The following is a 56,055-nucleotide window of genomic DNA, read 5'->3' as shown; positions in this document are numbered from 1 at the left end:
TTGCCAACGCACAAGCGAAAGTGTGCGGGAGGCTTCTCCGCCGGCTGGCGGAAATGAGGGGTAGCGCGGGCGTTTAGAAAATAAAATTCATTATTAAAAATTACATTTCATTATTTTGTTTTCCCATCCTCAGCATTTCGATCTGTTTCGTCCTCCCAGTCCTTACTCATATTCGTAAGGTGGCACAGCATGTCGATGTCGTTAAAATCATCAAGCTGATACAGCCAGAAGTGCAGATCGCTTACAAGTTTTTCTTTTTCTTTTGGGTCGATAGTTAAGTCTTCCATTTTTAAAAGTTTTAATGCGTTATTACTAATTATATTTAAAATCCAAGTTTTGTTTTCGTCGTCAGGCCAAGTTCTTCGCGGCAAAAGGCGCCAACTTGTTGAAGGTTCGGCAGGCTGCCGCCGAGCAGTTCGTGGATGTTGCACTTCTTGGCAATATTGGCCATCTGGCCCCCTGTGAGCTTGAATTGCTCACAGAGTTGACCGATGGCGCAGGGGGAAAGGAAGGGGATTTTTTCCTGCATAATTTGAATGCGGGTATTCAGATCGGGGATTTCAAATTTTACTTTATACAAAAACCTGCGGTCGAAAGCTTTGTCGAGGTTGTCGGTGAGGTTGGTGGTGGCGATCATCAGACCCTCAAAATCTTCCATCTCCTGAAGGATGATGTTTTGCATGGCATTGAGCGTTTGCGAAACTCCCGACTCCATGTTGGTGGTTCTTTTGCCAAAGATCCCGTCGGCTTCGTTAAAAAGCAAGATTGGATAATCCCTGCTGCCCTCCTGCAACCGGCGATAACTTTCAAACACGCCCTTTATAAGTTTTTCTGATTCACCAAACCACATGCTCTTGGTCTGACTGATTTCTACCGGCAAAATACTACGACCGGTTTCACGTGCTAATTGATATACACTTTCTGTTTTTCCGGTTCCCGGATCACCATACAAAAGCACCGTGAACCCGGCTTTCATGTTCTTGTCCTTCATCCGCTCTACGATTCCATTGAAATTTTCTTTTTCAAAAAGTCCTTGTATAGCTTGCATTTGCTGCTTTTCGTTGTGGTTTAAAAACAGCTTTACAGGTCTTATTTTCTCAGGTAGGATTTCGGTTTTTACCTTTTGCGATTTCAGTGATAATTGCTCAGCGTCGGCTCCCAGCAGATATTCCAAGCCCTTGTCGGTGATATTCAAATCATTCTCGTTGCGAAACATACCAGGTGTAGTTTCAATCAGACCACGCTTGAGCAATGAACTATTGCCATTCAATAAGCTCCTTCTCACACTCAACTGAAAATGTTTGTCATTATCCAAAAAGTAACAGGCTTCAGATATCGGAATGTCATCTTCACCATTGAGGAGCTTGTAAGCAACAAAAATCAAAATCAGGACTTCGTATTCATTCATATCCGAACCCAGAATTTTTTTGGCAATCGTTAGCTTCTTATTCTCTTTGCAAATGGTCATCAAGTCATCTTTTAGAATCTCGTATCCGCCTCCATTATCAGTAGCATCTTCCATGACGGCAAAAGCTCTTACCAGAAAGTCGAAATTGTCTTTGATCATGCCCGGGTTTCCCACCAGCTTCTTTTTCAGGATTCCATCAAGGATGCTATGATGTACATAATAGGAAAAACTGCCTGCACGTGAAGTAAACGGACCTCTGCTGTCCTCTTGTCGGATAAGCTTTTTCTTTGTGAGCTGATCCAAATCGTGTTTGTATTTTAGCAAACGCATAACGGGAACTTCAAAATGGTTGGCTAAGTCAGAAAGGTCGGCACTACCACGTTCGAGCGTTAGATAAAAGATGATTGAGAAAAGCACTGCCTGGTTGTGGGTGCAATTCAAAAAATCGGTCAGAGGTTTTACATTGGGCGCAAGCGCTTTAAGCTTCTTGCCCGAAAGCGCTGATTCTTTCGACTTTTGGACAATTTGTTCGATGTGGTCTGTAAAATTCATTGGCGACGTGTTTTATGGTTAATTTTGGAAACACAAAATTAGAGCATGACAACACCGTGTATTTGTGTACTAAAAAATAATTTTTTATGCCTAAAAATAAGAATGCAATTATCCGATACAAGATTATCGATCAGCTGCTGATGAATGGGAAATCAGTCACCAAAAAAGAGATTGCCGATGCTTGCTCTGAAAAGCTCGGATTGTCGGTGAGCCTCCGCACCGTCGAAAATGACATTTATGCCATGCGTTACAGCGAAGGGCTTAATTATCGTGCTCCGATCGAATACTGTCATCAAAGAGCCGGATACATTTATTCCGACTTCGATTATTCTATCGACCGTATTCCGGTAAATGACGATGATCTTAATAAGTTGAGATTTGCAGCAAGCCTGCTGGACCAGTATGGAAAGGTAAAAGCTTTTAAAAGTTACAGCGGAGCTATCGACAAGGTTATCCGCCTGATCAACTACCATAAAATGCAGGCAAATAATAACACCATCGATTTTATCGAGTTTGAGAAAAATCCTCCCACACAAGGGATGGAATACATCGACCAACTGATCCCAATCATTCGCGACAAGCGCGTGATATCATTAAAACACCACTCCTTTTGGCAGGATGAAGTTCAGATGTTTACGGTGCATCCTTATTGCCTTAAAGAATACAAATTCCGGTGGTACCTGGTGGGATATTGCGAGGAGCGGGACGCTATCAGAATCTTTGGGCTTGAAAGAGTTCGGGCAATCGAAAGCCTGCACTTGCACACTTTTACGCATAAGATTTTCAACCCTGAACTTTATTTTGAAAAATTTATCGGCGTCAATGTCCCGCAAGGAGAACCTGAGCAGATTGTACTGCGATTCAAAAACAACATCGGAAAATACATCCTCACCCAACCCATCCACAGCAGTCAGAAATTGATACAGAATGGCGGTGATACGCATGATTTCGAATATCTGCTTTCGATAAATCATGAGTTTATCGGTATCATTTTAGGCTGGGGCGCAAATGTAGAAGTGATGGAGCCAGCGTCTTTCAGGGAACGTGTAAAGGGAGTTCTGCAAAAAAACCTGAACGCTTACGAAGAATAGTTGTCGGGGTGTTCCTGGGTTAGATAGAATTTCACAGTGTTACTCGGTGTAGAACACAGTGTTACTCTGTGAAAGGTATTCACTTTTACCGCACGTTTCCCTTTGCGAGGTTTTCGATGTTTTGGATCAATGCCTGCCGCCTGCCGACTTTCTTCAATCCTCCCACTCAATCTCCCAAATTGGCTCAACGCCTCTTAGGTTTTTTATAAAATAATTCCAGCGCGCTTTGGTGAAATATTTCAGCGCGGCGCCGGTATATCCGTGGCGCTGGCTCGGAAGAATGAGCATGTCAAATTGTTTGTCGGCTTTTATAAATGCTTCGGCTAACTTGAAAGTGGCGGAAGGATTTACGTTTTCATCTATGCCGCCATGGACGAGTAATAGTTTGCCTTTCAGATTGCCCGCCATGGTGATATTGGATTGTAGATGATACGCCGAATCCACCGGCCAGCCCATATACATTTCGGGCCACCAGGCTTTTTCCATGCGGTGGTCGTGGTCGCCAGAACTGGCCACGGCAACTTTATAAAAATCGGGATAGGCCAGCAGCGCGTGCGCAGCGTCGTAGCCACCGGCCGAATGCCCAAAAATTCCTACGCGGGTAGTGTCGATCCAACTGTATTGCCTTCCTATTTGCTTAATGGCAAGTACGTGGTCTTCCAGGTTTCCGCCCAGATTTTATACGAATAATCGTGAAACGCTTTGGAACGTCCCGAAGAGCCAAGCCCATCCACAACCAGCACCACAAAGCCCAGCTCAGCATAGGATTGGTAGCTGAAGGCTTGCGAAAAATTGATTGGGAACTGATGCGTATGTGGGCCGGTGTAGCTACATTCGATAACGGGATAGCGCTTTGCCGGATCAAAATTTTCGGGTTTCCAGATGGCTCCGTATATCGTGGTTTTCCCATCACGCGCCGTGGTAGTAAATATCTCGGGGGACGTCCATCGCGGGAAACCACTGATGTCAGCATTGCCCAGGGTCATTAAAATTTTCCCCGTGTCCGTGCTTCTCAAAACAGTAGTTGTCGGGATATTTACCGTCGAAAAATTATCGACGAAATAATTGCCATCCGGCGACATACTTACAAGGTGATTCCGGTCTTCCGGAGTCAGCAGTTTTAAATTTTCCCCATCGAACGAAATGCTGTATAAAAGCTGATAATAGGGATTCCGGCCTTCTTCTTTGCCTGAAGCCATAAAACATATTTTCCTAGCTTTTTCATCGATACGCTCGATGCTGTTGATAACGAATGCGCCATTGGTGATCGGTTTCTCCGCTTTGGTTTTTAGGTCGAGGCTATACAACTGCCGCCAGCCGCTCTTTTCGGAGAGGAAAAACAGGAGGCTACTCTCTTCGGCAAACTCATAATGAAAGTTATCAATATTGGTTTCGCTGCTTTCCTGATAAAGTTCATCAAGTTTTTCTGTTTTCAGATCAAAACTATAAAGATGCATTGTTTTGTAGCCTCTGCTTTGCTGCGCCAGATAAACCTTGCCCGGCGTTTCTGACCACGTTACTTCAATGCTATTGATGTGCGTGCTGCGTGGCAGGCCGGTTTTAATTTCCTTTCCGCTGCCCACATCAAAAAACACCGGCTCTATATAAATCATGCCGGTGTCGCCGGGCGAGCCACGGAAATACGACAGCAGCCTGGGCCGGTACAGAGTGTCGATGCTCCAATCGAGCAGATACATCTTTTGCGCCGAACGCATGTCGCAAATATTGGCCATCAGCCACTTGCTGTCTGCCGACCAGGTAGCATCGAAATGAGGAGGCCGTTCGCCATTTTCGCCTTCGATGATATCGTCCCACTCAAACCACGTCGCATATTCGTAACCCTCGCGGCCGGAGGTACTCAACTGTTTCACCGCTCCGGTTTCGGTTGATTTAACGAACAGGTTATAATCTTTTGCAAAAGCAAGCCACTTTTTGTCGGGCGAAGCCTTTTCGTTGTCGTTGGTTTTTGCTTTGGCGGGAGGCAGCTCCAGCGAATGGTTTTCAGTGTTGAGCAGCCAGGTTTTCCCTCGCGCTGTTATCAGTAATTTGCCGGCACTTTTGTAATCTATTTTATCAATAGGAAGGTCGTTGGCTTCGATCTTAGCGCCCAGCGAATCCGACAGTAACTGAGCCAGCTTCTGATGATCGAAAAGCGGTGACTGCGCGAGATCAGGGAAAGTTATTTTTAGAAACTGTTTCTCATCCGCCGATTGACGGATCCACCATACGCCCGTGCTGTCCGGAAACCAGTTGGCACGGATATTCAGATTGAACACCTTTTTGTTGTAATAATTTTTGTGGAGGTAGCCGGTGGCGCAGTTGTAATCTTCAATAGTAATTTCGACCTGAGCGGACAATGTGCCCGAAACGAGCATGATGAGTAGGAGCAGTGTGGTGAAGCGTTTCATAGCGTTTTCTATTCATTTTTAAACCAAGCGCAAAACTACAAACTTAAACGCTTTCGACTCCTTCAATGATCAAGGTCTTAAATTCATAAAATTTAGAATCATTCCAAATTAAATTGTTTTAATTTAGCCGCGCATTTTAATTAACCAGGCAAATGAAGGCTCCTGTCATCACATTGGCTAACGACTTTCACCACGACTCATCAGTGGTGCGCCTGCGTTTTGAGAAGGATTTTGCCTTCTTTTCCCAGAGCCTAAGACACGAAACTTCAAACACCACCGAAATTTACACCCACGTTACAGAAGATTCTTTTAAAAAATTTAAAAATCCACTGGATGATATCATTTAACCCGACATACAAGAAGTTCCGCTTCTGTGCCGAATATAGGTGTGTAAGCGGAAGTTTGTCGCATACTAAAGCAGAAATAAGCGGAATACGCACTATACACATACGTTAGGCTTCATTTTATTAAGAAACAATTAAAAATAAATGCACATGAGAACAATTATTTCATCTATTCCATTAATTAGAATACCAAATGAAAGAGGATATTCAATTGATGATTGCGAGACAATGTTAAAAAAAGATTTTCAAACTTACCGATCAGACTCTGATACTTTGAAAGTAAGTATTTCTGGGAAAAAGGTTTTCAATTTGAAAATAGCTGAAGATATTACATTCTATAAGAATAGTCCAATATTTTTTGAAATATACTTCATATTAACATTAATACCCTTTGTATTAAGGTTAATAGCTTTAGTTTTACATAGTCTATTTGAATTGAGTTTTCCAGGGTTAAGTTTTTTGGCAATAATATTAGGCATATTTGTTTCCTTAATTTCATGGTTGCTCATTCAGATACCTGAGGTTATCTATTTTGCTTTAATGGCAAATAGACATATAAAATATATTGACTGTATGCTTGCTGAAATTAATATGAATAGATAATTGAATAAATAAAAACGAAAGGCTAACAGCGCCTCATAGTGCATGCCACAGATAGTGTGAATTAAGAAAATTAATAGTAAAAATAAAGATGATGCAAATCAAGAAAAATAGTAGTAGAAATGCGGCACGCACCATAGCCGCATACCGTTACCGTGCATATTAAAAAGATAAAGAACATATGAAAAAATTAATTTATTCGCTTATTTCAATTTTGATTTTTAGTTCCTGTTCACAAGAACTTGAGAAGATTTCAGACAATGACTTTATTGGAACTTGGGAATTGACAGGTAGAGAAATGTTTAATGGAATTCAAGTTTCAATTCAAAAAGAAAATGGAAAGTTTGAAGGACGAATTATTAAATTAAATGAGAACAAATATGTTAAGTTTTTTTCTGACTCAAATGATATTTGGGTTTCAGAAATTTTCAGGTCATCAAATTATCAATTCAAATTGAAAGAGAAAAAAATAGGAAAAGAATTCTTTGCAATCTATGAACTTGGAACAACTGAAGAGTTTAAAGCGGAGTTTATAGACAAGAATACCATTGGACTTGCAAAATCAAATTCAAACCCAAAAAAATCAGAGATTAGATATAAAAGAATAAAATAAACCGCACGATAGCAGCACCTAAAAGCACATGGCCGCATTAAGGTCATTAAGACATATGATTAATAAATTGAACATAAAAGAAATCAACATAAATTTGAGTAGTGAACGGCCACGTGCCATAGCTGCAAAACGTTATCTCTCATTCGTCCCAAAAATTTAAGAAACATCTGAATCAAAAAAAAGCCATCCCAACCAAAATCGGGATGGCTTTTTTGATATGACAATGTTCTATTCTTAGTTTTTGATGAGCTTGCTTGTTCTTAATTCGCCGTTCACATCAGCTTTCAAAATGTACGTTCCTTTGCTTAGCGCCGAAATATCCAATTGCGCTTCGGTGCCATCAACGCGACTTTCGATTACACGCTGACCCAAAAGATCGTAAATGCTGACGATGCTTATCCAGCAGGAGCTTCGAGGGGAAGCGTTACTATTCATTTTTAAACCAAGCGCAAAACTACAAACTTAAGCGCTTCCGACCCCTTCAATGATCAAGGTCTTAAAATCATAAAATTTAGAATCAATCCAAATGAAATAGTTGTACATTTACCGCGCAATTAAATTAACCAGGCGAATGAAGGATCTTATCATCACATTGGCCATTGACTCTCACCGCGACACACCGTTGGTGAGGATGAATTTTGAGAAGGATTTTGCGCTCATTGGCAAAGTAAAAACTATTAGGGGAGCTGCATCGAGCCAAAGCCACAGGTTTTGGTACATCGCCCAAAGCGATTTTAAACTGAACAGCGTTTTTGAGACTCTGAAAGATTTGGCCTGGGTGGATGATTTGGAAATTTAATTAATTTTGACGAATGAAACAAAAACAAACAATAAATGGCACCTTCAAGAAAAAGACGAAATGTCTTCATAATGTACCAAATTCGGGTCATTTAATAGACAGAAAGGGGTCATAAAAACAAATTGCCTATGATTAAACCGCTCAATACTATTAAAAAATGGGAATTGAAAAATTTTTAAAATCAGGAAAGATAATTCTTAATAATCTTGAAAATAAAATTGAGATTATAAATAAACCAGAAACTATAAATTTTTGTGAAATTTCTCCAAGTGAATGGGGACAAGTTTATGAGAAATTTGTTGGACAACATTTAGAAGAAGAAGGTTATAAAGTGCAATATGATGGACTTAATCTAGGTTTTTTAGATGGAGGAATAGATTTAATTGCTGAAAATGAAAATCACATAAACTTTATTCAATGTAAATTTTTTAAAAATAAAATAGGAAAATCTCAAATAGATTGGATTCTATACAAGGCATCTAATAAACTATTAAAACAATACAAATCTTCTGACAAAAAACTAATTTTCACTCTTGTAGTAAATGATGTTGAATCAAATTTCGCTAAAAAAGCCAAAACTAAATTGAAACTTACATTTACTGAATCTTTAAAAATTAAATATTTCTGGTTACAATATTTTCTTGACCATAAACACATACAAGACAAGGTAAAATTGGAATTTAAAGAAATAAATATGAATAATAACTACAGCCAACACAGTATTTAAGCTAGGGCTTGGTCAGTCTTAACTTGGAAAATCTTGCGGATTTTCCAAAGCCAGTTTTTATTTGGAGAGGTTCGTGCAGAGAAACGCCAAAGCTCATATACCAGCCGTTACCCCTCACCCGCCACAAACATTTTAGCGTCATCTGAATAAAAAATGCCATCCCAACCAAAATCGGGATGGCTTTTTTGGTATTACAATGTTCTATTCTTAGTTTTTGATAAGCTTGCTGGTTCTTAATTCGCCGTTCACATCAGTTTTCAAAATGTACGTTCCTTTGCTTAGCGCCGAAATATCCAATTGCGCATCGGTGCCATCAACGCGGCTTTCGATTACCCGCTGACCCAAAAGATCGTAAATGCTGACGGTGCCGATGTTTTCTACTGACTTCAGATTAACGATGCCAGTAGCCGGGTTAGGATAAAAGGAAAAACCTTGCACGAAGTTTTCGACTATTCCTACCGGTTCGCCCTGAATTGAAACCAGACCAAATTGGCCGCAGTCGTTGTTCACAGCGCCCAGGCTCGTGTATAAACCAGTGGCAGTATTGACGGAATAGAGGCGGTTTGACCCGCCGCCATGATAACCGATGGTGTATAATATTCCACTCTCCGGATCAAAATCTGCATCCTGCCCAAAGGAAATATTTGTTCCTATCGGCCCAATCGGTGTACCAGCTCCGGTTTCTAAATTGACGGAGTAGAGATAATCAGTTCCCACATCCACTATAAACGCATTGCCGGAATTGTCGATTGCCAGCCAAATACCTTTCGGATTGCCTGTTTCGCCAATCAGGGTAAGTGCACCCGTTTCTAAATCCACTGTATAGAGTCTGGTTTGGTCGCTGTTGGAGCTTATCGCATACATCGTGTTATTGGCATAGTTCCACGCCATGCCCGTTGGCATGTGGCTCTCCTGTGCATAAATGTCCAATGTATCAATGGTAGTTTCTTCACCGGTTTCCGTATTTATTTTTACCAGCGTTACCACTTCATCAATAAAACCTTCGACAGCAAATCCGAATAAATTGCCCGCCCCATCCTGATCGCCTGCATAAAAAACGGTATGGGTAGAACTAATCATACTCATGTTAAAAGGGCCGGCTAATGGAAAATATCCAAAGCCCCGTGGATCGCAACCACCATAAATCTGCACGGCGTAAACATCACCAGTAGCGCGATTGTCAAATGTAGTTGCGGGATAGGTAGCTTCGAAATATTCCTGCAACATCGACTGCTCATCGACGGTAAAAAGATTTGCCGGTTCTTGTCCCAAGTTGTTGTTGGCAGCTACAGCCAAACGATCCAATAACTCCGCTAGGGTTTGAGCGTTAGCGGTGCCAACCAAGAGGATAAAGCTGAATAATAAGAGTGTAATTTTCTTCATTTTAAGTGCGATTTTAAATTTTAAAACATTTATTTTTAATGAAGCGGCAAAAATATCTAAAATTATTCACCACTTGAAGCGCTCTGATTCAAATGTAAAATAGACTAAGGATTGGGCATAATTTGTAAGTCATAAGCCACACGGGTGCTTAAAAGCCCTAAGATCATACAAGCTCCAATTGGGACGCATCGACTTTGCCGGATGAGATACTATTGAAATAAAAGTAGAGTTAATTGTTAGTAATTGCTAACTGACTTTAATACAAAACACTAAAACTATTTTTATGAAAATATCTACCATTAACACACTCATTGCAATCCTATTCTTAATGTCCTCATTTGTTGCTTTTTCGCAAAGTAAAAAACAAGCGCCACCCAGCGAAACCATTAGCAATGAAAATCCGAAACAGGCATCGGATTCGAGAAGCTTGATTTTCTCAGAAGACTTTTCCACAGGAACGTTTCCTCCTTCGGGATGGTCAACCGTTGGTGTCGGCCAGCAAAACTGGGCTGCAGGTGCAAGCAATCTTGCCGGAGGTGTAGCTCCCGAAGCTGTTTTTACGGGGCTGCCCGGCTTCACCGGAAATTCTAAACTCGTCACGCCCATAATTGCTACAACACCCGATGAAATGGTAATATTACAATTCAACCATTTTGCGCACGACTATGGCAGCGGCTACACGCTTTTGGTCGAAACCACCGGCGATGGTACCAACTGGAATGAGGTGTGGTCGGTGGACGTCGATGGTTCCATTAGCCCCGAAACAGTTTTTGTTGCCATCGAAAATGACGATCTCGGCTCCTATAGTTTCCAGATAGCATTTACGTTCAGCGGCAATTCATCAAAGATATTCTCCTGGCATCTCGATAATATTATGCTCAACGAAAACCTTGCCTACGATGCAGAGGCTACCAACATTCTGGTTCCTTCATTGGCCGGCTACACTGACAAAATCGCGCCGCTGGCCGTGCTTACCAATATGGGTTCAGAAACAATTTCGTTTGATGCTACGGTAGAAATCCTTGACGCGACATCCACTGTAGTTTATACCGAAACTATGACCGTTGCCGACCTTCCTTCTTTTGAGCGCAAAGTGCTTACCTTTCCGCGTTGGACTGCAATAGTCGGAACCTATACCGTAAACCTGACAACTTCCCTGGCGGGTGATGAAAATCCGGATAACGACCTGGCAACGTCCACAATGGAGATACTCGAAAATGTAATTTTTAAACAGCCGCTTTACGAAGAGTTTACAAGCTCAACCTGCGCCCCATGCGCCATGCAGAATCCGGCTCTGGATGCCGTTTTGGCGGCAAATCCGATAACACATAGCCTTATAAAATACCAGGTGAACTGGCCGGGTGTCGGCGACCCTTATTATACGCCCGAATGTAGCGTCAGGACAAACTATTACGGCAACAGCCAGGCACCAAAATTATACATCAACTCAAATTCACAATGGGTGGCAGGCATGACCCAGGCCGTTTACGATTCCTACATTGGACTGCCAACCACGATGGCCATTGATATTGTAACGGCTTATATCGATCCCGACGGGAATGTTACCATCGATGCCAACATCAATGTAACCGAAAATTTAGCTGCCGGCCTGAAACTACACATTGCTGTAGTCGAAAAAACTACGCATGGCAATGTCGCCACCAATGGCGAAACGGAATTTAACAATGTGATGCTAAAGATGCTGCCCAATGCAAGCGGTACCACGCTGGAAGCCCTGACCATTGGGAATACCGTTGCAATAACTGAAAGCTACAACATGAGCCAAACCTTTATGGAAGAGCCTGCCGACCTGGCCGTAATTGTGTTTGTGCAGGACGACAGCAACAAAAACATTCTTCAAAGTGAGATGATGGATATTTCTATTCTAACAGGAATTGAAAACCCGGCACTACCGGCAAGTGCTATTCTAATCTTCCCCAATCCGGCAAGCAACCACATCAACATCCATTCGGAATCAGCCATTCAGCACCTGTTTGTCTTCAACCAAATGGGGCAGACTGTTTTTGAAACCCAAGCTGATGCACTCAGGCTTAATGTGGATATTTCCAATTTGGAGCGTGGCATTTATTTATTCAAAGTGATCACCGAAAAAGGTAGCAGTGTAAGGAAGGTGTTGGTGGAGTAGAGGCGGGGGATTCTATCAAGTCCACACAATTACCAAATCCGTGTCGAATTTAGGAATTCGGACAATGGAGTATTCCTGCAACCATTGACTTTTGCTCAAAAACAGGATTTGTGAAGGCCGGCAAAGCATGATGCACAATTTGAACAGATGGCTTTTCCGGGACGACAAAAACTAAAAGCCTTCCAAACGAAATTTCCCTATTATTGTCAAATAATTAAATTTTTTTGACAAATGAGGCATCCTCTGATCGCATCGGCTATTGGCTCCCACCGCCACACCCCTATGGAGATCCTACGTTTTGAAAAGAATTATAGTTTTAATAGAAGGCTAATCATGAGGTTCACCCATTCGAATCTAAAGGAATTTCATGATCATGATACAAATGAAAAATTAAGAATAATCATCAATCCTTTGGACGATTTCGGCTAACTGGCAAAAGGCATACATACACACCCAAAGCCTAGTGGGTAATTGTACCTTTTGCCGCGAGAAATGAAAAAATAAGCAAAATAATAAATTAGCACAAACGCTGGAAAACATTTAAAAAAACCACAAAAACATGAATTATGAAATCAACAAAAACGTTTTTTATAGCTACCTTGACTCTTCTAATTCTATTGATTGTAGTCAGTTGTGAGAAAGAGAATAATAATCAGAGACCAGATTTTCGAACTGAATATCTTGGGAACTTTAATTTCAAAGTTGTGAGCGAATTTTGGACAGTTAATCCCGTGCCACCAATTTATGATACTTCTTTCTACAACGGAGTGATTCGTAAATATGAATTAATTGATAGCGAAGATGATTACTATAATGATGACGATAGTCATGAGAACCCAAATGAAAAAATAACATTAATATTTTCTCCAAATAAAAAAATTACCTCATTGATAAATAAAAACGGAATCTTAACAACAAGATCAGGAATTCATTATCTTCATCATGGTAAGTTTATGCACCTTGATACGATTGAGTTTTATGTTGGTATAGGTGGGTTAGGTGGTGGCCGTAATTATGAAGTTAAAGGGATTAGGAACAATTGACGCCTGCCAGTACCAAATTAAGTTATACCTGGTAGGTCGGTAAACCACTGCTCAGACTATTGTTTCAGGCTCAGGCAGCTTTCATCGGGATACTGGCTCCACGAAGAACTTCTAAGAATGGAGTTTTTCTTAAGAAGTATTTTTTGACGTTTTCTTAGTCTTGTTCCAAAACTTTGGGAATAGAAAGACGCGGTCAAGCGACAACTATTCTTTATTCTTTTTCACTGCTGTCCGGTTAAATATTTTATAAATGTAAAAACCCCACTATCGGTAGAACCTCTGCAAGGTATAGAAGATTTGAGGATTACTTTTGTGCTAAAATACTAAATCGCCTACGGCGAATTCCGCGTAGCGGATAAAGTATTGTAGAATAAGGGTTTAATGTTTTCTCAAATTCCGCGTAGCGGATTAACAAGTTTTTGCCGGACAACAGTGATTCTTTTAAAAATTTTCTGCCTTTTCACAGTACATTTCATACTGCCAAAAGTAGTAAAATAACCGTTTGGGAAAGCACAAAGCCCATACTTGTGTAGAATTTTGGAATTTGTCCTTTGGGTTTTGAAAGGTTGCCTATTCTTGATTCAAACCAATAAAAAAGGAGCTAAGATTTTCTTAACTTCTTTCAATGTGGGGCGTACTGGAATCGAACCAGTGACCTCTTGCCTGTCAAGCAATAATTTGACCTTTCCGCTATTAACCATTTGTTTTCATATTAGGCTTATTACCAGATTACAACGACACTTTCGTTAGTATTTTGTTTTCATTATTTGCCGTTGATATGCTGATTTATTCTACTTTTGTTTAAACTATGTTTAAACTTTAGTGATATGGCGACAATAAAAATTGTTCATTTTAGTAGTAGAAAATACAATGATGGAACCAGCCCGATTTATTTAAGGCTAACCATTGACAGGAAAACAAAGTATTACAATTTCCCTGATAATTTTAAATGCGCACCTGGACAATGGGATAAAAGGAATAATCAATTCAACACTAAATTTCCTGGTTACAACAAATCAAATAAACGATTGGTGAAATTCCAGAAACAAGCACAGGATATTGTTTCTGAACTGAACGAAAAAAACGATGATGCTGGATTTACATTTGATGAGTTTGCAGAGGAATTTGTAAAACAAAAGAAAGAATTATATCTGTTTGAATATTTTGATCAGGTCATTGAACGATTGGAGAAATCCGGCAAAATTGGCAATATGCAAGCCTATCAGTTCACTAAAAGCAAGTTTTACAAGTTTTTCAAAGGTGAAGTTGAAATGAAAAAAGTGAGCTTGAAAGATTTGAATAAATTTAAGGAGCAATGTTCAAATGAGGCATTAAAAGACACTTCAATAAGCATGTACTTGCGAACCCTAAGAGCATTATTTAACCGTGCAAGAAAAGAAGAATCTTTAGACAATGATCCTTTTGAAAATTTCATTTGGAAGGAGCTGAACCTGGAAACTGAAAAACGGGCAATATCCAAAGCAGACCTATTAAAAATATTTAACTATAAAATGGAGCCAGGGCAACCCGGTTTTGATAGCCGCAATTATTGGCTATTCTCATATTTTTGTTATGGAATGAATTTCAGTGATATTGCCCATCTAGAGCTTGTGAACATTGAAAATAATGACGATGAAACCCTATTAACTTATCGCAGGTTAAAAACGAAAAAAGTTATCAAGCTGACACTTTCCAATTATGCTTTAGACATTCTCAATATTTACCAAAATAACAACTTTGGCAATAAGTATGCTTTCCCAATCCTTAATCCTGAAATACACAAAACCCCAAAACAAATTAAAACAAGGATACAGACCGCGCTAAAGGTCGTTAATTGTGAAATGGGCGATATAGCAAGAATGCTGGGCATTGAAAAACATATTACTAGCTACGTAGCCCGACATAGTTTTGCTACTATCTTGAAAAAAGAAAACATAGGAACTGCAATAATTAGCGAAATGATGGGACACAGCAGCGAATCAGATACACAAATCTATCTCGACAGCTTCGATAATTCAACTAAGACCGAGGCAGCTAAAAAATTAATCTAAAAGCTATGAAAACAGAGCAACTAAAACCTATTGTAGCCAGGTTTAATAATTTACTGATCGAAACGCTTGTAAAAATCAGTCCCGGGATTGATAAGCACTATTGGGCAAACAATCCAAGTTTTAATGGCCTTCGTTTTTTGATTGAAAAGGTGTTACCAGAAATTGGCAAAGCCGGCGATAGTGAAATAAAACAAATATTGGATTTAACCAGAGTCACAAAAGATTATTTTAAAATTCATTTGAATAGTAATGTTTTTGCTACTTGTTATGTATTTGTTAATAGTGCCATCGTAGATGGAGTGCAGTATGATTTTGATGATGAACTGGTAAGCCAATACATAGATAAGAATTACAGCCAGGTGAGTGTTAAAAGCAGCTACACACAATCAGCTCCTTTTGATTATTGTATGATTGACCAAAGGGTTGATGGGTTAGCAAAACATACTTTTGCCAGGCTTACAGCCGAAAAAACAACCAATGGCGAAATTGAAATTTATACTCAAATATGTCCAAACCCAAGCGAAATTAGCCTTTTGCCTGAATTGGATGATGAGCTTAAAATAGAACGTAGCCAGATAATAGAATCAGTAAAAGCTGAATGGACAAAAAAAATAATTTCCGAAAAGAGCCAAAAAATAAAACAGGAGTTTCAGCAATTTGCTCATGATGTATTACAAGGTTATGAAAAACTGAACGAAACTTTTGATGCTCTTGTTTCGGTTTTAACCGGTGAAATTGAGTTGAGGAAAATAAAGCAAGAAAGCTATTATTTGCATTTGAAATTTGATTTCAGGAAAAATCAACAAACTATTAATTTTCTTTTTGAGGAATTGAAAAACAATAACTTTATCCATACAACTCAAAGCAATTTTTCATCAGTCTTTACACCTGAAAAAACCATACCGATAAAATGGGAAAAAGGATTAAACGCGTTTCTTAAATTGTTTTTCGGTTTTGAGAATCTTAAGTTGCATGGGATTGCGAAAAATTTTGATGGACTAATTGAAAAGCGAAAAGATGTTTTTTATGCTATTGCAAACTGTTTTACCTTTAAGGATAAGCCCACAAACAAACCGATGCACGAATATATTTCAAGCAAAGCAAGCAGTGGAGAATTAAAGAATAGCCCACCCCGGGAAATGACTGCTTTACTGCCTATTATCCAAAATCTCCAATCCCTCCAAAACAAAGTGGTATAAACAAACTAACCATATTATACCTCTTCTCCCGCCTTACCTGTATTTTCTTTGCAGCGTATCAATAACAACGCTACCATGGAAAATACTGAAATTTTAAACGGATTAAAAGAAGTAAAGGAAAGCCAGCAAAAAATCGAAACTTTGTTGTTGTCTCAAAAGCCCGCTCTTAACCTGAATGAGCTAAGTGACTACACCGGCTTTAGCAAGTCGTTTCTTTACAAGCAATTAATGCACAACAAAGTTCCAGGAGCTTACAAGCCCACTGGTAAATCCTGGTTTTTCGATCGAAAAGAGATTGATCAATGGCTTTTATCAAACAAATCGGAAGGATGAAAAAAGAAACAGTATCCATCAATTTCGACAAGCGGAATCTAGTGCATGGCCTTACCTACATAGCTAAGACGATGGATATTTATCAACACGATTTAGAGTACCTATGACAGTAAATCGCTTGGTAGGACTTCAAAACCAACTGGCAGACGCGCCACTAAGTTTGACCATTGGGATTAAAAACAGACTCCGAAATTGTGTCTTCGAGAGTTTCCAATTTAAGTCAGTATCAAAAATTGAAAAATCAGAACTATGTACAAAGAAGAAAAGCAAACCGATACTTTCGGCAATGCTCATAATATTATGCCAGCAAAAATAAAAAAAGAAATTGAACATCCACCTGCATCCGAAGCGGAAATACTTGACGGGCTGGAAATTTCAGACAGTGAGAATCCCGATACAGACTTTAGCGAATTAGGTTATTGCATCAAAGATAGTATCTATGTTACCAGGCAGATTGACCGAAAGAACAACGTTACCGAAACTGAACAATCAAATTTTGTTATGCGTTGCCTTTACAATATTACGAACGGTAGCAACAATTCGCGTCGCCTAATTTTCGTACAGCGAAAGCCTCGTCAAAAAGGAGACAAACCAGAGAAAAAATTGCTCGAAGTTAAAAGTAGTGAACTCAAACCGGAAGCTTTTGAAGTTATTCTAAAATCTCATGGATGCACCTTTTTGGGCACTGCTTATTTACTTAAAAAGATATTCGCCAATTTAATGGACGAAGAAGAAACAGCTACCATCATCACCATGCTTGGTTGGAATGAGGATTATAATTTCTATGCTTTTGCTGATTCTGTTTTTACCTTCAAATGCAAATTCTTAAAATCCGATCACATGGGTATTGTACAGGATGAGGGCAAGACATTCTATTTGCCAGCCACTGGCTTGGCCAACCAAACCAACGAGGATTATGCCAATGATAAGGCATACAATTTTAGACCGGGTACTATTGATTTTAAAACTTGGTCAAAGCTGTTTTACCAGGCCAGTGGTAACAAGGCAATAGTTGGCATTTTATATACCGTCTTGGCAATCTTTCGGGATTTGATATTTACACAGCTAAACTTTTTTCCTTTTCTCTATTTATTTGGCGAAAAGGGTACCGGTAAAACTTCTTTTATCCATCCGCTTTTGCAGCTATTCGGAAGCGACAGCAAAGGGACACCATTAAATAATGCCACCATCGTAGCGCTTAGCCGGATAGTTTCATCACGTTGCAATAGTTTGTTTTACTTTAAAGAATACACCACAGAAACAGATCACATGGCAGAGGATTTTATCCTCTCAGGATATGATGGTGCCGGACGCGAAACAGGGGTAAAATCCAACGACACAAAAACAAAGAAATTTCCTATCCGATCAGGAATAATATTTGATGGAAACTCATTACCACGTAAATCAAACATATTAAGCAGGATGATTCTGCTTACTTTCGAAAGCACCACCTTTACCGAACACCAAAAGGAGGCATTTAATGAGTTGCGCGAAAAATCGCAAAACGGTTTTGGTAGTGTTTTTCTTGAAATATTGCACTTGCGCCTCCACGTCGAAAATGAACTGAAAGACAATTTCACGCTGGCGAAAAAATCAATTACTCAAGTTATCCAAAACTCTGACAGATACCCTGCTATGCGAAATGCCGATGAAAGGATTCTGCAGCATACCTATTTACTATACAGCATATTTCTCATTAGCAAAGAGCACCTAGCTTTCCCGTTCAAAGATGGCGAAGTACTGGATGCCGTGTTGCAAATTGGAGAAAGTACAATGCAAATGCTACAAAGAACCGATTCAGTGACAGTGTTTTGGGAGGCGTTGGCCTACAGTATTATCAAAGCCCAGGTTCAGGAATTAACGGTAGATGGATATAGCCCGTCAAATAAAAAAACAGCATCATTCTGGATTAAAGATAAAGAAACAGAGGTACCATCTATGCTAATAAAATTCCCGCAGATTTACCCACACTATGTGAAGTACTGCAAAGATAATGGCATCAGATACCTTGACTACAATAGCATGCTATCTATTCTTACTTCAGGCAACAATCAGAGTTTTGTTCCTGGCAGACAGAAAGGCCGCGGAAAAGCGCAAACGGTTTTTCATTTCGGGAGTTGCTATGAATTCACTATGCAAAAATCAGATACAGAAAATGATACATCCTTATTTTTAAATGGTGTGGAATTCCAACACTAAAAGATGTAAATGATGTAAATGTTGTAAATACCTCTTATAAAAAACCTAAAATGAATTAGTTATGAATTTACATTGAATTTACATATTTACACTGTTATTACATCAAAACTTGGCTGTGTAAATACAATTTACATCAAAGCCGAAGCATGTAAATATGCAACAGTATCATTATCATATAATTAAAGGTTGGAATTTACAGTATTTACAGTATTTACAGGTTTTGAGGATAATACCCTTTAGTAGAATAATAATTGCAATCGAAAAAAAGAAAGAAAATGAATTGTCAGGAAGCGAAAAAAATAGAAATAACGGTATTTTTGAATGCCATAGGGCAACAGCCGAAACGCAAATTCCCCGGCCATTGGTGGTATCTTTCACCATTGCCCCGGAACGGTAAGCAGGAACAAAACCCATCTTTCGTGGTGGACATACTCAACAACTTGTGGTATGATAAAGCACTCGACACTGGCGGCGACCTGGTGAAGCTGGTGCAACTCATGCACAACACCAATACCGCTGGAGCTTTACAGATAATTGGCGGGAACAACCTTAAGTTTTTTTCTTTCGACCAGCAAAAAGACTTTTCCGACGGTGTAGATGTTTTGCACGTGCAACCCGTTCAAAACCGGGCGTTAATACAATATCTCGACCATCGTTGTATCCCTGTTAGCATAGCCCGGCTTTACCTTGTAGAAATGTATTACAGAGTGAGAGATGCAAAATATTTCAGCCTGGCCTTTAAAAACGATCGGGGCGGGTATGCCTTAAGGAACCTTTACAACAAGATAGCAGTTTCGCCGGCATACTATACAACTATCCCGGGCCGGTGGCATGATCAGCTAAACTTGTTCGAGGGGTTTTTTGATTTTCTATCAGCACTCACATATTTTAAAACGGATGTTCCAAAACTCGATTCTATCATCTTAAACTCGACGGTACATGCAGGTGAAGTGCTGCCACTTCTGAAAAATTACAAAAGGATTAACCTCTTTTTTGACAACGACGATACCGGAAGTAGAACTGCCAAAACTGTTAAGCAGAATCATTCTTATGTAGTGAACTACGCTGGCAAAGTTTACCCAGAGCACAATGATTTTAATGAATTTTTAATGCAGTCGCAAAAACGAAAATCATAATAAACCGCTAGACAGACATATAGCCTCCTTCAATATTGCCATATTTACTACTGGTCCTAAACATATGCTTGCGACGAATTTTCCTGGAACCTGCGCTGTGGACAGGAAGCGCCATTGTCCCTCATCGGCGATGCGTGCGCCCATCATCTATCCATCAAAAGTACGTACTACTGTGCCCGTGGGATCGCGGAAGTGTTAGCGGGGCAGAGAAAAATAAAAAATCAGCACCAGCAGTACAAACCCTGCCGCCAGCAAGCACAAGAGCAGAGGAATTTTTACAAAAAGAGTTTGGATTTGGTTCTTAGATTTCATCAGCTTGCGTTGAGAGGCAAAAATATTATTATGGGGGAAGATGTGTGACAACACTACTCCATAATTTCATTATCAAAAAAGGCAGCCTGAGAGGCTGCCTTTTTTTGTTTGGATGATCATCAAAGCATACAATGGTTATTCGCAGTCAGTAAAAGTGATTGTTCCGGGGCTTTGCATCAACACCAGGTATGCTTTGCCGCTTTGGAGCTGCTGAAGGGTATTGATGTTGTATTGAGGCCAGTAAAGATTCGAGCCTGCAATTTCTTTGATGATTAAAACATCCAAACCATCAAACAAAGTGGTCACTTCTTCTCCGCAGGGATTGAAAACCGGGATAAGATTCCATCCAGCTTCCAATGCCACTGTTTTGTTTACAACCACTGACCCCAGAAAAGTTAAGTCGATTTCATTTTGGGTTTTAATAAAATATCCACTTGGGGCATTCCATTGCTGAAGCGTATTGATGTTTTGTGCCGGAAAGTACATTCCTTCATAATTGTACAAAATAATGATCGCATCCTCAATACTTTCGAGAAGTGCTATGATATCGGGGTTTTCCGGATCGACATAAGAAGATAACCCTGACCAACCTTTGGGAATATGCACAATTTGAGTAGCAGGCATTGCATTAACAGTAATTGCTAATGTCGAAACTGCACCATCACCGCAGTCATTCGTTCCCTTAACGGTAATATCGCCAGAAATGGCAGACAGGCCAAAGTCAACATCAATACTATTTGTCGAACTTGTTCCCGTCGCTCCGCTTGGTAAAGTCCAAATGTATGAAGTCGCATTTTCAATTTCAGCAACAGTATAAGTAACGGACTCCTGCCCCTGATAAACGGTTGTTTCTCCGGTGATAGTTCCTGTTCCAATAAGCCCTAATACAATTACATGACAGGTATCCATTTGGTTACCATTCATTGTATGCACAACAATATCAACCAAGCCAGGACTGATAGCATAAATTTTTGAATTGCTGACAAGTGCAATGCTTTCATCTAAACTGGTGACAAAGCAAGAAGTATCGTCAGCGTGCGAAGGTAGTATTGCCAAAGTAATCCCGATTGAATCGCCAGGACAGAGCACCACCTGCTTAGGTGTAATCAGGACATCAGTAGGATGTATCCATTGATAAGCCCCAATACTCACGCTGTCGTGACGAACATACCCCCGTTGATCCAATGAATCCAGGTACAGAGGATTACCATTGCTTTTAGCCGGGTTGTTAGGTATATTTTTTAATTTCATTGTTGGGGTGGAGCCACCATTGTATGCAAGCGAATCAAGCCAGGTAGTATAATCAGGGATGCTGACTGAAATGATGCTGTCTTTATTGGCTCCAAATAAAGAATCGCCGAGTATGCTAAACTTTGCTTGCCAGCTATTATTTGTTGTTCCTTCATAAAAACTTAAATTTGGTTCAGTCCAAAGAGAATTGTCAAATACTAATGTATTCCCATCAAAAGTAATATACCCACCTCCGATAATCGTTGAGTTTCTAATTATGGAAGTTGAGTTTAATTCTAAGATAAATGAACCAACAATAGTAGAATTATTCATGTATAAGGTAGACTGTTCAGTCCATAAATCTTGTCTACTGCCCAAATTATTGAAGAAACTGCAATTATGAATATTTACAAGGCTGTTGCGAACTGCCAATGCTTTTCCATTAGCAAATGGCGTAGAATTATCGCTAAATATGCAATTTTCCAGATTGCAGTTTCCTTCTTGAACAACACATAAACCTGCACCATAACCATTTACTACAATCGTGAACGTACCCCCATTATTTTGTACTTCTTGCTGTATGAGATTGCCTGTAATCTTACAATTTTGTACAGTCAGATTTCTACCTTTAAATAAAGTATAATCATATCCACAAAAAATGCCAGCTCCTGAATTAATAGCTGAGTTGTTGATTATTTTGCAATTAACAAGAAAAGCATTCTCCGATTGAACATAGATACCACCGCCATTATTCTCATTTGAACCGTACCAATTTCCATCCCCGTAGATTAGACTATTTGCTCGACCATCTCTTATGGTAACCCCATCAATTATTGTTGATGCTCCTCTTGTTACAACAACATTAAAGGTATTATCATAAGTATTGTCCGGTATACCTATTTCACCACTTAATATAGTTTCACTATTTATATAATCACGGTTTGTTGTATCTGTCCCTATACTTGATGAGGCAAATCCACCAGCGAATCTAACATTATTTAAAATGAAAGATTTATTCCTGTCAAAATTGGTTGTTGGCTTATAGGTACCTTCGGCAACATAGACATTGATTTGTTGCGATAATGTACCCTGATTCAATTTCTCGAGCAATTTTGTCAGGCTGATGGCATTGTCCCATGATTGGCCATCACCAGATAAATCCGCATTCTGTTTTACAAAATAAGGCCCGTAGTAATCCGTAACTGTCAGAGTTAAGGTATCAGATAAGGTCGTATCTTGTGCCAACTGTGCAATGATTAGGCAACTTCCGGGACTGAGTGTTGTTATCGTCCCATTTGTATTTACTGTGGCAATGGCGTTGTTACTGCTTTGCCAAATCACTTCCTGATTGGTTGAATTCCAGGATGTTATGTAATAATTAGGGGTAATAGCCCAATTTGGATAGGCAAGTATAGCCTCCTCTTTCAGGTAAATGCCTGTTACCGATACATTGTCTTCAATACTTCGTAAGTAAGGGTATCCAATCACCATGATTACACTATCACCCGGGAAAATCCATCCAATCCTGGCGTTATCCGTGTAAACCGAATCGTAATGCAGCAGTTCGAAAAAATATTTATGTCCGGCAGCCAGATATTGGGTCGAAGTATTCAGGTTCCAGTCCGACAAGGCTGTATCGGTTGCCATTTTCATTTGCGCATTGGCCTCTGTCGAATCGGAACTTAACCAAAACTGCCCCTTATCGTCGCAACCCATGAAAAAGGAATAATTCCCGCTTATGGGAGTCAGTATATATCCCCTGATCCTGGAGGCAAAGTAATCCAGTGTCGAAAGATGCTCGGTTGTACTGAGTTCAGAAATGGCAATTCGCTCATCGGGAAACGCCGTAGTGTTTCGCAGCGTATCAAATCCCACAGCCATCCTGTCTTTGAATAATTCCAGATATAATCGGTTAACATTGACGTACATCGTATCGGCCAGATTTGGATTGGAAACCAGCCGGACAGTGATCATGCATTCACCAGGAGAATTACCGGAAACTAAACCATTTCCATCCACTGAAGCCACAATCGGGTTCGTGCTGGAAAACTGTAGAGCCCCGTTTGCCGCGTTCCATGGGTGGACAAGCGCGACAGCGTTGCATGTCTGGTCCGGCATCAGGAACATTCGTTCCCCGGCCAGTGTGACGGAATCTGCCAGTACACTGACCAAAGAGTTTGAAAGGTAAGTGAAGCTGACCGTGACGGGCAGGGTATCTCCTTGTAATCCCCATCCAAGGTTGAAATAACCAGGGCCAGTGCTATCATATTGAAGAATCTCGAAAAAGTACTTCTGTTGAGCGACAAGATATTGAGAAGAGACGTTATGGTTCCAGTTTGTATCCGGTGCGGTGATATAGCTTTTCAACTGTGCTCCCGCTGCTGTTGAGTCAGGGCTAAGCCAAAACTGGCCTGCATCATCGCAGGCAAAATAAAAAGAGTAGTTCCCGTTAACTTCCGGATAGATGTATCCACGGGTTCTAGTAGTATAGTTGTCCATCAAATTCTCCTGACTCTGTGTGGATAAAGTATGCAAAGTAGTCTTTTGGTCAGGCGGCCTTGAACGGCTCTTTAATTCAGTAAAATCACAGGTAAACTCATGTTCAAAAATCTCCTGTACAGGTTCTGCACCAAGGTGCTTGGGGATGGGTGGCCGCAAATGATTGTGTTTGATGGCGGTAAGAAGATTGGTACCCGGCAATGTCCACCGGACTCCATGAATCCCAAGGTTATCTAGAGTCTTGTGCAAAGTCTCAAAATAATAGGGTAGCCCTTGATTGAGGAAAACGCTGTCTATGATATAATTTACACAGGGATGGTTGGTTGTTGGCAGCGTATCGGGCCATGGTTCATCCCCATTAGAATTGCATTGGAAAAAATAATTTGTAAAAAGAATTTTTCTCTTATGATATTCCATTGAATCAATACTCAGGTTAAACCAATCGCGACTACTGCCAAGCATATAAAACTTGTAGTAACCTGTCTGTGGGGGAATAAGGTATCCCCTTGTCCGCAGGTAATACACCCGCGCTGACACCTCGAGGGAGTCCAGTAAATCATAACTTGCTGTAGGGAATTCCTCCATATTGAAAGGCGCCCATGGGTATTCAATTGTAGCATGCTGACCGATTGCATTAATTTCAATGCAAAAAAATACTGCGATTAAAAGAAAATACTTTTTCATAATGATATTATTAATTATTTAGTTGGCACCAAAGATTTAAAATTATTGTTTTGTTGGTATTGTTATCAGTTCCAAAAATTATCTACCCACTTATTAACGTCCGAAGTGCTCACATTCCCATCCATATCTGCATCGGTAGTATTATAAATTCCTGATAGCCCAAATCGCTGCGCCCAGAGGTTGAAATCGATTGCACTCACTGCCCCATCGGCATCAATATCGCGGCCTACAATACCATGAACACCATCAACCAATTGTTTACAAACCGAACCGCAGCAAACAACCTCAGGGTTTGCCGTTAGAGGAAATACATTTTGACTCTTTGCCATAGTGAACACACAAATCTTGAGTGTGTCGGCAAGTGTGATTGCTTTTTTCAAAAACCCTCATTTTTTATTTTAATCATTTTATTACGTTTATCTCTAAATAACTTTGCAAGCTTAGCCGGAATCATCTGGAGGGTTTACTTTTTTACCTAAATCTTTTTTTGAAGAGAGTTTGTAAATTTTGGTGGTTGTACTACTCACCATTCCCCAGACTAATGTAAAGGCTCCCTGCTGTTTTAAACCACTTTCGGTGATGTACCAAAACCCCTGGCTTTGGCTGCGGTTAAGGCTTCGCAGGCTTTCCATTTTACCAATGAGCTTGTAATCCTTCTCACATTGCAAGCTTACCATCGTCTTTCCGTGGTGTATGTCATTAGCCTGAGTGATTGCAACTTTCCTCATTTGCCAGAAGAGTATTTTTTAGGAAACAAAATTATATACTATTCCAATGTGAATAACATCTCGGTGCTATTTAGAATCATGATGAATAAAGAAATTTGTGCGAACTTGGTTGGTTATCCATGAAAACATCAGACATTTGATGAGAGAAAACATAAAAAACCTTTAACCTGATTTTGTAAGTCACCCCGTGGGTAACGCCAGGCCAAAAAACAAATGTTCGGGTTAATGTTTCAGGATCATGCAGCATTCACTGGGTGACTGGCGCTTTCATTGAACTCATAGATTTGGTTCTTCAATTTCATCAGTCTGTTATTAACCACAAAAATAGGATTAAGGAGGAAGATGAGGGGGTGGCAACATTACTCCATAATTTCATTATCAAAAAAGGTAGCCTGAGAGGTTGCCTTTTTTGTTTGGATGATCATCAAAGCATACAATGATTATTCGCAGTCAGTAAAAGTGATTGTTCCGGGGCTTTGCATCAAAACCAGGTATGCTTTGCCGCTTTGGAGCTGCGGCAGGGTATTGATGTTGTATTGAGGCCAATAAAGATTCAAGCCTGCAACTTCTTTGATCATTATTACTTCTAAACCATCAAACAATGTGGTCACCTCTTCTTCACAGGAATTTAAAACCGGGATAAGATTCCATCCGGTTTCCAATGCCACTGTTTTGTTTGCGACCATTGACCCCATAAAAGTTAAGTCGATTTCATTTTGGGTTTTAATAAAATATCCACTTTGGGCATTCCATTCCTGAACCGTATTGATGTTTTGTGCCGGAAAGTACATTCCTTCATAATTGTACAAAATAACGATCGCATCCTCAATACTTTCAAGAAGTGCTATGATATCGGGGTTTTCCGGATCGACATAAGATGATAATCCTGACCAACCTTTGGGAATATGCACAATTTGAGTAAATGGCATTGCATTAACAGTAATTGCTAATGTCGAGACTGCACCATCACCGCAGTCATTCGTTCCCATAACGGTAATATTGCCAGAAATGGCAGACAGGCCAAAGTCAACATCAATACTATTTGTAGAACTTGTTCCGGTTGCCCCGGTTGGTAAAGTCCAGATGTAGGAGGTGGCATAAGTGATTTCCGGAATACTGTAAGTTATTTGATTTTGTCCCTGATAAACTACTGAAGGACCCGAAATTGATTCAGGATCTGGCAAATAGAAGTTAATTGTGAGGACTGCAGTTGTACTATCAGACAAATAAATATTATTTCCGTTGTGCCTGGCTTTAATCTGCGCTAAGCCACAACCATTAATTGTTACCAGATTTCCTGCGACTGATGCTACAGAAGGATTGTCAATGGTATATTCAAAACTGTTGATACCAGAAACTGCAGAAGCAGAAAGTAAGAACGAAGCTTCGCCGAATATTTTTGTGATATCCGGCAACTCAGTTTTTTCAGTAATAAAATTGAGAAAGACGGGAGCATCATAAAATTGGTTTAGGACATAGTTGAAAACAGCAACCCTGTATTTTGTTCCTTCAACAAGTCCAGTAATTGCAACCGAATCGTTTATGTCATTATACACGCAAAACCAGCCATCAATTTGTGAGCCTGACCCGAATTGAATATTTGGCGAGTATAAACCGACATTGTCGATAGCAGGCTGCCCAGCAATGGTATCTTTTACAAATACAGCGGTACGGCAAGGTAAAATGCTAGTTTCCCAGACGACCAATGCGTTTGTCCGGCCTATCTGAGATGCATTTACATTAGCAATTGTATTCAGGTACTGAAGTTCGTAAGCACCCATATCCACCCGGTTGAATTTTCGGACATTCCCGCCAAGATCAAGGGTATCAGAAACTACAGTATCATTTCCTATATTTATGCAAGGAGAACAAGCAGAGAGTGACCAGTCAGCAAGTAGTGCGTTCGTCGTAGTATCGATTCCTGCTGTCGGGTTTACAAATAATGGATCTGAATTGATATTACCAATGCCGGGAAAACCTCCTGTTACGTTGGAATAGTTAATAAGTTCACTGCCGGCAGAGCCAGGGTAAAAACCTGTTAGCGAAGATTGCGATTGAATAATGCAATTAGTGAATTGAAATTGGTTCTCGGTATAATTTTGATATTCGCCATGATATAGTAATGCATTATCATTCGCAGTCGATAGACTCATGTTGTTTGAAATAGTAGAATTTATTATTTCCATATTACTATTGCTCACATTCTGGAAAAGGCCACCATTATAATAGGAGTTATTTGCAATTAGGCAATTGGAAACATATACTTTTGCTTTGTTTCTTATAGCCGCACCAACGGCAGTAAAATTGTTTACTATTTTAGTATCAAGAACATAGGCCACACCAGAATAAACGGCAATTCCACCACCACCACCTGCAATGTTGTGATGAATATTGCAATTCTCAACCCACAGAGTGTCGCCTTGGTGCTGGATTCCACCTCCATCAGAGTCTGTGAATATTATTACGATATTGAACATGCCGCCTGAACCTTCTAGTTGTATGCCGTGGGTGTCGTGGGAATGAATATTACAATTAATAACTCTTGTTTTGCCATTACTGAATATGCCTCCTGCCCTACCGGCCTGGCATGTCATAATGCTGTGACTGAGTTCAGAATTGGAAATAATGCTCACACCCGAGGTGACAATAGTTGGTTGGCTGCAGCCTATATTATAATCAAAAAGACAACTATCAATTTTAAGTGTGTCTGTGGCGACAATTGCTCCACCATAAAAAGCTGATTGATTGTTTGTAAAATGGCAGTGATTAATACTTGTCGGTCCCATTGAATACATTCCCCCTCCATCTCTTCCCGAAAAATTTCCTTCAATGGTTGAACGCTCAAGCTCAAGCCTGCCTTTGTTGTAGATTCCTCCGGCATGCAGGTTGTTTTGGGTCGTATTATTTTTTATTGTGCAGGAATCTACAGTCAGATTACCGGTAATATAATTATATATCCCACCACCTCCCCATTGCGGAAACCATCCTCCACCGGGGAAGGTGATTTTATTACCATCGATTAAACAATTTTTCAATGATAAGTCGCAGTTACTGAAAATGCCACCACCAAGATAAACTGCTTTATTTTTGGAAACTTCGCAATTCTCCATCATCAATATTCCCTTATTCATTATCCCACCACCACCGGTATATGTAGGAATATTTGGGTTTCCTCTTCCTAAACACGAATTTGAAATTATCTTGCAATAAGTCATCTTTAACCTACAGTTTGTGTTTAGTAATATACCTCCTCCACAAATCTTATCAGCAGCGCCATCAGCCATTCCGTCTTGAATGGTTATGTTGTCAAGTAGTGCGGTATCATTCCATATAGTTGGCGAGGCTAGAGAAATCATAACATGGTAGGAATTATCCAGGCTGTCAGTTATAATGCCTATATTTCCTGAAAGAATTGTTTGATTTGAAGATGGGTTGCGTTGGGAAAGTGTATTTTCATTTCCGGCAAATCCTCCATACACCTGAAGCTTCGGTTCTATCAGAAAAGACTTGTTACGGTCATCATCATTCGAAACCTTAAAAAATCCTCCTTTTATCCATACCTGGTAACCGGCCGGTGCATCTCGCATCGCCTGGTAAAGCATGTTATATCCCATGTACTTGCAACTTGGTGCATTACCAGGGGCCGAATTACTCCAGGATGTTCCATTCCCTTCTTCATTAGCTGAATCATTTATGTAGACAATTCCTCCTTCATACAAAATATCGTTCACAGGGGGTACTTGCGACTCGACACCACCCATATCAACTACTCCATACATCAAACGCGTATTTCCTAAAGCATCAGTGGTATCTGAAGGTGATAAAAAGGTATTATTCCCATTATTTACACAAGGAGAACAATTCTGCAGACTCCAGTCTGCAAGAACTCCACTAAATGCAGTGCCTATTCCTATTGAAGGATTTATCCATTGTGGATCATCAAAAATATTACTGTTACTTTGTTCGATACCAGCAGAACATGAATTAGAAATATTAAAATTACCTGAAAGCTGAGTTTCATTGCCATAAATAATGGAATTTTTGATTAAAAATATCTCTGGATTAATTATCAACCCTCCCCATCCATTCATGGTTGAAGAGGATATCCCCTCGCCCGTATTATTTGCCACTGTTGTATTAAAAACTCCCTGGCAGCCTGAGCCGACCCAGATACCCCCACCAGACGTATAAACACTTGATTTTGTATTATTGGCAACAATACAGTTTTTAACAATGGTCGGATTATAGAGGCCTCCACCGTATCCACCCGTATTGTTGCAAATTGAACTGCACTCTATATTGAATACACCATAGTTAACTGCACCCCCACCGCCATTGTAGGCAAGGGTTGAATGAGAAACGGAACACGTTGCAGTGGCTGAGTTATTTATACCAGATCCCGAGCTGTTTACTGAATTGTAATTGATGGTACTGCCTGTGATTACCAACGATCCATTGTTGAGGATCCCTCCCCCGGTTGCATTGCCCGACACGTTGCAATTGTTCAGATAAAACGTCGCCCCCGGTTTATTCCATATACCACTTTTATTCCCTTTCAACGATCCATCGGTAATTTTACAATAGGCGGCATTGATGATGCCACTGGTTAAATTGCTGTCGATGCTGCAATAGTTTATAAATAGGCTGTCTGCGCTATAAACACCGGTAGTGCTGTTGAGTTTTAAAGAACACGAATCAAGGAGGATTTTGCCCAGATTGTAAATTCCAACTCCGGTATTATTTGCAACAAGACTGTTGGTTATGCGCACCCCTGCCAGTGCATTGATTTTCATTCCAGCCCCATTTCCAGAAGATGTATTGTTTTTTATTTCAAGATTATTACACCTTATTTTTGTGTTGGGATTTATAAGAATTCCGGCACCATCAGCACCGTTTGCATATCCATCCGCAACAGTAACTCCATCAATTCTGGCAGAATCTGTATAAGCCTCTCCTGTAGGATTGATATTCAGCACATGGATGCTATTATCGGTACTTAATAATGTATCCCCAATATTCCCACTAAAAATGGTTTTATTGATTTGTAAATTTCGTTGGCTTGGAGAAGATTCATTTCCGAGAAAGCCGCCGTAAACTATTACACCGTTGCCAACAGTAAATGAATGGTTTCGATTCCCAAGTAGGCTATTTTTATATATTCCTTTTTTAATCCATATCTCAGTACCATTGATTGCATCTTTCATAGTTTCATATAGTACCGACTGCCCCGGATATTTGCAGCTTTCCATATTTCCTGCAAGGGCATTTTGCCAGGTTGATCCATCTCCTGAATAGTTCGAACTATCGGAAACATAAATCGTGTTGTTAGTAAAGTCCACACTAATTTGGATCAGCCCGGTTGTATCCAGTTCATATGCTCCCATGTCAACTGCCGAATAACGAATCCGGGTGTTACCTTCTATATCTGTTGCAACGTCTGGCGGTATCATCGTGTTGTTCCCGGCTTCAAAACAGGGCGAACACCAGCGTAAACGCCAATTGGCTGCCAAGCCATTGCCGCTGGGCCCATTCACAAGGGTAGGACTAACAAACAATGGATTCTGATTAATATTACCTTCACCTACTATATTACCTTCAACACAGGTATATTTACAATCAACCGATGAGCTAACTGACATTAAACCGATTGATCCTCCTGAAATAATTGAATTACGGATTATACCCGAGCTGCTAGCCCAAACAAAGACGCCAAGCCCATTATTAGCTATTGTAGAGGACGAAATAGTTGTATTGCTTCCCATTATCAGAATTCCACCACCATTTGAAGCAGAATTATTTGTAATCAGACAATTTGTTATTTTCGAAATACCATCTGTTGTTATTCCGCCCCCACTATACGATGAGGTATTCTGAACAATTTTTGAACAAGAGATATTAAAAGTGGATGAAGATCTGACAGCGATCGCAGCACCAGAAGATGCTGTGTTAAATGTAAAAATGCAGTTGTTTATATTCAGTATTCCGGATGATAATATCCCTCCTCCGCTTTGCTGGCACGAATTGCCCGTTATTGTACAGTTTTGTAATTGTAGTTTATTGCTGGCATAAATGCCTGCACCTGTTCGGACAGGGCTGGTAAACGGTGTTAATGGATCGAAAGCATACCCATCCCTGATCACCAATCCATCTAAGGTAGAAAACTGACTCCAGCCTGAACCCAGTGTGGTGACCACATGAATTGTATTATCAGTTGCTACTCCCGTAACGCCAATGTCTCCGCTAAGTATAGACAAATGGAGGTTCCAGTTTCTGTCAGCCATAGAGGTTTCATTTCCCAAAAAACCACCATAAATCTTGACGTTTTGAGACAGTTCAAATGATTTTTCCCGGTCATCATCTGCGCAGGGTTTGTAAGTTCCTTCTGCTATCCAGAAATGTGTTCCGGAAGTTGCCAGCCGCATTGTATCTGCCAGCCTGGTGTAACCATCCCCCGCCGCACCATTCCCATCCAGTGCATTGCTCCATGAGCTCCCATCCATTGCTCCGGATCCCTCTGGTGTTACGTAAACAATCTGCGCAAAGGCTGTTGAAAAAGAAAAGAAAAACGACAATACTCCAAATAGATAAACACGTTTCATTTTTTTTGTTTTTAGGTTAATGATCTTGTGCTGCAACTTTGATGTTTCCTCAACAATTCTGTTTCAAATTTAATAGCATTGTTTCAAATTCAATTAAATCGTTTTAAAATCACATCAAAAGTACAGAAAAATAACATCAGCAAATACAGCGGAAAAAAGCGTTAAGACATTAAAGCTGGAATTTCAGGACGAATGATGCTTCCCATCGAAAGTACGTAGGGATTTTCAGGACTAACGTATTTTCAAAAATCAGTAATTTATTTTCATTTTAAATAAGAATGTTGCAATTGTGAAAAATAATGCCCTCGCATGGGTGCATTTTACCTCCAGTTCATGCGACCAAGATTCAAGTAATTCTGCTCTGCAGAAAACCCGACCTCTACAAAATTCGACCTTTCGTCCGGTTTTGGGTGATTCGACACTTTCCGATCTATTGCTAAGCGTTTCAGCATGCATTCTTTTTTATCTATCTTTGGAAGCTTAAATTTAATAAATCTTAAAGTGAGCATTCTGAAAGACTTAATTAAAGTAAAAGGCTACAGGCAAAAATGGCTTGCTGAAAAGCTGGGTGTTTCTGAGGTAACGCTGAGCAACTGGGCAAACAACAAGGTAAAGCCCAATGAAGAAAACCTAAAGAGGCTGAGTGATATTTTTGACACACCCATTGAGCGATTAAGATGAACGAATTACAAGAATATGGCTTTTCATTTACCGCAACTACCTTGAGGTTGGATGACTTCAGGCAGGCGGTCGAAATGTTCCAGCAAAGCACTAAACCCATTGACATTGATGATCTCATAGAAGATTTTAGCAGCCGGAAATCGCGGACGAACAAGCGCATTTTACAGGAATACATCAAACGCTATGAAGCCTTAACCCCGGCGCAAATCGATTTATTTACCAGAACAGGATCTCACCAACAAGCGCAGATTGCACTCCTTTCATGTTGCAAGGTCTATCCATACATTGCTGACTTTGTAATTGAAGTTGTCCGCGAGAAATATTTAGTGTTTGATCTGGAGCTGACTGATGCGGACTACCGCTCTTTCTTCAACAGCAAAACGGATCTTCATCCGGAGATTGCTCAATTTGCTGAAGCCACGCTTAAAAAGGGAAAGCAGCATGTATTCAAAATCGTTGAAGAAGGAGGCCTGATCGACTCAATTCATACAAGGATGATCCAGCCACAGTTTCCTTCAGAAGAGTTAAAGCATGTCATCTTATCTGACAATCCCAATTGGTTACGCTTGTTCTTACTTAGTGATCATGACATAGAAAAAGAATTACAGAAATGGTAAAAGAGAATATTGGACAAAAATTTGAACACCTGCTAAAGGTGATACAGGAAGGAAATTTTCTGAGCATGAAAGCACTGGGTGGGGAGATACCCTTTTTTATTTCCGCTTACAATCCCGAGCAGGAACTGGAAGTAACAAAAGCAATGAAAGGGCTTGTCAACCGCCTTGAGAATATTGGTATCAAGGTGCTCGAATTAAACCTGTACGATATCAGCTTGCAGGTGCTTGAAGAGGAATTGGGGGAGGGGGAAGTGTTTGATTTGGAGAAAGAGCTGAACAAAGACGAATTTAAAACCACCCTTCAGGCCATAATAGATATCAACGAAGTTTTTATGCCTCGCTTAAAGGCAATGATTGACGCAAGTGCAGCAAAGGTGTATTTCATCACGGGAGTTGGACAGGTGTTTCCTTTTCTTCGTTCGCACAACATTTTAAATAACCTGCAGAATATTGCAAAAGACGCACCTACCCTGATGTTTTTTCCGGGAAAATACAATGGTCAGTCTTTGGAATTATTCGGGCTGCTAAAAGACGATAATTATTACAGGGCTTTCAATATCGATAAATACAAAATCTAAAAAATGAAACTTAAAGAACTTTTTAAATTAGATGTAAGCCGGAACATCGAAACAGTGATTAAGGCTGACGACCAGGAAAATATTTTCCAGGAGGTGGATGAGTATGTAATAACCAATGAAATTGCCCGAAAGATCAAAGACTTTTTCAGCAACTACATTAATTACGCAGGCATTAACGGGGTTTGGATTTCAGGCTTCTTTGGTTCGGGTAAGTCCCATCTGTTGAAAATCCTTTCATACATTCTCGAAAACAAAGAATACAATGGCTGGCTTTTGGGAGAACTCTTTGCTTCAAAGATTGAAGAGGATGCCATATTGAAGGCAGATGTGCTGAAAGCAGCTAAGATACCGTCGGAGTCCATACTTTTTAATATCGACCAACAGGCACAGATCACATCAAAAAATGATGAAGATGCCATCTTAAAAGTTTTCTACAAAGTTTTCTACGATCACATGGGCTTTTACGGAGGATTAAAGCATGTGGCTGAATTTGAACTCTGGCTCACACAGGAAGGAAAGTATGACGAATTTATCCATGAATTTGAAGCTATTGCAGAGAAGCACTGGTTCCAGGGCCGTCGGCAAACTGCCGTTCCTAAGATTAAGAGCGCCGTTGCAACTACACTTTCCAAAATATACGGGGAGCCAGAAGAAAATTACGCCACCATTATCGATGATTTCAGGAATGATCACAGTGCCATCTGGATAGAGGATTATTGTGAAAAGGTAAATACATACATTCAATCCAAAGAACCCGGATTCAGGTTAAACTTCTTTGTGGATGAAGTAGGGCAATACATCAGCGAAAATACCAAGTTGATGCTTAATTTGCAAACTATTGCAGAAACCCTTGCAACCAAGAGCCGTGGCAAAGCGTGGCTATTGGTTACTTCACAGGAAGATCTCGAAAGCCTTATTGGTGATGACAGCACCGTGCAATCGGATGACTTTTCTAAAATCCAGGGACGTTTCAGGGTGCGAATCCCTTTAACTTCTGCCAACGTGGATGAAGTAATCGAAAAACGCCTGCTTGCAAAAAATGATCCCGGTAAAGCTGAGCTATCTATCGTTTGGAATAAAGAGCAATCCAATCTCGAAACCCTGCTTTCTTTTTCCGAAACCGGAGTTCAGTTCAGAGGGTTCAAAGGTGAAGCTGACTTTATCAATAAATACCCTTTTATTCCGTATCAGTTCGACTTGTTCCAGCAGAGTGTTAAGTCACTCTCAAAACACAACGCATTTCAGGGTAAGCATGCTTCTACCGGTGAGCGGTCGATGCTTGGCGTATTCCAGGAGGTGCTGAAGCAACTCGCTGAGCAAAGCAACAACTCCATCACCAGTTTTGATATGCTGTTTGAAGGATTGCGCTCAGCCATCAGGGGTGAAATACAAAATACCATCATCCTCGCCGAAAGACAGCTCACTTCCGATTTTGCCAAAAAGGTGCTCAAAGTTTTATTCATGGTAAAATACTATGATCAATTCAAAACCACAGCACGAAACATTTCGGTATTGATGATCGATAGCCTGCATGTGGATTTGAAAGCGCACGAAAAAGAGGTGCAACTGGCCCTGAACTTACTCGAAAATCAAAACTACATCCAGCGTAATGCTGAAACGTATGAGTTTCTAACCGATGACGAGCAGGATGTGGAACGTGAAATAAAGAACACGGAAATTGATGGTCAGGCCATCACCAGCATGCTCAGCAAACTTTTGTTTGATGATGTGATAAGGGACACACGATTCAGGTTTTTAGATAACAAACAGGAATATGAATTTACCCGCAAGCTCGATGGTGCCATCTTAAGCAAGGAACGCGAATTGACTATCGAGATTATTACTCCCAACAACGACAGGTATGGCGATGCCGAATTTTACAAAGGAGAAACCGTATGGGATAATACCCTGATCCGGTTTGTGATTCCTGATGAAGGACGCATTTTAGAGGAGACCCGCTTGTATTTGAAAACTGAAAAGTACATCAAGCAAAACCACAACTCATCTACCAAAGACACCATTAGCAAGATACTTCGGGACAAGGGATTTCAGAATGCCCAGAAGTACAACGCCTACCTCCGCCCGATGCTGAACCGCGCCATGGGAAAATCGATGGTTTTCCTAAACGGTAAGCAGCACGAAATAATGGAATCTACCGATGGCCGGATCAAAGTTGTAAATGCATTCCAGGATTTGATTAAGCTGGCCTATCCAAGTCTTAAGATGTTGGGTGCGGTGGAATACAGAGAGGAAACCATCAAAACAATTCTGCAAAGCAAACAAGATGATTTATTTGGACAGGATGATACCTGCATCAGTGAAGCCGAAAACGAAATTCTAAACTTTGTGATCCGGCGCAAAAAGCAATCGGACCGCACCTCGCTCACCGACCTAAAAGATCACTTTACAAAAAAACCTTATGGCTGGTATCAGACAGCGATCTGGTGTGTATGTGCCCGGGTATTTAAACGCGGGAAGCTGGAATTCAGGCAGGATTCAAACCTGCTCACCGATGCTGATGTGCTGGCTGCCTTCAACAACAACCGGACATACAGCAACACCCTGCTGGAGCCTCAAATGGAGTTTGATCAGCGCCTGATTAAAAAACTGAAAGAAGTTTATCAGGATGCTTTTGACAAATCCTGTGGAGCCAACGAACCCAAAGAAGTGGTGGCGCAGTTCAGGCAAAAGGTCACCGAGGAGTACGACCTTGTATTGCAGTACATTGTTGCTAGAAATCAATACGCGTTTATGAAAATTCTTGAGCCCTTGAAGGAATTGCTGCATAAACTGGTGCGCATGGAGTATGGTGTATTGATAAATACTGTAAACGAATGGGAGGATAAATTACTCGACGCAAAAGAAGACATTCTTGATCCCATCAAGCGTTTCTGGAATGGCGAACAAAAGAAAATCTATGATCAAATCAGGATTTACCTCGATGGGGATCAATCCAACTTCGAGTTTATCGATGGTGAAGAAGTAGCATTGCTCAGCGGGCATTTCAACCATCCAAAACCTTATGAAGGCAATGTGATGCGCGAAGCAAAGTCAGTAATGGACGGCCTAATGAATAAAGTACGTGGCAAGATAACTCAGGAAAAATATGCAGCCATATCCAAAGTTGAAGCAGTAAAGGAAGCGCTGGCATCCCATGCTGATTTTGCCAAATTAACACCTGAAGAACAAAACAGGATAACAGCGCCACTGGATGAATTGAAAGCAAAGGCCGATTCGCAGCGCTACATTGCCAACCTGCAACAATATCAGCAGCAGGCAAGCAACCTGAAGATTGAACTCCTCAACAAGATTCAGGCTTTGGTTGTCAAGCCAATTGAAGATGGGAAAACTGACTACCACCTAATAAAATACATCAGAAGCACAAATGTAAAAGTAAAGTTTCCAAAATCGGAACTGACCAGCAGGGAAGATGTGGAAGAATACACAGAAGCTTTAAAAAAGGCGCTGTTGCACCATATTGAAGAAAACAGAAGGATAACACTTTAGGGGTTGGAGATTGGGGATTGGGGATTGGAGAACGATAAAGAAAATTTAATGTGTAATCAAAATAATAACAAAGATGAGCACGCCAATGAATTTCAAGGAACTGAGAATTTGGCAACAGGCCATGGAGATAACAAAACTGGTTTATTTGCTGATGCGCGAAATGCCGAAAGAAGAATTATTCGGCCTTACGAATCAGATCAAACGGGCGGCAGTAAGCGTCCCGAGCAATATAGCAGAGGGACAGGCGAGGGGAACCAAGGAGTTTATCCACTTTCTGAGGATAGCAAGGGGATCGCTGGCAGAACTGGAAACCCAACTCATCCTGACTTCAAATCTGGAAATGATAGCAACGGAAAAAATCCCACCACTCACACAGGAAACAGAGAGCCTGGCGCGTCAAATCAACAGCCTGATCACCAAACTCACCGCCCACCTCTAATCACCACCCACCAATCACCACCCACCAATCACCAACCACCAACCACCAATCACCACCCACCAATCACCAAAATGAACACAAACCAACTTAAAAGATTCGCTCAGCAGGCACGCCGCAAACTCATCGAGCAGGTGGGAGCCAAAATAGAATATGTGCTGAATGCCGATAGCATTGCGCTGCGCGAGCAGGCCAAAGAGATTCGGGAACTTAAGGAAGAGATTGCCCGGACAGGCAAAGAGCAACTTATCGAAAAGGTGGCCTACACCTGGTTCAACCGATTGATGGCCCTCCGGTTTATGGATGCCAACGAATACCAGCCTTCCGGCATGCGTATCATTTCACCAAAGGATGGCCACACGCTGCCCGAATTGCTGAATGAAGCCAAACAGGTAAACATCCCCGGAGAATTTAAGGTTGACAAAGCAAAGATCAACGACCTGCTGGATGGCAAAATACCTTCGCCCAATGCGCAAAACGAAGTGTTTCGGCTGCTGCTGATTGCTGCCTGCAACGATCTGCACGTAAAATTCCCGTTCCTGTTTGAAGCCATCAACGATTACACCGAACTGCTGCTCCCCGACGACCTGACCAGCGAGTTTTCGATTGTTCACGATGTGGTTATAGACATGTGTTCCGACGACTGCCAGCAGGTGGAAGTGATTGGCTGGCTCTACCAGTTTTATATTTCTGAGAAAAAGGATGAAGTTTTTGCCTCCAAAAGCAAGGTGAAGAAGGAAGACATTCCGGCGGCCACGCAGTTATTTACCCCACGCTGGATTGTGGAATACATGGTGCAAAACACGCTCGGCAAACTGTGGCTGCAAAACAAACCCGGTTCCAGCCTGCGCAAGCACATGCCCTACTTCATCGAATCCCCTTCGGTGCAGGCCGAAGATTATTTAAAGATTAATTCTGTCGAAGAAATTAAACTTCTTGACCAGGCCTGTGGCAGCGGGCATATTTTGGTGTATGGTTTTGATTTGTTTACAAAAATCTATGAAGAAGAGGGCTACAATCCTTCTGAGATTCCGCAATTAATCATTAGCAAAAATCTCTTTGGTTTTGAGATAGACGAACGTGCCGCGCAACTTGCAGGCATGGCCTTGATGATGAAAGCCCGCAGCTATCACCGCAGGGTGTTTAGTAAGAACCTTGAGCCCAACATCATTTGCTTCCGGGACTTCCGGCTGAGCGAGGATGAAGTTAAAGATACTTTTACGCAAATCGGTTTAGACCTTTCTGATGCGCTGAAGCATGACCTGGGCAATATGCAGCAAGCCACCAATCTGGGTTCGCTGATTGTGCCACATACGCCACAAAGCGAGCTTGAAAAGGTATTGCAAAAAGTAAGCGATGCCTCCCGCAACTCGGATGTCTTTTTGCACTACAACCTCGAACAACTCGAAAGAGCTTTAACGCAATTGTTGCCATTAAGCAAAAAATACCATTGTATTGTGGACAATCCTCCCTACATGGGTATAGGTAATGTGAATAAGTCTTTGGCTGATTTTGTGAAAACCGCCTACCCTCTAAGTAAAGCGGACCTGATGGCTTGCTTTATGGAAACTGGTTTGGCAATGCTTTATCCCAAAGGATTTTTAGGAATGATAAACCAACACAGTTGGATGTTCCTGAGCAGTTACGAGAAATTACGGAATCAACTTTTAAAAGACGTACAAATTGACACACTACTTCATCTTGGCCCAAGAGCCTTTCCGGAAATTGGCGGCGAGGTGGTTCAAAATGCATCATTCACTTTTTGGAATAATTTACCAAAAGAACAAGGCGTTTACTTCCGCTTGGTTGACGACGGGAGTTCTGAATTAAAACAAAGTAAAACTCTCGAAGCTATCCAAAACCCAGATTGTGGATGGGCTTACACTGCAAACCAAAAAGATTTTGAAAAGATTCCAGGTAGCCCTATTGGGTATTGGCTTAGTGATGTGATTTTTGAGCATTTTGATAATAAACCATTAATCGAAAATGCGATGACCACGAGAGAAGGTATGGCAACAGCAGATAATGAACGCTTTTTAAGGTATTGGTCTGAAGTTAATTTATCTAATGTTGGTTTTAATACTACAACAATTAAAGATTCGATTAGCTCAAATAGAAAATGGTTTCCGTACAATAAAGGTGGGATATTTCGAAGATGGTATGGAAATAATCAACATTTAGTTAATTGGAAAAACGATGGATTTGAGATACGTAATAATATAGATGAGAAAACAGGTAGAATTAGATCTCACAATTACAATGGAGATTATGCTTTTAAAGAAGGGGTTTCGTGGACAGCAATATCAAGTGCCTCACTATGTGTTCGTTATTCCGAAAGAGGATTTCTATTTGATTCCAAAGGTGCAAAAGGATTTTCTGATAAAAATTTAATTTTTATACATGGGCTACTTAATTCTAAAGTTGCAATGGAATTTTTGATGGTTTTAGCAGCAACATTAGATTACAAAGTTGGGGATATTTTAAGAATTCCTCTAATTATTCAAAATACACATGATGTAAATGATCTTGTTACTAAAAACATTTACATTTCAAAAAAAGATTGGGATTCTACCGAAAAATCTTGGAACCTTCAACAAAACGAACTCCTTCGTATTAAAGGTGCGGATACTTCGGCTTCACTCAGCACAAGCATCGAAGAGAGCTATGACCTTTTCCAACAATACTGGAGAAATAGATTCTTCCAGCTCCACAGAAACGAAGAAGAACTTAATCGACAATTTATTGAGATTTATGGTTTGCAGGATGAACTCACGCCAGATGTTCCTTTGGAGGATATTACCATTTTAAGAGAGGAACTAGATCAAAAGGCACTGAAGAAATTAAGTAATAAATATAAAAGTGGATGGAAATTGGAGAATGGAGATTGGAGATTGGAGAATGGGGATAGGAGAATGGAGAATGGGGATAGGAGAATGGAGAATGGAGATTGGGGATTGGGGATTGAAGACACCAACCAGCAATCACCAACCACTAATCACCAATCACCAAACCTCCCCTTCGATGCCAAAGAAGTATTTTCTCAATTTGTAAGCTACGCTGTCGGTTGCATGTTTGGGCGGTATTCGCTGGATCAGGAAGGCTTGATTTTAGCCAACCAAGGAGAGGCGCTTGAAGATTACCTTAAGATCATTGCGAGCGAAGCAAAACAATCTCCAACCTTTCTACCTGATGACGATAATATCATCCCGGTGCTCGACGACGAGTGGTTTGAAGATGACATTACCGGTCGCTTCCGTGAGTTTCTCAGGGTGAGTTTCGGTGAACAATCGCTGGAAAAAAACCTTGCATTTGTCGAGACTTGCCTCGGCACAGATATCCGCAAATATTTCAACCGCGATTTTTACAAGGAACACATCACGCGCTATAAAAAGCGCCCGATTTACTGGATGTTCTCCTCACCCAAAGGCTACTTCAATGTGCTTATTTACATGCATCGCTACACCCGCGACACCATCAGCAACATCCTGAACAACTACCTGCGCGAGTTTATCGAAAAACTTAAAACCCGCAAAGCACACTGGAACCAGATGAAGATTTCCGGCACAGGCAGCGAACAAACCCAGGCCATCAAAGAGATGGACAAACTGGACAAAATGCTTCTCGACTGCCAGGAATACGAACGCGATATTTTGTATCCCCTCGCCAGCGAGCGCATCCCCATCGACCTGGATGATGGCGTGCTGGTGAACTACAACAAATTTGGCAAAGCCATCAAAGAAGTCAGCGGCCTCAACGATAAAAAGGCAAAGGATAAAGTGCGGGGCTTTGATTGGATTGATACAACGAAAATCATTTAGTTATGAATATCCCAATTAACATAGAAACCCTTGGAAGGAAGTACTTTACTACTGAGATCCTTGTTCATGATGAATATAGAGCACAAGGTAATGCACAAGGTAATGCACATGATGCGGACCAAGATAGGGACCAAGTTAGGAACCAAGTTAAACCGAAAATTACCCATGCTAACACAGGAATTACCCATGTTGAAGGAAAAATTACCTATGTTAAAAACATACTTATAAGCAAGCAACAATGAGCAACATAGAAGAATCGTTAAACAAAATTTTTCAGGACAACCGCATCGTGTTTTGGTTTGACCAGGATGGTAAGATGAAAGAAGAATATGCCATGGTGATGCCAAAGGATGTCGAAAAAATTGAAATCCACCGGAATGAGTTTGCTACCAAGCTTAGGGTTTTGAAAAAAGAGCCTCAGCAGAAATTTCTATTGTATTTTTCAAGTGGTCAGCCTACTTATGAAGACAATTGGCTGTTGGATTTACAACTTGCAAACTACGTGTTTCACACCGACCAGGAAGCTTTATTCCTTCAGGACATTGGCTTACCCTATCATTTTAAAGCGTTGGTGGAAGAACACATCGAGTTTTTTCAAAACAAGGAACGTCGGCTGAAGCTTAAGGAGTTGCTTTCGGATGACGATGCTCACAAATCCATCAGATACAAAATGCTGGCTGTTCTTTTTAATACGGATTATCCAAACCTGGAAGCCTTTTTACAATCCTACGCGCTGGCATTTAATGATAGCAATGATCGGATTGAGCGTGATCTGGTAAGGTTCAACCTCATGGAGTATCTATGGCAGGAAGTTTTCCGAAAATACAAATACCAAAGTGAATCACCTTCCATTTATGAATTCTTATTGGAGATATTTGGCAGGAATTTTATCCTGACGCGCAAGGGTGGGAGTGAGTCCCATCTCTTTATTTCACTTTGGAAAGATTCGATTATGTTCCAGGATGCCTATCAGTCGCTGTCGAAACGTGTGGCAATAGATATGGATGTTGAGAATTTATTAAATGAAGCCAAACTGGAAGAAATTATTGACGACGATATTTTTGACCTTACCGATTTGAAGGTAATTTATGAGTTGTCGGCACAGGTAGAAAATGAAACCATTTTGCCGGATCAACTGAATAAGATGATTAAAAAAAGAGAGAATAAGTATTGGTATCCGCGTCATAAACAATTTTACTATTGCCTTGAGCATGCAGGTGCAATGATAGACCTGGTGAGAAAAATTAAAAGCTTTTCCTTTCCATCCATCGAATCTGGTGTAGCTGATTACAAGGATCAGTTCTTTTTAATCGACTATCACTATCGGAAATTTATTCACGCCTACCGAAAGATAAGTCAAAACAGAATTATTAGTAAGCTCAGTGATAAGGTTGAAAAAGTCTATTCTAATGATTGGTTGCTAAGCCTGAATGATTCCTGGCAACAAACTATCAGTGAAGCAAATGGTTGGCCGGTAGAGTCCATACATTTTCAGCAGCGGTTTTTTAAGCAGTATGTAGCCCCATTTTCAGAAAAAGAAAACAGGTTGTTTGTCGTAATTTCTGATGCCTTCCGGTTTGAGGCAGGTTGGGAACTGGCGAAAGAAATTCAAAGTGAAAAAAGGTACGAAGCAGAGCTGGATTTTATGTTTACCGGGCTTCCTTCTTACACCCAATTAGGAATGGCTGCAATGCTGCCATGCGAGCAACTTTCAGTTTCTGCCAATTCTGATATGATCCTGGTTGATGGTATCACTTCGCAGGGAACTCCTGCACGAACAAGGATCCTTCAGGAAAAATCAGGAACCACAGCAGTTGCAATCCCGGCAGAAGAATTTATGCGCATGAATGCTGGCACTGAAGGACGTGAATTCGTGAAACAATACAATCTTATCTACATTTATCACAATAGAATTGATAAAGCTGGTGATGATAAAACTACCGAGGATAAAGTATTTGAGGCTGTTGAAGAAGAGATTGTTTTCCTCCAGGAGGTTTTGAAGAAAATCGCCAATATGAATGGAACCAATATTATTATCACCTCCGATCATGGTTTTATTTATCAAAGTGCAACTTTAGATGAAAGCGATTTTGCAAGCTCCGAAATTCAGGGTGAAATCTGGAAAGAATCGAGGCGATTTGTGATAGGGAAGGATCTCAATGGGAATAACAGTCTGAACAAATTTAATGGCAGCCAGGTAGGTCTGACTTCTGATGTAGATATCCTTATTCCGAAAGGAATAAACAGACTCAGGATTAAAGGGGCAGGATCGCGCTTTGTTCATGGCGGGGCATCTCTTCAGGAGATCGTTGTGCCGGTAATTAAAGTTGTTAAGAAACGAAAAGACACAACCAAAATGGTGGATGTTGATATCATCAAATCCACAGATAAAATTACGACCAATATTCTACCAGTTTCATTTCTGCAAAAAGACCTGATAACTGATAAAATACTTCCGCGACAAATCAGGGCTTTTATTCAAACCATCGAGGACGGTGTTCAGCTAAGCGATATTTTCAAATACACCTTTGATGTGGAAGAAGGTAGTGAAAGGCGTCGTGAAGTAAAACACAGTTTTCAGTTAAGCTCAATTGCCAGCGGAAAATATCGCAATCAACGGGTTCGCTTATTATTGGAAGAGCCAGTGCCAGGCACAACCCGATGGAAAATGTACGAAGAGCATTTTTACACGCTCAATATTTCATTTACTAACGATTTTGATGATTTTTAAGCTATGAAAGAACTTGATAAAAAACTCAATGAGCAATTTGCCGGGAAGGTAGTTCGCAAGGACCTTACGAAATTGATAAAAGGAAACGCCATAGTTCCTACCTACGTGCTCGAGTATTTGCTCGGTCAGTATTGTGCAACAGACGATGAAGACACAATAAATGAAGGTGTCGATACGGTCAAAAATATTATTGCCAAGCACTTTGTGCACCGCGACGAATCCCAGTTAATTAAATCTACAATACGCGACAAGGGATCTCACCGCATCATCGACAAGGTATCAGTAAAGCTTAATGAGCAGCGGGACTGCCATGAGGCCTATTTTGCCAACCTGGGTCTGAACAAAGTGGTGATAAATGATGATATTATCAGAACACATCAAAAGCTTCTTTCAGGAGGTGTTTGGTGTATCACCACCATTGGATATGTTGGTGGCGAAGAAAGGGATGGTTCTCCCTGGGTAATCGAAAGTCTAAAGCCCATTCAAATCAGCTACACGGATATTGAGGAATACAAACAGCTAAGGGGCAAGTTTACCAAGAATGAATGGATTGATGTTTTGATGCAGACCATAGGTTTAAACCCGGATGAATTTACTTTTAGATCAAAATTATTGCAGCTCTCAAGGCTTGTGCCTTTTGCTGAAAACAACTACAATCTGATTGAACTGGGACCCAAAGGCACTGGGAAATCGCACATTTATTCGGAAATGTCCCCTCACGGAATTTTGATCTCCGGCGGGGAAGTTACAAAGGCCAAACTTTTTGTAAACAATAGTACCGGAGAAATCGGATTGGTTGGTTATTGGGACTGTGTTGCTTATGACGAGTTTGCCGGAAGATCCAAGCGAACGGACAGGGGGCTGGTGGATATCATGAAAAATTACATGGCCAATAAAACTTTTTCAAGAGGAACCCAGGTGTATGGAGCTACTGCAAGTATGGTGTTTGTTGGCAATACAGATCACTCCGTTCCCTACATGCTCAAACACTCCAATTTATTTGAAGCACTTCCACAGGATTATAATGATGCAGCATTTCTCGATAGAATCCATGCATACATACCAGGGTGGGAGGTGCAAAAGCTACGGAATGAAATGTTCACAGATAGCTATGGGTTCATAGTGGACTATCTGGCTGAGGTCCTAAAGGAGCTGCGCAAAGAGGATCACATGCATGCGTATAGTAAGTACTTTCAGCTATCAGATTCTATCACAACAAGGGATAAAAATTCGATTTCAAAAACATTTTCTGGTTTGTTGAAAGTCATTTATCCGAATAATGAATACAATGAAGATGAAGCCAAAGAATTGCTGGATCTGGCTATTGAGAACCGCAAACGAGTGAAGCAGCAGCTTATCAAAATGGATGAGACCTTCGAGGAAGTGGATTTTAGTTACGTTATTAAATCCAGCGGTAAAAAGGTTGACATAGAAACTCTTGAAATAGAAGAGCTTTTCGGTAAGAAGAAAGCCGTAGAAGAGCAAAAGGAAGAAAAGAAAGAAATAAACTTTAATAATTTAGAGGCTTGCCATCGGATAATCCGCGACAATCAAACGGGGATTTCATATAAAAACCTATTTGGCGATTATCTGATCGGTGCCACAGAGATTAAAGTTGTTGATCCTTACGTCAGGTTGCCTTATCAGCTTAGGAACCTGATGGAGTTAACGAAGCTAGTTGCTGAACAGAAAGGAGAAGTAGAGGAGGTCAAATTCCACTTGGTCACATACAATAGTGAAGATTACATTGAAAATGTAAAGGAAGCATTCAGGAACATAACAGAGTCTCTTGAACCTCTAGGAATTCTCTTCACCTACGAATTTGACGAAAATGCACACGACCGGTCTATTGAACCTAATAACGGTTGGAAGATCATTTTGGGCCGAGGACTTGATATCTTTCAAAAGACTGGTGGCTGGTACGACATTGCAGAATACTATCAGGAAAAACGGCAGTGCAAAGCTTGTGAGGTTACAATTTTGCGGGATTTTGAAAAGTAATGTAGGCGATACTTAGTTCTGATGTCACTATCCGTTACTTGTAATTGCAATTGCAATTCTCGTCGATTTACTGCCAGATAAATCTTTCACTCAAAACACCAAAACTTGAGCTTTCAAATGCTGCTTCCATACTCAACCGTTGGTGGCTTTCTTTTGCCCTGTGCGAGCGGCTTGCGTCATATTTCCGTTTAAAAACGGTAAGTGCAATTTCACTTACGAAGCAGGGCGGGTCGTTAGTTATTCTCCGAAGGCAAACTTTGAAAAAGTTTGACAAAGGTTAAAATGCAGATTTCCAGCGAGGTAGATTAAATGAAATGACTTTTTTCATACGAAAGTCGCCCTTTTTGAACAGTAACTCGCCCATTTTCTGTCTAAAAATCGTTTCAAGAAGTATTTTTTTGGGTACAATTTGTAAAGATCGGTCACATCCCTTGAAAAGTTAGCGGTGCAGCTGCATTTACAATTCAGGGCGGGACGGTCCAGTTTGTCAAGCAGAATAAACAAACCGAAATAAACTAAGCCTTGCCGCCTGATGATGATTACCTTATGTAATTCCCTATTTAAAAGGCACCTGGAAAGGGGTAATTTCTAGAGGACAATAAGTAATTCTCAGGTGTACTGTTAGTTTTCTCGCCACTCCAAAGAGGCCACCAGGCATCTGTTTAAACTATGTTTAAACTCAAAAGAAAACAGGGAGTCAGATTTTACTCTAACTCCCTGTCCTTCATTGTGGGGCGTACTGGAATCGAACCAGTGACCTCTTGCCTGTCAAGCAAGCGCTCTAAACCAACTGAGCTAACGTCCCGTTTTGCAATGTTGCGGCAAAAATAATAAAAACCCTGTTCTTACGCGGAGAATTTTTAATTTTGGCCGTTTACAATTTGTATCGTGTATTAATCAACTAAAAATAATGATGATGAATAAGAATTTCCGAATTGTGCTTTTCGCGATTACCGCTATGTTTTTAGGCCTTACGGCAATGGCGCAGCAAGCCGCCGACACACTGAGCCTCGACCTGATCTTTAACACCCGCACTTTTGCTCCAAAGTCGGTGCGCGGCATCCGCCCGATGAACGGAGGAGAGCGCTACACCCAGATCAAGCGCGATTCGATAAACGCCTACAGCTACCAAACCGGCCTCCTCACCGACGTGATCGTTACCTCCGATCAGCTGACCCCCGAAGGAGAAACGCAGCCCATTGCGTTGTACAATTATGAATTCAGCGACGACGAAACCAAAATCCTTTTCGGCACCAACACCGAGCCTATCTACCGCCGCTCTTCGCGCTCGGATTATTATATTTTTGATTTGAAAACCAAAAACCTAAAACCCCTTTCCGGAAACGGAAAACAACAACTGGCCACGTTTTCGCCCGATGGAGAAAAAGTAGCTTTTGTGCGCGACAACAATCTTTTTATAAAAGATCTGACCACCAACGAGGAGCATCAGATAACTCGTGATGGAAAGCCGGGCAGTATCATCAATGGTACCACCGACTGGGTGTACGAAGAGGAGTTTGCTGTGGTGAAGGGTTTCGACTGGTCGCCCGACAGCCGTTATCTGGCGTTTATGCGTTTCGACGAATCCAACGTAAAACAATGGCAGCTTACCACTTACGGCGAGTTGTATCCCGAAAGGGACGAATACAAATATCCCAAAGCCGGCGAAGACAATTCCCTGGTAACGGTTCAGGTTTACGATGTTAATACAGGCAAGATTATGCCGGTGGATGTGGGTGAGGAAACTGACCAGTACATCCCGCGCATCTTCTTTACGCCCGACCCGCAGGTGCTGGCTGTTTTACGCGTCAACCGGCTGCAAAACCATCTCGACGTGCTTTATGCCAATCTTGCCGGTGGCGCCACACGAACTGTTTACAGCGAGGACAACGAGTTTTATATCGACGACAGCAACTATGACAATATTTCGTTTCTTGGCGATGGCAGCCGGTTTATCATCACCAGCGAACGCAGCGGCTTCAACCATATTTATCTTTTTGATATTAAAAAACAAGAAATGAAAGCGATCACCAGCGGCGACTTCGACGTGACCGAGCTGATAGCTGTGGACGAGAAAAATGAAAAGGTCTTTTATCAGGCTGCGATCCCCACGCCGATGGATCGGCAGGTTTTTAGCGTAAGCTTTAATGGAAAAAACAAGACATTGCTCACCCCTCGCAAAGGCACCAACAGCGCCCGCTTTAGCGCCGACAACAAATATTTTATCCAAACCTGGTCGGACGCTAACACACCGCCGGTGTATTCGGTTAATAAAGGCAAAAACGGAGAGACCATCCGCATCCTCGAAGACAACCAGGAGCTGCTGGCTACCCGTGCCAAATACAACTTGCAGCCGCGTACCTTTTTTACCATCACCACGCCCGAAGGCGTTACACTCAACGCATGGAAAATTTTGCCTTTCGACTTCGACAGCACCCGGCAATATCCGGTTCTCTTTGATATTTATGGTGGGCCGGGATCGCAAACCGTTACCAACAACTACCGCGGCGGCGAACTTTACAACCAATATCTGGCGAAGCACGGCATCATGGTGGTGTCGGTGGACAATCGCGGAACGGGCGCCCGTGGCGAGGCTTTCAAAAAGATGACCTACCGGCAGTTGGGAAAATACGAAACCATCGATCAGATTGAAGCTGCCCGCTATCTGGGACAGTTGCCCTACATCGACAGCAACCGCATTGCTGTGTTTGGCTGGAGCTACGGCGGGTTTATGTCGACACTGCTATTGACCAAAGGTGCCGGCGTGTTTGATGTGGGTGTGGCCGTGGCGCCCGTTACCAATTGGCGTTATTATGATAATATTTACACCGAACGGTTTATGCGCACGCCACAGGAAAACCCCGAAGGTTACGACGACAACTCGCCCATCAATCACGTGGAGAAACTGCAGGGCGATTTCCTGCTCATCCACGGAATGTCCGACGACAACGTGCATCCGCAAAACAGCATCGACCTGATAACGGCACTGGTGGCCGCCGACAAGGATTTTGATTTGATGTTTTATCCCAACTCCAACCACGGCATCTACACCGGAAAAAACACGCGCATGCATCTTTACAAAAAGATCACGAGTTTCCTGATGGGGCATCTGGAGTAGGGGATAATGCAAAAAGACCTGTGGGGAATTTCTTCAGACCATACGTTATCACAGGGGTTTTTGAAATGCAGATTTCTGTTTAAAAAAGAATATCGAATATCGAATTCTGAAGTAAAAGACAGGGGATATAAAAGTTTTTCGCCTTAAAATTTGCGAGCATGTTTGAAGGAAGAAATTAAAACCCAACTCTACTTGGGGTTTAGGTATTAAATTTTACTACAAACCTCCTGCTGCCGCTTTTATCACCTCCCAGGCTGCTGCCACGTGATGCTGCTGCGTGTGCGTTTGTCCGACCACCATGCGTAGCGTATATTTTGTGCCGAGGGTAGTGTGGGATATAAAAATCTTCCCACCACGGTTTACTGTTTCGAGAAGCCGTTGGTTGAGTTGGGTCAATGCTGCTTCATCACTGCTCTGGTTAGGATTGTATCTGAAACAAACCGTTGCCAGTGGCGCCGGCGCCACCGATTCCCATTGTACGTCCTCATCCACCCATTGTTTAAACTCCGCTGCCCAACGGATGTGGTTGCCAATGGTTTGCCGCAGCGCATCCACCCCATAGCTGCGGATGACGAACCAGAGTTTGAGCGCCCGGAAGCGGCGACCCAGTTGGATGCCCCAATCGCGGTAGTTGATCACGGTGTCGCCTTCTTTGGTTTTAAGATATTCGGGCAGGATTTCAAAAGTGCGGATCAGGGCGGCCTTGTCGGCGACGAAATAGGCGCTGGCGTCGAAGTTGGTAAACATCCATTTGTGTGGATTGAACACATAACTGTCGGCCATCTCCACGCCATCAATCATGTGGCGCAGTTCGGGCAGCAGCATGGCTGATCCGGCCCAGGCGGCATCCACATGGAGCCAGAGATCGTACTTGCGGCAAATAGTTCCTATTTCTCTCACCGGATCAACAGCCGTGGAACCGGTGGTGCCGATGGCTGCAATAACTGCCAGCGGAGTATATCCTGCTTCAACGTCGCTAATGATGGCTTTTTCTAAAGCGCTGGGTAGTATGGCAAAGTTTTCATCGACAGCAATTTTTCGTAGACTGTCGTGGCCAAAGCCAGCTATTTTTGCAGCTCTTTCTATCGACGAATGTGCCTGATCCGAGCAATAAAGCGTAAACGAAGGTTGGTTCTTAAAACCGCCGGCGTTGATGGCGTAGTTGGTTTTTGCCTCACGGGCGGTAAGCAGCGACACCAGCGTGGAGGTAGATGCTGTATCCTGAATTACGCCAGAAAAGTGCCTTGGCAGGCCGGTCATATCCCGCAGCCATTCCATTACGCGCTGCTCGAGTTCGGTAGCTGCCGGCGAGGTGCTCCAGCTCATGCATTGCGCCCCCAGCGCCGAAGTGAGCAATTCTGCCAGCACTGAAGGATAGCTGTTGTTGGCTGTAAAATAACCGTGCCAGCCGGGATGCTGCCAGTGGGTGATGCCCGGTAGAATGATCTTTTGGAAATCCTCAAAAATACGATCGAAATCCTCGCCATGTGCAGGAGCTGACGGTGGAAGCTGTTGCAAAATATCGCCGGGAGCTACCTGCGACTGCACCGGGTAACTTTCGATATTTTCAAAATAATCGGCTACCCAGTCGATAAGCTGATGGCCGTGTGTGCGGAATTCGTGGAGATTAATCATGCTCAAGTTTTTTTATGAATGGTCAAAAGTAGGAATTTTGATGAATGCGGTGGCGGTGCGCAGCCTAAACAACTGTCTGCGAATTTCCTCCAATTGGGCGAATAGGCGCGAATTAATAGATCATCAACGTTGTAATGCTAGCCTGCTTCGAAGTCACCCTGTGAATGCTGTCTGAACCAGGAAAATTAGCCCGAACATCTGTAGGTTGGCTTGGCATCATTCACGGTGTGACTTACAAAATCGCATTAAAGCTTTCTTACGTTTTCTCTTTTCAAAGGTCTGACAATGTCGTGGATAGCCATTCAGGTGCACACAAACTTCTTTATTCATCATGGATCTAAAAAAGCCACCAGATGTATTCCCATCCAAAATTCTTTTTAGCTTTGGCCACTTTACAGAATTAACCTTTGGTGCATGATAAGCATCGAAAATAATTTGGCTTACGATAAATGGAAGCCTGTTCAGATAAAATCAAAATTATGGTGATGGACTTTAAAGATATTGAGCAGATTAAAAAAGCGGGATTTTTAGGTTTTAAAACAATGAAAGAATTGTTTGCGGACAGTTCATCAATTCCGAAAATAATGGGAGTTTATTTAATTCTCAATCAAACAAAAAAAATTGAGTTTTTGACCGTTGGAACAGGAGGACACTTCAAGGGGAAAAATCCAAACGTTTCACTTTCCGGACTTAAAGAACATTGGGTTGACGATACAATCGTTGTTTATATTGGTAAAGCTGGAAAAGCCGGGAGCAAGGCGACACTTCGATCGCGTTTGCAACAATATTTTGGCTTTGGACAAGGAAAAAATATCGGACACTATGGTGGAAGACTTATCTGGCAATTAGGAAATTCTAATGACCTTGTGGTCTGCTGGAAGCCTTTACCTGACGACGATCCAAGAACTGTAGAAGCGGAACTGATAAGACAATTTGTTGAGCAATACTCAAAACGACCATTTGCAAATTTAACCAACTGATGAACCCAAGAGAATATGAAGAATTGGTTTGCGAATATTTTCGCAGACAAGGTTACGAAGCCGAAACAACATCCTACTGCAATGACTATGGAATTGATGTTTTTGCAACAAAAGGAAAAGAAAAATTAGCTGTTCAAGCTAAAATGTATGGCAGTACGACAAGGAAAATTAACCGGCAAATGGTGATGGAACTTCACGGTGCTAAAGACTATTTTGACTGTACAAAAGCAATTATTGCAACTGACGGGGCATTGCTTTCTGATGCAATTGAAGTTGCCGACAAGTTGAAAATCGAAATTCTCTTCATCGATAATTTAACCCGGATAGCATCGAAGACAGAAACAAAAACCAACGACAAAACATTCGAAAGCATTTGGGAGAAGTACATTATTCCTTTGACCGGCACAACAATTACACGAGAAAATGGCAAAGCAAACAAAATTATAAAAGCAGATTGGAGTGGAGTTGAAAGGCTTACATCCAGAGGGAATAAAGGGACAATAAAGATTGAAATTTTTAAGCAGACAGTTAATAAACTTTTGACCGACGGATACATTACAAGAGACGAGATCAATCAGAATTATCCTGGTCGCGCTTCATCTGGTATAGTTTTGATTTTATCGCAAGTACCTTTTTTCAAACAAACCGAAAGGCCAACAGGACTAAGATATGATAAGTAAAGTGACGACACAGAGGCGAATAATTTCGTAATGCTAGAAAAACACAAAAAAACTTACTGTACTCTTTTTCACATTTCCATAAAAAACCTGACAAATCATTTCAAAACCGCCTGAAAGAGGCTCCCAAGCTACGTTCCGCAACATTTTTTAACAAACCAGGTCAAACAACCTGCCAAACATTCCGTTCTTTGTCTAATTATTTAACAACAACAATTTTTTAAAACTAACTAAAACGAATGACTATGTTTAAAAAAAGAATTTTCTATGCTTTGGCATTGCTCGTAGCGGGCAGTGTTTTTTTAGGATCATGCAGCAAAGATGACGATGACGACATCATCATGCACATCGAACCCACCATTTCCGTAACGCCTGCCACTGACACAGCTTTCCTCAGCCCCGGAGACACTGTAAAATACCAGATAAACATTTCGACTCTCGACGAGCTGAAATTCATTGAATTCACCAGTGAAATCGCTGGTACCGTGTTGCCAGTATGGGATACCACCATGATTCCTGGTCCGAGCACTTTTAGCTACAACCTACATATGGTTGTTCCTCCAATTTTACCCGTGGGAACTGTTGGCAAATTTGTCGTATCTGCTACGACCAACTTCAATAAGATCACCACCGAAAGCCGGTATTTCAAAGTTATTCCACCGGCAACCAGCATGAGCAACTACCAGGACGTAAAACTTCAGGCGCAAGCTGATGGAGTAGGTTCGGCCGGTACCAACCTAAGTTTTTACGATGTAAACGCCGACGAGCGTTATACCTACAATGAGGCTAACAACGACGAGTTTGCCGCGGTAATCGACCTGGTATTTACACACCACTCCGTTTTTAAAGGTACAGCTAATAATACCGAAATGAAATTCCAGTCGCCCAACGAGCAAAACTTAGTGCAAATGTGGCAAGAAATGCCTGCCTTCCCTTATGACTACAGCACAGACAACAAAAATCAGACGTACTTTAAAAAGCTGACGACTGTTGATTGGGATAACCTCAGCTACGATGCTATTGCAACGACAGTAGGCGACATCGGCATCCTGTCACAAGTCAAAGATTTAAACAACGGTGACTACATCGGCTTCCTTACCGAAGGCGGTAAATACGGTATCATAAAAGTTACAGATACCTATGTACAACACAACCCATACAACGCTTCTACCATCACTTTCGACGTGAAAGTGCAGGACTAAGCGCGGGTATCTGTTTTTAATAAATAAAAAATCCATCCTCCTCGCGGGGGATGGATTTTTTTTATCACGGGTTGTCCCTATTCTTTTATCTGATGCAGATGCACATCCGATTGTGGGAATGGGATAGAGATACCCTCGCGGTCGAAGGCTTTTTTTACATTTTCGATAAAATCGAAGCGCATTCCCCAGAGGTTTGCTGGTTCTGCCCAAAGCCGCACTGTAAAGTTTACCGAACTATCGGCAAGCTCAGTCACAGCGATGAAAGGCTCCGGATCCTTCAGGATGCGGTCATCAGCAGCAAACAAAGCCTTGATAATGTCGCGGGCTTTGTCGATGTCGTCGCCATAGCCAATGCCAAACACCATTTCGGTACGACGCTGAGCTTCCAATGAGAAGTTGGTGACGGGATTCGTCGAGAGCGGCCCGTTTGGAATTATCACCGTTACGTTATCAGTAGTTTTGACGATGGTATTAAAAATCTGAATTTCGCGCACCGTTCCTGTAAAACCTTGTGCAGTGATAAAGTCACCAACTTTAAAAGGTTTGAAGAGGACGATGATAACCCCGCCGGCAAAGTTTTGAAGCGTGCCAGAGAGCGCCATACCTACGGCCAGACCGGCAGCCGCCAGAATAGCCACAAACGAAGTCATCTCTATTCCTACCATCGTGATTACAGTGATGACCAGCATAATTTTGAGAACAACGCCCAGCACCGAGAGCAAAAACTGGCGTAGCGTTACGTCCACATCGCGACGCTCCATAGTTTTTCTGAGCATGCGCATAATAACCTTAATCACCCAAAGGCCTATGAGAAGTGTAACAATAGCCAGAAGCAGTTTTAGGCCAAATGAGATGGCCATGGGGTAGAGGTGCGAAAGGTTAAAATCGAAATTTTTCATGTTTCTGTTTTTTTAAAATTTATAAATAAATGAATACAAAATGTAGAGACAAAATTCCTGGTTTTAAAAAAAAAGCTGCCCATACTTTTGGACAGCTTTAGTTAAGGTTGGCTTAACCTTCTATTTTTTGAGTAAATCTCTGATCTCCACCAGTAGCTCTTCTTCCTTGGTAGGCACTGGAGGTAGTTCTGGTGCGGCAGCCTCTTTTTTCTTTGCTGAAGATATCGCTTTTATCACCATAAAAATAGAGGCAGCGATGATGAGGAAATCAACAATCGTTTGCACAAAGACGCCATAATTAAGCGTTACCGCGGCTATCTCGCCCTGCGCCTCTTTGAGAATTACATGCAAATCCGAAAAATCTGCTCCACCCAGAAGCAATCCTATCGGGGGCATCAGCACATCGGCTACAAAGGAGGTGATGACTTTGCCAAAAGCAGCACCAATTACTACTGCCACAGCGAGGTCAACTACGTTGCCGCGCATGGCGAAATCTTTGAATTCTTTAATTAGACTCATAATAAATGTATTTGGATTAATTAGTAATGTGACTAGAAATTATATGCGAACCCCAGCCCGAAGGTTTGGAGTACCTGGAGTTTTTCGTTGGGAACAGGTTTTTTATCACCATTAAGCACCCCGCGGTCGATAAGCACGTCGCCGGGCATATAGGCCACGTGTACAAACAAATTGGCCGAGAACCACTTGTTAAGTTTATAATTGAAAAATGTTTGCCAGCTTAGGTCGAGTGGTAGCTTGTCGTCGGGAATGTTGTTGTCCTGCAGATAATTGTAAAAAAGATTGAGTCGCGATTCAAGCGTAAGATCTGTTTTGATCTCTTTTTTAAAATAAAATTCTACAAACGCACCAGCTTTCAGTTTTACGTTTTTGCCATCCTTGGTCTTTACGCGCACACCGCCGATGCTGTCGTACTCGGCTGCATCTACACCATAGGCGCCAACATCGGCCAGATCCTGATCCAACACAAATGTGGCGCGTGCCGTGATAGGTGAAATGAGGATGCTAAAATATTCTACCGGTTTGTAAAGCAAACCAGGAGCAATGGTGAGATGACCCGGCGACATAAAATT

Annotated in this window: 40 protein-coding genes and 1 tRNA gene (1 of these 41 cut by a window edge); 26 read left to right on the top strand and 15 right to left on the bottom strand. The window is 41.4% G+C overall.

What is annotated here, in order from left to right; genetic code table 11:
* Positions 1–110: 110 nt before the first annotated feature.
* Together VFC92_03595 and VFC92_03590 are read right to left on the bottom strand one after the other, a co-directional pair.
* On the bottom strand, positions 111–287 hold the full coding sequence (locus VFC92_03595; GenBank protein HZK07264.1) for a hypothetical protein: 177 nt from the start codon (positions 285–287) through the stop codon (positions 111–113).
* Positions 288–322: 35 nt separating this feature from the next.
* On the bottom strand, positions 323–1,960 hold the full coding sequence (locus tag VFC92_03590) for an ATP-binding protein (protein HZK07263.1): 1,638 nt from the start codon (positions 1,958–1,960) through the stop codon (positions 323–325).
* A gap of 86 nt (positions 1,961–2,046) precedes the next feature.
* On the opposite strand from VFC92_03590, the gene VFC92_03585 reads away from it, so the two are divergent.
* Complete coding sequence (locus tag VFC92_03585; GenBank protein HZK07262.1) at positions 2,047–3,051, top strand: WYL domain-containing protein; 1,005 nt, start codon at positions 2,047–2,049, stop codon at positions 3,049–3,051.
* Between the two features lie 153 nt (positions 3,052–3,204).
* Here VFC92_03585 and VFC92_03580 read toward each other — a convergent pair whose 3' ends face one another.
* Together VFC92_03580 and VFC92_03575 are read right to left on the bottom strand one after the other, a co-directional pair.
* Entirely contained in the window at positions 3,205–3,663 is a 459-nt protein-coding gene (locus VFC92_03580; protein HZK07261.1) for a prolyl oligopeptidase family serine peptidase, read from the bottom strand.
* Positions 3,664–3,680: 17 nt separating this feature from the next.
* Positions 3,681–5,459, bottom strand: coding sequence for a DPP IV N-terminal domain-containing protein (locus tag VFC92_03575; GenBank protein ID HZK07260.1), 1,779 nt, complete (start codon positions 5,457–5,459; stop codon positions 3,681–3,683).
* A gap of 152 nt (positions 5,460–5,611) precedes the next feature.
* Here VFC92_03575 and VFC92_03570 point away from each other — a divergent pair, with 152 nt between their 5' ends.
* The 3 genes from VFC92_03570 to VFC92_03560 all read left to right on the top strand — a co-directional run bounded on the left by VFC92_03570 (position 5,612) and on the right by VFC92_03560 (position 7,016).
* Complete coding sequence (locus VFC92_03570) at positions 5,612–5,806, top strand: hypothetical protein (protein HZK07259.1); 195 nt, start codon at positions 5,612–5,614, stop codon at positions 5,804–5,806.
* Positions 5,807–5,953: 147 nt separating this feature from the next.
* On the top strand, positions 5,954–6,406 hold the full coding sequence (locus tag VFC92_03565) for a hypothetical protein (GenBank protein HZK07258.1): 453 nt from the start codon (positions 5,954–5,956) through the stop codon (positions 6,404–6,406).
* Positions 6,407–6,584: 178 nt separating this feature from the next.
* Entirely contained in the window at positions 6,585–7,016 is a 432-nt protein-coding gene (locus VFC92_03560) for a hypothetical protein (protein ID HZK07257.1), read from the top strand.
* Between the two features lie 234 nt (positions 7,017–7,250).
* Here VFC92_03560 and VFC92_03555 read toward each other — a convergent pair whose 3' ends face one another.
* Positions 7,251–7,451, bottom strand: coding sequence for a T9SS type A sorting domain-containing protein (locus tag VFC92_03555; GenBank protein ID HZK07256.1), 201 nt, complete (start codon positions 7,449–7,451; stop codon positions 7,251–7,253).
* Between the two features lie 136 nt (positions 7,452–7,587).
* On the opposite strand from VFC92_03555, the gene VFC92_03550 reads away from it, so the two are divergent.
* The gene (locus VFC92_03550; GenBank protein HZK07255.1) at positions 7,588–7,815 is read left to right on the top strand and encodes a hypothetical protein; all 228 of its coding nucleotides are present in this window, start codon (positions 7,588–7,590) and stop codon (positions 7,813–7,815) included.
* Positions 7,816–7,972: 157 nt separating this feature from the next.
* Positions 7,973–8,542 (top strand): restriction endonuclease, encoded by a 570-nt coding sequence (locus VFC92_03545; GenBank protein ID HZK07254.1) that lies wholly within the window; start codon positions 7,973–7,975, stop codon positions 8,540–8,542.
* A 207-nt stretch (positions 8,543–8,749) separates the two neighbouring features.
* Here the strand turns inward: VFC92_03545 and VFC92_03540 are convergent, their stop codons facing one another.
* Positions 8,750–9,925: a T9SS type A sorting domain-containing protein gene (locus VFC92_03540; protein ID HZK07253.1), complete on the bottom strand. Its 1,176-nt coding sequence runs from the start codon at positions 9,923–9,925 to the stop codon at positions 8,750–8,752.
* Positions 9,926–10,208: 283 nt separating this feature from the next.
* Here VFC92_03540 and VFC92_03535 point away from each other — a divergent pair, with 283 nt between their 5' ends.
* The 7 genes from VFC92_03535 to VFC92_03505 all read left to right on the top strand — a co-directional run bounded on the left by VFC92_03535 (position 10,209) and on the right by VFC92_03505 (position 20,032).
* Entirely contained in the window at positions 10,209–12,071 is a 1,863-nt protein-coding gene (locus VFC92_03535) for a T9SS type A sorting domain-containing protein (GenBank protein HZK07252.1), read from the top strand.
* Positions 12,072–12,637: 566 nt separating this feature from the next.
* Positions 12,638–13,114 (top strand): hypothetical protein, encoded by a 477-nt coding sequence (locus VFC92_03530; protein HZK07251.1) that lies wholly within the window; start codon positions 12,638–12,640, stop codon positions 13,112–13,114.
* Between the two features lie 827 nt (positions 13,115–13,941).
* Positions 13,942–15,165: a site-specific integrase gene (locus VFC92_03525; protein HZK07250.1), complete on the top strand. Its 1,224-nt coding sequence runs from the start codon at positions 13,942–13,944 to the stop codon at positions 15,163–15,165.
* Between the two features lie 5 nt (positions 15,166–15,170).
* Positions 15,171–16,364 (top strand): hypothetical protein, encoded by a 1,194-nt coding sequence (locus VFC92_03520; GenBank protein HZK07249.1) that lies wholly within the window; start codon positions 15,171–15,173, stop codon positions 16,362–16,364.
* Between the two features lie 75 nt (positions 16,365–16,439).
* Positions 16,440–16,697, top strand: coding sequence for a helix-turn-helix domain-containing protein (locus VFC92_03515; GenBank protein HZK07248.1), 258 nt, complete (start codon positions 16,440–16,442; stop codon positions 16,695–16,697).
* A 249-nt stretch (positions 16,698–16,946) separates the two neighbouring features.
* Positions 16,947–18,896 (top strand): hypothetical protein, encoded by a 1,950-nt coding sequence (locus VFC92_03510; protein ID HZK07247.1) that lies wholly within the window; start codon positions 16,947–16,949, stop codon positions 18,894–18,896.
* A gap of 275 nt (positions 18,897–19,171) precedes the next feature.
* Positions 19,172–20,032, top strand: coding sequence for a toprim domain-containing protein (locus VFC92_03505; GenBank protein ID HZK07246.1), 861 nt, complete (start codon positions 19,172–19,174; stop codon positions 20,030–20,032).
* Between the two features lie 447 nt (positions 20,033–20,479).
* Here VFC92_03505 and VFC92_03500 read toward each other — a convergent pair whose 3' ends face one another.
* The 4 genes from VFC92_03500 to VFC92_03485 all read right to left on the bottom strand — a co-directional run bounded on the left by VFC92_03500 (position 20,480) and on the right by VFC92_03485 (position 32,084).
* On the bottom strand, positions 20,480–24,757 hold the full coding sequence (locus VFC92_03500; GenBank protein ID HZK07245.1) for an Ig-like domain-containing protein: 4,278 nt from the start codon (positions 24,755–24,757) through the stop codon (positions 20,480–20,482).
* 65 nt (positions 24,758–24,822) lie between these two features.
* Positions 24,823–25,137: a hypothetical protein gene (locus VFC92_03495; GenBank protein HZK07244.1), complete on the bottom strand. Its 315-nt coding sequence runs from the start codon at positions 25,135–25,137 to the stop codon at positions 24,823–24,825.
* Between the two features lie 60 nt (positions 25,138–25,197).
* Positions 25,198–25,485 (bottom strand): hypothetical protein, encoded by a 288-nt coding sequence (locus tag VFC92_03490; GenBank protein ID HZK07243.1) that lies wholly within the window; start codon positions 25,483–25,485, stop codon positions 25,198–25,200.
* 440 nt (positions 25,486–25,925) lie between these two features.
* Positions 25,926–32,084 (bottom strand): right-handed parallel beta-helix repeat-containing protein, encoded by a 6,159-nt coding sequence (locus tag VFC92_03485; protein ID HZK07242.1) that lies wholly within the window; start codon positions 32,082–32,084, stop codon positions 25,926–25,928.
* A 450-nt stretch (positions 32,085–32,534) separates the two neighbouring features.
* On the opposite strand from VFC92_03485, the gene VFC92_03480 reads away from it, so the two are divergent.
* The 9 genes from VFC92_03480 to brxL all read left to right on the top strand — a co-directional run bounded on the left by VFC92_03480 (position 32,535) and on the right by brxL (position 46,453).
* A complete protein-coding gene (locus tag VFC92_03480; protein ID HZK07241.1) occupies positions 32,535–32,765 on the top strand; it encodes a helix-turn-helix transcriptional regulator in 231 nt (76 codons plus the stop codon).
* Positions 32,762–33,382, top strand: a complete 621-nt coding sequence (locus VFC92_03475) for a DUF1819 family protein (protein ID HZK07240.1) — start codon at positions 32,762–32,764, stop codon at positions 33,380–33,382. Before VFC92_03480 ends, VFC92_03475 begins: the two co-directional genes overlap by 4 nt.
* A complete protein-coding gene (locus VFC92_03470) occupies positions 33,376–33,960 on the top strand; it encodes a DUF1788 domain-containing protein (protein HZK07239.1) in 585 nt (194 codons plus the stop codon). The genes VFC92_03475 and VFC92_03470 overlap by 7 nt, the downstream gene beginning before the upstream one ends.
* Before the next feature lie 3 nt (positions 33,961–33,963).
* Positions 33,964–37,467, top strand: a complete 3,504-nt coding sequence (brxC, locus tag VFC92_03465) for a BREX system P-loop protein BrxC (protein ID HZK07238.1) — start codon at positions 33,964–33,966, stop codon at positions 37,465–37,467.
* A gap of 85 nt (positions 37,468–37,552) precedes the next feature.
* Positions 37,553–37,906, top strand: a complete 354-nt coding sequence (locus tag VFC92_03460; protein HZK07237.1) for a four helix bundle protein — start codon at positions 37,553–37,555, stop codon at positions 37,904–37,906.
* A 71-nt stretch (positions 37,907–37,977) separates the two neighbouring features.
* On the top strand, positions 37,978–41,721 hold the full coding sequence (pglX, locus tag VFC92_03455; protein HZK07236.1) for a BREX-1 system adenine-specific DNA-methyltransferase PglX: 3,744 nt from the start codon (positions 37,978–37,980) through the stop codon (positions 41,719–41,721).
* A 2-nt stretch (positions 41,722–41,723) separates the two neighbouring features.
* Positions 41,724–41,963 (top strand): hypothetical protein, encoded by a 240-nt coding sequence (locus VFC92_03450; protein HZK07235.1) that lies wholly within the window; start codon positions 41,724–41,726, stop codon positions 41,961–41,963.
* A complete protein-coding gene (gene pglZ, locus VFC92_03445) occupies positions 41,960–44,452 on the top strand; it encodes a BREX-1 system phosphatase PglZ type A (GenBank protein HZK07234.1) in 2,493 nt (830 codons plus the stop codon). The genes VFC92_03450 and pglZ overlap by 4 nt, the downstream gene beginning before the upstream one ends.
* Before the next feature lie 3 nt (positions 44,453–44,455).
* Complete coding sequence (brxL, locus tag VFC92_03440; protein HZK07233.1) at positions 44,456–46,453, top strand: BREX system Lon protease-like protein BrxL; 1,998 nt, start codon at positions 44,456–44,458, stop codon at positions 46,451–46,453.
* Between the two features lie 730 nt (positions 46,454–47,183).
* On the opposite strand, the gene VFC92_03435 is transcribed toward brxL, so the two are convergent.
* Positions 47,184–47,258: transfer RNA gene (locus VFC92_03435), tRNA-Val, on the bottom strand.
* A 105-nt stretch (positions 47,259–47,363) separates the two neighbouring features.
* Between VFC92_03435 and VFC92_03430 the strand changes: the two genes are divergently transcribed.
* Positions 47,364–49,571 carry an alpha/beta fold hydrolase gene (locus VFC92_03430; GenBank protein HZK07232.1) on the top strand — a complete coding sequence of 736 codons (2,208 nt, stop codon included), beginning with the start codon at positions 47,364–47,366 and terminating at the stop codon, positions 49,569–49,571.
* Positions 49,572–49,787: 216 nt separating this feature from the next.
* Here the strand turns inward: VFC92_03430 and VFC92_03425 are convergent, their stop codons facing one another.
* Positions 49,788–51,206 (bottom strand): pyridoxal-dependent decarboxylase, encoded by a 1,419-nt coding sequence (locus VFC92_03425; protein ID HZK07231.1) that lies wholly within the window; start codon positions 51,204–51,206, stop codon positions 49,788–49,790.
* Positions 51,207–51,691: 485 nt separating this feature from the next.
* On the opposite strand from VFC92_03425, the gene VFC92_03420 reads away from it, so the two are divergent.
* The 3 genes from VFC92_03420 (at position 51,692) to VFC92_03410 (ending at position 54,065) form a co-directional block, all read left to right on the top strand.
* Positions 51,692–52,186, top strand: coding sequence for a hypothetical protein (locus VFC92_03420; GenBank protein ID HZK07230.1), 495 nt, complete (start codon positions 51,692–51,694; stop codon positions 52,184–52,186).
* Entirely contained in the window at positions 52,186–52,866 is a 681-nt protein-coding gene (locus VFC92_03415; GenBank protein HZK07229.1) for a restriction endonuclease, read from the top strand. Before VFC92_03420 ends, VFC92_03415 begins: the two co-directional genes overlap by 1 nt.
* Before the next feature lie 242 nt (positions 52,867–53,108).
* Positions 53,109–54,065: a hypothetical protein gene (locus VFC92_03410; GenBank protein ID HZK07228.1), complete on the top strand. Its 957-nt coding sequence runs from the start codon at positions 53,109–53,111 to the stop codon at positions 54,063–54,065.
* Between the two features lie 77 nt (positions 54,066–54,142).
* On the opposite strand, the gene VFC92_03405 is transcribed toward VFC92_03410, so the two are convergent.
* The 3 genes from VFC92_03405 to VFC92_03395 form a co-directional block, all read right to left on the bottom strand.
* Positions 54,143–54,964, bottom strand: a complete 822-nt coding sequence (locus VFC92_03405) for a mechanosensitive ion channel domain-containing protein (protein ID HZK07227.1) — start codon at positions 54,962–54,964, stop codon at positions 54,143–54,145.
* 120 nt (positions 54,965–55,084) lie between these two features.
* Positions 55,085–55,483 (bottom strand): large-conductance mechanosensitive channel protein MscL, encoded by a 399-nt coding sequence (mscL, locus tag VFC92_03400; GenBank protein ID HZK07226.1) that lies wholly within the window; start codon positions 55,481–55,483, stop codon positions 55,085–55,087.
* Positions 55,484–55,515: 32 nt separating this feature from the next.
* Positions 55,516–56,055: the 3' portion of a DUF3078 domain-containing protein gene (locus VFC92_03395; protein ID HZK07225.1), read on the bottom strand. Its footprint extends 417 nt past the window's final position; the window shows 540 of its 957 coding nt (coding positions 418–957); the start codon falls outside the window, past its right edge; its stop codon occupies positions 55,516–55,518.

Source organism: Bacteroidales bacterium (assembly GCA_035647615.1).
Lineage (GTDB): Bacteria > Bacteroidota > Bacteroidia > Bacteroidales > 4484-276 > SABY01.
This window is presented reverse-complemented; position numbering and strand designations above follow the sequence as displayed.

Excerpts from the sequence above, each read along its gene's own strand:
- VFC92_03595 (HZK07264.1), bottom strand. The coding sequence starts at position 287 with ATGGAAGACTTAACTATCGACCCAAAAGAAAAAGAAAAACTTGTAAGC.
- VFC92_03590 (HZK07263.1), bottom strand. The coding sequence starts at position 1,960 with ATGAATTTTACAGACCACATCGAACAAATTGTCCAAAAGTCGAAAGAA.
- VFC92_03585 (HZK07262.1), top strand. The coding sequence starts at position 2,047 with ATGCCTAAAAATAAGAATGCAATTATCCGATACAAGATTATCGATCAG.
- VFC92_03575 (HZK07260.1), bottom strand. The coding sequence starts at position 5,459 with ATGAAACGCTTCACCACACTGCTCCTACTCATCATGCTCGTTTCGGGC.
- VFC92_03570 (HZK07259.1), top strand. The coding sequence starts at position 5,612 with ATGAAGGCTCCTGTCATCACATTGGCTAACGACTTTCACCACGACTCA.
- VFC92_03565 (HZK07258.1), top strand. The coding sequence starts at position 5,954 with ATGAGAACAATTATTTCATCTATTCCATTAATTAGAATACCAAATGAA.
- VFC92_03560 (HZK07257.1), top strand. The coding sequence starts at position 6,585 with ATGAAAAAATTAATTTATTCGCTTATTTCAATTTTGATTTTTAGTTCC.
- VFC92_03555 (HZK07256.1), bottom strand. The coding sequence starts at position 7,451 with ATGAATAGTAACGCTTCCCCTCGAAGCTCCTGCTGGATAAGCATCGTC.
- VFC92_03550 (HZK07255.1), top strand. The coding sequence starts at position 7,588 with ATGAAGGATCTTATCATCACATTGGCCATTGACTCTCACCGCGACACA.
- VFC92_03545 (HZK07254.1), top strand. The coding sequence starts at position 7,973 with ATGGGAATTGAAAAATTTTTAAAATCAGGAAAGATAATTCTTAATAAT.
- VFC92_03540 (HZK07253.1), bottom strand. The coding sequence starts at position 9,925 with ATGAAGAAAATTACACTCTTATTATTCAGCTTTATCCTCTTGGTTGGC.
- VFC92_03535 (HZK07252.1), top strand. The coding sequence starts at position 10,209 with ATGAAAATATCTACCATTAACACACTCATTGCAATCCTATTCTTAATG.
- VFC92_03530 (HZK07251.1), top strand. The coding sequence starts at position 12,638 with ATGAAATCAACAAAAACGTTTTTTATAGCTACCTTGACTCTTCTAATT.
- VFC92_03525 (HZK07250.1), top strand. The coding sequence starts at position 13,942 with ATGGCGACAATAAAAATTGTTCATTTTAGTAGTAGAAAATACAATGAT.
- VFC92_03520 (HZK07249.1), top strand. The coding sequence starts at position 15,171 with ATGAAAACAGAGCAACTAAAACCTATTGTAGCCAGGTTTAATAATTTA.
- VFC92_03515 (HZK07248.1), top strand. The coding sequence starts at position 16,440 with ATGGAAAATACTGAAATTTTAAACGGATTAAAAGAAGTAAAGGAAAGC.
- VFC92_03510 (HZK07247.1), top strand. The coding sequence starts at position 16,947 with ATGTACAAAGAAGAAAAGCAAACCGATACTTTCGGCAATGCTCATAAT.
- VFC92_03505 (HZK07246.1), top strand. The coding sequence starts at position 19,172 with ATGAATTGTCAGGAAGCGAAAAAAATAGAAATAACGGTATTTTTGAAT.
- VFC92_03500 (HZK07245.1), bottom strand. The coding sequence starts at position 24,757 with ATGAAAAAGTATTTTCTTTTAATCGCAGTATTTTTTTGCATTGAAATT.
- VFC92_03490 (HZK07243.1), bottom strand. The coding sequence starts at position 25,485 with ATGAGGAAAGTTGCAATCACTCAGGCTAATGACATACACCACGGAAAG.
- VFC92_03485 (HZK07242.1), bottom strand. The coding sequence starts at position 32,084 with ATGAAACGTGTTTATCTATTTGGAGTATTGTCGTTTTTCTTTTCTTTT.
- VFC92_03480 (HZK07241.1), top strand. The coding sequence starts at position 32,535 with ATGCATTCTTTTTTATCTATCTTTGGAAGCTTAAATTTAATAAATCTT.
- VFC92_03475 (HZK07240.1), top strand. The coding sequence starts at position 32,762 with ATGAACGAATTACAAGAATATGGCTTTTCATTTACCGCAACTACCTTG.
- VFC92_03470 (HZK07239.1), top strand. The coding sequence starts at position 33,376 with ATGGTAAAAGAGAATATTGGACAAAAATTTGAACACCTGCTAAAGGTG.
- brxC (HZK07238.1), top strand. The coding sequence starts at position 33,964 with ATGAAACTTAAAGAACTTTTTAAATTAGATGTAAGCCGGAACATCGAA.
- VFC92_03460 (HZK07237.1), top strand. The coding sequence starts at position 37,553 with ATGAATTTCAAGGAACTGAGAATTTGGCAACAGGCCATGGAGATAACA.
- pglX (HZK07236.1), top strand. The coding sequence starts at position 37,978 with ATGAACACAAACCAACTTAAAAGATTCGCTCAGCAGGCACGCCGCAAA.
- VFC92_03450 (HZK07235.1), top strand. The coding sequence starts at position 41,724 with ATGAATATCCCAATTAACATAGAAACCCTTGGAAGGAAGTACTTTACT.
- pglZ (HZK07234.1), top strand. The coding sequence starts at position 41,960 with ATGAGCAACATAGAAGAATCGTTAAACAAAATTTTTCAGGACAACCGC.
- brxL (HZK07233.1), top strand. The coding sequence starts at position 44,456 with ATGAAAGAACTTGATAAAAAACTCAATGAGCAATTTGCCGGGAAGGTA.
- VFC92_03430 (HZK07232.1), top strand. The coding sequence starts at position 47,364 with ATGATGATGAATAAGAATTTCCGAATTGTGCTTTTCGCGATTACCGCT.
- VFC92_03425 (HZK07231.1), bottom strand. The coding sequence starts at position 51,206 with ATGATTAATCTCCACGAATTCCGCACACACGGCCATCAGCTTATCGAC.
- VFC92_03420 (HZK07230.1), top strand. The coding sequence starts at position 51,692 with ATGGACTTTAAAGATATTGAGCAGATTAAAAAAGCGGGATTTTTAGGT.
- VFC92_03415 (HZK07229.1), top strand. The coding sequence starts at position 52,186 with ATGAACCCAAGAGAATATGAAGAATTGGTTTGCGAATATTTTCGCAGA.
- VFC92_03410 (HZK07228.1), top strand. The coding sequence starts at position 53,109 with ATGTTTAAAAAAAGAATTTTCTATGCTTTGGCATTGCTCGTAGCGGGC.
- VFC92_03405 (HZK07227.1), bottom strand. The coding sequence starts at position 54,964 with ATGAAAAATTTCGATTTTAACCTTTCGCACCTCTACCCCATGGCCATC.
- mscL (HZK07226.1), bottom strand. The coding sequence starts at position 55,483 with ATGAGTCTAATTAAAGAATTCAAAGATTTCGCCATGCGCGGCAACGTA.